Annotated in this window: 57 protein-coding genes and 1 pseudogene (1 of these 58 only partly in view); 45 read left to right on the forward strand and 13 right to left on the reverse strand. The window is 41.5% G+C overall.

Annotated elements, in window-relative coordinates; translation table 11 throughout:
• From A3I9_RS0111520 to glnA, 4 genes are all read left to right on the forward strand, one after another.
• Positions 1–847, forward strand: partial view of a phosphoglycerate kinase gene (locus A3I9_RS0111520; RefSeq protein ID WP_018379176.1) — the 3' portion only. 350 nt of this gene lie to the left of the window's left edge; the window shows 847 of its 1197 coding nt (coding positions 351–1197); its start codon lies beyond the left edge, outside the window; it ends in the stop codon at positions 845–847.
• A 462-nt stretch (positions 848–1309) separates the two neighbouring features.
• Positions 1310–1825, forward strand: a complete 516-nt coding sequence (locus tag A3I9_RS0111525) for an FUSC family protein (protein ID WP_026217458.1) — start codon at positions 1310–1312, stop codon at positions 1823–1825.
• A gap of 74 nt (positions 1826–1899) precedes the next feature.
• Positions 1900–2262, forward strand: coding sequence for a MerR family transcriptional regulator (locus A3I9_RS0111530; protein WP_018379178.1), 363 nt, complete (start codon positions 1900–1902; stop codon positions 2260–2262).
• Positions 2263–2294: 32 nt separating this feature from the next.
• Positions 2295–3638, forward strand: a complete 1344-nt coding sequence (gene glnA / locus A3I9_RS0111535) for a type I glutamate--ammonia ligase (RefSeq protein WP_018379179.1) — start codon at positions 2295–2297, stop codon at positions 3636–3638.
• 43 nt (positions 3639–3681) lie between these two features.
• Here glnA and rnjA read toward each other — a convergent pair whose 3' ends face one another.
• Complete coding sequence (gene rnjA, locus A3I9_RS0111540) at positions 3682–5361, reverse strand: ribonuclease J1 (protein ID WP_018379180.1); 1680 nt, start codon at positions 5359–5361, stop codon at positions 3682–3684.
• A gap of 3 nt (positions 5362–5364) precedes the next feature.
• Positions 5365–5595 carry a DNA-dependent RNA polymerase subunit epsilon gene (locus A3I9_RS0111545; protein WP_018379181.1) on the reverse strand — a complete coding sequence of 77 codons (231 nt, stop codon included), beginning with the start codon at positions 5593–5595 and terminating at the stop codon, positions 5365–5367.
• A 29-nt stretch (positions 5596–5624) separates the two neighbouring features.
• Between A3I9_RS0111545 and A3I9_RS0111550 the strand changes: the two genes are divergently transcribed.
• From A3I9_RS0111550 to A3I9_RS0111615, 14 genes are all read left to right on the forward strand, one after another.
• Complete coding sequence (locus A3I9_RS0111550; protein WP_018379182.1) at positions 5625–5822, forward strand: hypothetical protein; 198 nt, start codon at positions 5625–5627, stop codon at positions 5820–5822.
• Positions 5823–5904: 82 nt separating this feature from the next.
• Positions 5905–6594: a tRNA (adenosine(37)-N6)-threonylcarbamoyltransferase complex dimerization subunit type 1 TsaB gene (gene tsaB, locus A3I9_RS0111555; RefSeq protein WP_018379183.1), complete on the forward strand. Its 690-nt coding sequence runs from the start codon at positions 5905–5907 to the stop codon at positions 6592–6594.
• Between the two features lies 1 nt (position 6595).
• On the forward strand, positions 6596–7015 hold the full coding sequence (gene rimI / locus A3I9_RS0111560) for a ribosomal protein S18-alanine N-acetyltransferase (protein WP_425423182.1): 420 nt from the start codon (positions 6596–6598) through the stop codon (positions 7013–7015).
• 2 nt (positions 7016–7017) lie between these two features.
• Positions 7018–8061, forward strand: coding sequence for a TIGR00341 family protein (locus tag A3I9_RS0111565; RefSeq protein WP_018379185.1), 1044 nt, complete (start codon positions 7018–7020; stop codon positions 8059–8061).
• Positions 8062–8066: 5 nt separating this feature from the next.
• Complete coding sequence (gene tsaD / locus A3I9_RS0111570; protein ID WP_018379186.1) at positions 8067–9080, forward strand: tRNA (adenosine(37)-N6)-threonylcarbamoyltransferase complex transferase subunit TsaD; 1014 nt, start codon at positions 8067–8069, stop codon at positions 9078–9080.
• Positions 9081–9189: 109 nt separating this feature from the next.
• Entirely contained in the window at positions 9190–9888 is a 699-nt protein-coding gene (locus A3I9_RS0111575) for an AzlC family ABC transporter permease (RefSeq protein ID WP_018379187.1), read from the forward strand.
• Positions 9878–10201, forward strand: a complete 324-nt coding sequence (locus tag A3I9_RS0111580; RefSeq protein WP_018379188.1) for an AzlD domain-containing protein — start codon at positions 9878–9880, stop codon at positions 10199–10201. Before A3I9_RS0111575 ends, A3I9_RS0111580 begins: the two co-directional genes overlap by 11 nt.
• A 143-nt stretch (positions 10202–10344) precedes the next feature.
• Complete coding sequence (locus A3I9_RS0111585; protein ID WP_018379189.1) at positions 10345–11247, forward strand: substrate-binding domain-containing protein; 903 nt, start codon at positions 10345–10347, stop codon at positions 11245–11247.
• A gap of 10 nt (positions 11248–11257) precedes the next feature.
• On the forward strand, positions 11258–12106 hold the full coding sequence (gene pstC, locus A3I9_RS0111590) for a phosphate ABC transporter permease subunit PstC (RefSeq protein WP_018379190.1): 849 nt from the start codon (positions 11258–11260) through the stop codon (positions 12104–12106).
• Between the two features lie 2 nt (positions 12107–12108).
• Entirely contained in the window at positions 12109–12987 is an 879-nt protein-coding gene (gene pstA, locus A3I9_RS0111595) for a phosphate ABC transporter permease PstA (protein WP_018379191.1), read from the forward strand.
• Positions 12980–13729 (forward strand): phosphate ABC transporter ATP-binding protein PstB, encoded by a 750-nt coding sequence (pstB, locus tag A3I9_RS0111600; protein ID WP_018379192.1) that lies wholly within the window; start codon positions 12980–12982, stop codon positions 13727–13729. The genes pstA and pstB overlap by 8 nt, the downstream gene beginning before the upstream one ends.
• Positions 13726–14379, forward strand: a complete 654-nt coding sequence (gene phoU / locus A3I9_RS0111605) for a phosphate signaling complex protein PhoU (protein ID WP_018379193.1) — start codon at positions 13726–13728, stop codon at positions 14377–14379. Before pstB ends, phoU begins: the two co-directional genes overlap by 4 nt.
• Positions 14376–15053, forward strand: coding sequence for a winged helix-turn-helix domain-containing protein (locus A3I9_RS0111610; protein WP_018379194.1), 678 nt, complete (start codon positions 14376–14378; stop codon positions 15051–15053). The genes phoU and A3I9_RS0111610 overlap by 4 nt, the downstream gene beginning before the upstream one ends.
• Complete coding sequence (locus A3I9_RS0111615) at positions 15046–16698, forward strand: sensor histidine kinase (protein WP_018379195.1); 1653 nt, start codon at positions 15046–15048, stop codon at positions 16696–16698. The genes A3I9_RS0111610 and A3I9_RS0111615 overlap by 8 nt, the downstream gene beginning before the upstream one ends.
• A 47-nt stretch (positions 16699–16745) precedes the next feature.
• Here A3I9_RS0111615 and A3I9_RS0111620 read toward each other — a convergent pair whose 3' ends face one another.
• Positions 16746–18362 carry a hypothetical protein gene (locus A3I9_RS0111620; RefSeq protein ID WP_018379196.1) on the reverse strand — a complete coding sequence of 539 codons (1617 nt, stop codon included), beginning with the start codon at positions 18360–18362 and terminating at the stop codon, positions 16746–16748.
• 9 nt (positions 18363–18371) lie between these two features.
• On the reverse strand, positions 18372–19070 hold the full coding sequence (locus tag A3I9_RS0111625; RefSeq protein ID WP_018379197.1) for an ABC transporter ATP-binding protein: 699 nt from the start codon (positions 19068–19070) through the stop codon (positions 18372–18374).
• 184 nt (positions 19071–19254) lie between these two features.
• On the opposite strand from A3I9_RS0111625, the gene A3I9_RS0111630 reads away from it, so the two are divergent.
• Positions 19255–20292, forward strand: a complete 1038-nt coding sequence (locus A3I9_RS0111630) for an oxidoreductase (protein WP_018379198.1) — start codon at positions 19255–19257, stop codon at positions 20290–20292.
• Between the two features lie 321 nt (positions 20293–20613).
• Here A3I9_RS0111630 and A3I9_RS0111635 read toward each other — a convergent pair whose 3' ends face one another.
• Positions 20614–21324: a GNAT family N-acetyltransferase gene (locus A3I9_RS0111635; protein WP_018379199.1), complete on the reverse strand. Its 711-nt coding sequence runs from the start codon at positions 21322–21324 to the stop codon at positions 20614–20616.
• Positions 21325–21345: 21 nt separating this feature from the next.
• Positions 21346–22518 (reverse strand): aminoacetone oxidase, encoded by a 1173-nt coding sequence (gene aao, locus A3I9_RS0111640; protein ID WP_018379200.1) that lies wholly within the window; start codon positions 22516–22518, stop codon positions 21346–21348.
• A gap of 126 nt (positions 22519–22644) precedes the next feature.
• On the opposite strand from aao, the gene A3I9_RS0111645 reads away from it, so the two are divergent.
• The 7 genes from A3I9_RS0111645 to A3I9_RS0111675 all read left to right on the forward strand — a co-directional run bounded on the left by A3I9_RS0111645 (position 22645) and on the right by A3I9_RS0111675 (position 29962).
• Entirely contained in the window at positions 22645–23142 is a 498-nt protein-coding gene (locus A3I9_RS0111645) for a DUF536 domain-containing protein (protein WP_018379201.1), read from the forward strand.
• Positions 23143–23302: 160 nt separating this feature from the next.
• Positions 23303–25330: a BglG family transcription antiterminator gene (locus A3I9_RS0111650; RefSeq protein WP_018379202.1), complete on the forward strand. Its 2028-nt coding sequence runs from the start codon at positions 23303–23305 to the stop codon at positions 25328–25330.
• On the forward strand, positions 25331–25615 hold the full coding sequence (locus A3I9_RS0111655; protein ID WP_018379203.1) for a PTS sugar transporter subunit IIB: 285 nt from the start codon (positions 25331–25333) through the stop codon (positions 25613–25615).
• Between the two features lie 80 nt (positions 25616–25695).
• Positions 25696–27039, forward strand: coding sequence for a PTS ascorbate transporter subunit IIC (locus tag A3I9_RS0111660; RefSeq protein ID WP_018379204.1), 1344 nt, complete (start codon positions 25696–25698; stop codon positions 27037–27039).
• A gap of 1 nt (position 27040) precedes the next feature.
• On the forward strand, positions 27041–27880 hold the full coding sequence (locus A3I9_RS0111665; protein WP_018379205.1) for a transketolase: 840 nt from the start codon (positions 27041–27043) through the stop codon (positions 27878–27880).
• A gap of 2 nt (positions 27881–27882) precedes the next feature.
• Positions 27883–28803, forward strand: a complete 921-nt coding sequence (locus A3I9_RS0111670) for a transketolase family protein (RefSeq protein WP_018379206.1) — start codon at positions 27883–27885, stop codon at positions 28801–28803.
• A 202-nt stretch (positions 28804–29005) separates the two neighbouring features.
• On the forward strand, positions 29006–29962 hold the full coding sequence (locus A3I9_RS0111675) for a glutathione S-transferase family protein (protein ID WP_018379207.1): 957 nt from the start codon (positions 29006–29008) through the stop codon (positions 29960–29962).
• A gap of 133 nt (positions 29963–30095) precedes the next feature.
• Here the strand turns inward: A3I9_RS0111675 and A3I9_RS0111680 are convergent, their stop codons facing one another.
• Both A3I9_RS0111680 and A3I9_RS12900 read right to left on the reverse strand, forming a co-directional pair.
• Positions 30096–31262 carry an IS110 family RNA-guided transposase gene (locus tag A3I9_RS0111680; RefSeq protein WP_018379208.1) on the reverse strand — a complete coding sequence of 389 codons (1167 nt, stop codon included), beginning with the start codon at positions 31260–31262 and terminating at the stop codon, positions 30096–30098.
• A gap of 193 nt (positions 31263–31455) precedes the next feature.
• Positions 31456–32244, reverse strand: coding sequence for an alpha/beta fold hydrolase (locus A3I9_RS12900; RefSeq protein WP_018379209.1), 789 nt, complete (start codon positions 32242–32244; stop codon positions 31456–31458).
• Between the two features lie 229 nt (positions 32245–32473).
• Here A3I9_RS12900 and A3I9_RS0111690 point away from each other — a divergent pair, with 229 nt between their 5' ends.
• Positions 32474–33493, forward strand: a complete 1020-nt coding sequence (locus A3I9_RS0111690; protein ID WP_018379210.1) for a helix-turn-helix domain-containing protein — start codon at positions 32474–32476, stop codon at positions 33491–33493.
• 61 nt (positions 33494–33554) lie between these two features.
• On the opposite strand, the gene A3I9_RS0111695 is transcribed toward A3I9_RS0111690, so the two are convergent.
• Positions 33555–34340, reverse strand: a complete 786-nt coding sequence (locus A3I9_RS0111695; protein WP_026217460.1) for an L-threonylcarbamoyladenylate synthase — start codon at positions 34338–34340, stop codon at positions 33555–33557.
• Between the two features lie 151 nt (positions 34341–34491).
• On the opposite strand from A3I9_RS0111695, the gene A3I9_RS0111700 reads away from it, so the two are divergent.
• Complete coding sequence (locus A3I9_RS0111700) at positions 34492–36246, forward strand: glycerophosphodiester phosphodiesterase (protein WP_018379212.1); 1755 nt, start codon at positions 34492–34494, stop codon at positions 36244–36246.
• An 88-nt stretch (positions 36247–36334) separates the two neighbouring features.
• On the opposite strand, the gene A3I9_RS0111705 is transcribed toward A3I9_RS0111700, so the two are convergent.
• Positions 36335–36634, reverse strand: a complete 300-nt coding sequence (locus A3I9_RS0111705; RefSeq protein ID WP_018379213.1) for a YbaB/EbfC family nucleoid-associated protein — start codon at positions 36632–36634, stop codon at positions 36335–36337.
• Between the two features lie 208 nt (positions 36635–36842).
• On the opposite strand from A3I9_RS0111705, the gene A3I9_RS12905 reads away from it, so the two are divergent.
• The 4 genes and pseudogenes from A3I9_RS12905 to A3I9_RS0111725 all read left to right on the forward strand — a co-directional run bounded on the left by A3I9_RS12905 (position 36843) and on the right by A3I9_RS0111725 (position 43031).
• Complete coding sequence (locus tag A3I9_RS12905) at positions 36843–37820, forward strand: metal ABC transporter solute-binding protein, Zn/Mn family (protein ID WP_018379214.1); 978 nt, start codon at positions 36843–36845, stop codon at positions 37818–37820.
• A 15-nt stretch (positions 37821–37835) separates the two neighbouring features.
• A pseudogene (locus A3I9_RS13910) lies at positions 37836–39270 on the forward strand (pneumococcal-type histidine triad protein); the annotation flags it as partial.
• Positions 39271–40352: 1082 nt separating this feature from the next.
• Positions 40353–41735 carry a branched-chain amino acid transport system II carrier protein gene (brnQ, locus tag A3I9_RS0111720; RefSeq protein WP_018379216.1) on the forward strand — a complete coding sequence of 461 codons (1383 nt, stop codon included), beginning with the start codon at positions 40353–40355 and terminating at the stop codon, positions 41733–41735.
• 132 nt (positions 41736–41867) lie between these two features.
• Positions 41868–43031 carry an SIS domain-containing protein gene (locus tag A3I9_RS0111725; protein ID WP_018379217.1) on the forward strand — a complete coding sequence of 388 codons (1164 nt, stop codon included), beginning with the start codon at positions 41868–41870 and terminating at the stop codon, positions 43029–43031.
• Between the two features lie 66 nt (positions 43032–43097).
• Here the strand turns inward: A3I9_RS0111725 and A3I9_RS0111730 are convergent, their stop codons facing one another.
• Both A3I9_RS0111730 and A3I9_RS0111735 read right to left on the reverse strand, forming a co-directional pair.
• Positions 43098–44042: a 1-phosphofructokinase family hexose kinase gene (locus A3I9_RS0111730; RefSeq protein ID WP_018379218.1), complete on the reverse strand. Its 945-nt coding sequence runs from the start codon at positions 44040–44042 to the stop codon at positions 43098–43100.
• 27 nt (positions 44043–44069) lie between these two features.
• Positions 44070–44810: a DeoR/GlpR family DNA-binding transcription regulator gene (locus A3I9_RS0111735; protein WP_018379219.1), complete on the reverse strand. Its 741-nt coding sequence runs from the start codon at positions 44808–44810 to the stop codon at positions 44070–44072.
• Between the two features lie 226 nt (positions 44811–45036).
• Here A3I9_RS0111735 and A3I9_RS0111740 point away from each other — a divergent pair, with 226 nt between their 5' ends.
• Genes A3I9_RS0111740 through rhaD form a run of 6 tightly spaced genes read left to right on the forward strand, consistent with a single transcriptional unit; the run spans position 45037 to position 49065 of the window.
• On the forward strand, positions 45037–45492 hold the full coding sequence (locus A3I9_RS0111740) for a PTS sugar transporter subunit IIA (RefSeq protein ID WP_018379220.1): 456 nt from the start codon (positions 45037–45039) through the stop codon (positions 45490–45492).
• Between the two features lie 26 nt (positions 45493–45518).
• Positions 45519–45821, forward strand: a complete 303-nt coding sequence (locus A3I9_RS0111745; RefSeq protein ID WP_018379221.1) for a PTS sugar transporter subunit IIB — start codon at positions 45519–45521, stop codon at positions 45819–45821.
• A gap of 45 nt (positions 45822–45866) precedes the next feature.
• The gene (locus tag A3I9_RS0111750) at positions 45867–47216 is read left to right on the forward strand and encodes a PTS galactitol transporter subunit IIC (RefSeq protein ID WP_018379222.1); all 1350 of its coding nucleotides are present in this window, start codon (positions 45867–45869) and stop codon (positions 47214–47216) included.
• On the forward strand, positions 47206–47451 hold the full coding sequence (locus tag A3I9_RS0111755; protein ID WP_018379223.1) for a hypothetical protein: 246 nt from the start codon (positions 47206–47208) through the stop codon (positions 47449–47451). The genes A3I9_RS0111750 and A3I9_RS0111755 overlap by 11 nt, the downstream gene beginning before the upstream one ends.
• Positions 47448–48200, forward strand: coding sequence for a class II aldolase/adducin family protein (locus A3I9_RS0111760; protein WP_018379224.1), 753 nt, complete (start codon positions 47448–47450; stop codon positions 48198–48200). The genes A3I9_RS0111755 and A3I9_RS0111760 overlap by 4 nt, the downstream gene beginning before the upstream one ends.
• Positions 48201–48252: 52 nt before the next feature.
• Positions 48253–49065: a rhamnulose-1-phosphate aldolase gene (gene rhaD / locus A3I9_RS0111765; RefSeq protein ID WP_018379225.1), complete on the forward strand. Its 813-nt coding sequence runs from the start codon at positions 48253–48255 to the stop codon at positions 49063–49065.
• Between the two features lie 475 nt (positions 49066–49540).
• Here rhaD and A3I9_RS0111770 read toward each other — a convergent pair whose 3' ends face one another.
• Positions 49541–51820, reverse strand: a complete 2280-nt coding sequence (locus A3I9_RS0111770) for a Xaa-Pro dipeptidyl-peptidase (RefSeq protein WP_018379226.1) — start codon at positions 51818–51820, stop codon at positions 49541–49543.
• Positions 51821–51913: 93 nt separating this feature from the next.
• Here A3I9_RS0111770 and gla point away from each other — a divergent pair, with 93 nt between their 5' ends.
• The 7 genes from gla to A3I9_RS0111810 all read left to right on the forward strand — a co-directional run bounded on the left by gla (position 51914) and on the right by A3I9_RS0111810 (position 57534).
• A complete protein-coding gene (gene gla, locus A3I9_RS0111775) occupies positions 51914–52765 on the forward strand; it encodes an aquaglyceroporin Gla (RefSeq protein WP_018379227.1) in 852 nt (283 codons plus the stop codon).
• Between the two features lie 117 nt (positions 52766–52882).
• Complete coding sequence (locus A3I9_RS0111780) at positions 52883–53614, forward strand: CppA N-terminal domain-containing protein (RefSeq protein ID WP_018379228.1); 732 nt, start codon at positions 52883–52885, stop codon at positions 53612–53614.
• Positions 53611–54534, forward strand: a complete 924-nt coding sequence (locus tag A3I9_RS0111785) for a serine hydrolase domain-containing protein (protein ID WP_018379229.1) — start codon at positions 53611–53613, stop codon at positions 54532–54534. Before A3I9_RS0111780 ends, A3I9_RS0111785 begins: the two co-directional genes overlap by 4 nt.
• A gap of 193 nt (positions 54535–54727) precedes the next feature.
• Positions 54728–55237 carry an alkaline phosphatase gene (locus tag A3I9_RS0111795; RefSeq protein WP_245538940.1) on the forward strand — a complete coding sequence of 170 codons (510 nt, stop codon included), beginning with the start codon at positions 54728–54730 and terminating at the stop codon, positions 55235–55237.
• 59 nt (positions 55238–55296) lie between these two features.
• A complete protein-coding gene (locus tag A3I9_RS0111800; protein WP_018379232.1) occupies positions 55297–55899 on the forward strand; it encodes a hypothetical protein in 603 nt (200 codons plus the stop codon).
• A gap of 77 nt (positions 55900–55976) precedes the next feature.
• A complete protein-coding gene (locus tag A3I9_RS0111805) occupies positions 55977–56561 on the forward strand; it encodes a DUF4767 domain-containing protein (RefSeq protein ID WP_169333662.1) in 585 nt (194 codons plus the stop codon).
• Positions 56562–56700: 139 nt separating this feature from the next.
• Entirely contained in the window at positions 56701–57534 is an 834-nt protein-coding gene (locus A3I9_RS0111810) for a LysM peptidoglycan-binding domain-containing protein (RefSeq protein ID WP_018379234.1), read from the forward strand.
• Positions 57535–57671: the final 137 nt, after the last annotated feature.

The raw sequence follows: 57671 nt of genomic DNA on the forward strand, positions 1-57671 counted from the left end.
CACTCGTTTTGAAGATGTTGACGGCAAAAAAGAATCTAAAAATGATCCTGAGCTTGGTAAATACTGGGCATCACTTGGAGATGGTATCTTCGTAAATGATGCTTTCGGTACAGCTCACCGTGCGCACGCATCTAACGTTGGTATCTCAGCAAATGTTGAAAAAGCTGTTGCTGGTTTCCTTCTTGAAAACGAAATTGCTTACATCCAAGAAGCTGTTGAAACTCCAGAACGCCCATTCGTAGCGATCCTTGGTGGTTCAAAAGTTTCTGATAAAATCGGTGTTATCGAAAACTTGCTTGAAAAAGCAGATAAAGTCCTTATCGGTGGTGGTATGACTTACACCTTCTACAAAGCACAAGGTATCGAAATCGGGAACTCACTTGTAGAAGAAGACAAATTGGATGTTGCTAAAGAATTGCTTGAAAAAGCAAATGGCAAATTGATCTTGCCAGTTGACTCAAAAGAAGCAAACGCCTTTGCTGGTTACGATGTTGTTCGTGACACTGAAGGCGAAGCAGTTTCTGAAGGTTTCCTTGGTCTTGACATCGGTCCTAAATCAATCGCTAAATTTGACGAAGCCTTGACTGGTGCGAAAACAGTTGTATGGAACGGTCCTATGGGTGTCTTTGAAAACCCAGACTTCCAAGCTGGTACAATCGGTGTGATGGATGCTATCGTGAAACAACCAGGCGTGAAATCAATCATCGGTGGTGGAGACTCAGCAGCAGCTGCTATCAATCTTGGCCGTGCAGACAAATTCTCATGGATTAGTACGGGCGGAGGCGCAAGCATGGAACTCTTAGAAGGTAAAGTGTTACCAGGTTTGGCTGCTTTGACTGATAAATAATTCTTTACTTTTGTAAGGAAGGCTAGAAAAGAGGCGAGAGCCTCTTTTCTGTGCTCTGCCTAGATTTTCTGCGACGTGAAACGAGCTTAGAAAATCAGGCAAGGCATAAAGTGTTACCAGGTTTGGCTGCATTGACAGAAAAATAGGCGGTAAGTCAGCTAAAACTATCTGGGAGATAGTTTTAGGTTGGAAATAGAAGAAGCGAAGCTTCTGTCAAAAATGATTTCGTAGATTGTCACTTTGATTTTATTAGGTGACAACTTCAAATAGTCCACTGGACTAATTGAAACCCACAAGGCTGATTAGGCTGGTTGCGAGTAAACTACCAATCAGCTGCTGCGATTGAACTATTGAAGTCTAGAAACGATGTCGAAAGGCATCGTTTTTTGCAATAGATGATTAGTTTGTGTGATTCCTTCTTCAAACTCTTTCTTTTCTACAAAATCATGTTACAATAAAGGTATGTTCATAAAAAAGCGTTTTGATCCTGAGAAGTTTAAGCTTGGCATGCGGACAGTGAAGTCTAGCCTTGCAGTGTTCTTAGTAATATTATTGTTTGGTATATTGAGATGGGAAGGCACGAATATTGCAGCTTTATCCGCCGTCTTTAGCTTGCGGGAGGATTTTGATAAGAGCTTGCATTTTGGCACTTCACGCATCCTAGGAAATTCTATTGGCGGTGTCTATGCCTTAATTTTCTTTTTACTGAGCCAGTTTTTTGATGGTCATTTTTTGGTGACCCTGTTTGTGGTACCCATCTGTGTGATGCTGACAATCATGACAAATGTTGCTATGGACAATAAGGCGGGAATTATTGGTGGGGTGGCTGCTATGTTGATTATCACCTTGTCGATTCCTGCGGGTGAGACGGTACAGTATGTTTTCGCCCGTGTCTTCGAAACATTTGTCGGAGTTTTTATTGCGATTTTGGTAAATTATGATGTAGATAAACTGAAAAAATATTGGAAACACGAATGATGTTAGAAAATCTCACATAAAATCTTGACGATTGGCGTGAATTGACCTATAATGGTAGGCAGAAAGGAGTTTTCGTGAGAGAAAAAGAATTAAGACGGTCATTAGCAGTCTTTCCAATTGGAAGTGTTATGAAACTGACAGATTTGACAGCACGGCAGATTCGTTATTACGAAGAGCAGGGGTTGATTCATCCTGATCGCAATGAAGGCAATCGCCGTATGTATTCCTTAAACGATATGGATTGTTTATTGGATATCAAAGATTATATTGCGGATGGGTATAATATTGCGGCAATTAAACGTGAGTACCAAGCCAAGGAATTGGCGCGGCAACAAACCTTGTCAGACAGTCAAGTTCGACAAATTCTACACGATGAACTTTCAAATGTTGGAGGCTTTAATCCCGCTCCAACTGGTTTTCAATCATTTCGGATATAAATCCATCTTGGTTTCAAAAAAAGGAGAAATACATGTCTATCACAGCAGCGGATATCCGTCGCGAAATTCAGGAAAAGAACGTTACTTTTTTGCGTTTGATGTTTACAGATATTTTGGGGACTTTGAAAAACGTTGAGATCCCAGCAACCCAAGAGCAGGTGGATAAGGTCCTGTCAAATAAGGCAATGTTTGATGGTTCTTCTATCGAAGGATTTGTGCGAATCAATGAATCAGATATGTACCTTTATCCAGACTTGGATACATGGACAGTCTTTCCTTGGGGTGATGAAAATGGTGCAGTTGCAGGTTTGATTTGTGATATCTATACAGCTGAAGGAAAGCCTTTTGCTGGGGACCCTCGTGGTAATTTGAAGAAAGCGCTCCGTCATATGGAAAGTGTTGGGTACAAATCCTTTAACCTTGGTCCAGAACCAGAGTTCTTCCTCTTTAAAATGGATGAGCAAGGTAATCCAACCCTAGAAGTGAATGACAAAGGCGGCTATTTTGATTTGGCACCGACAGACTTAGCCGACAATACTCGTCGTGAGATTGTGAATGTATTGACTCAAATGGGGTTTGAGGTTGAGGCAAGCCACCACGAATGTGCGGTTGGGCAGCACGAGATCGACTTTAAATATGCAGATGTACTGAAAGCCTGTGACAAAATTCAAATCTTCAAGTTGGTTGTAAAGACAATTGCACGAAAACATGGTCTTTATGCCACCTTCATGGCGAAACCGAAATATGGTATTGCTGGGTCAGGGATGCACTGCAATATGTCCCTCTTCACTGAGGAAGGGAATGCCTTCTATCACCCAGAAGATCCGCGTGGCATGCAGTTATCAGAAGATGCCTACTATTTCTTGGGTGGCTTGATGAAGCATGCTTACAGTTACACAGCTATTACGAATCCTACGGTCAATTCCTATAAGCGCTTAGTACCAGGCTTTGAAGCACCAGTTTATGTAGCTTGGGCTGGTCGAAATCGTTCACCATTGATTCGGGTACCAGCTTCTCGTGGTATGGGAACGCGCTTAGAGTTGCGCTCTGTGGACCCAATGGCGAATCCGTATTTGGCCTTGGCAGTCTTGTTGGAATCTGGTTTGGATGGGATTGAAAATAAAATCGAAGCCCCAGCTCCAGTGGAAACAAATATTTACGCAATGACAGCCGAAGAACGTGTAGAAGCAGGAATTATTGACCTCCCATCTACACTTCATAATGCCTTAAAAGCTTTGCAAAGTGATCCTGTTGTACGCGCTGCCTTGGGAGAACATATTTATACGAACTTCCTTGAAGCAAAACGTATTGAGTGGGCAAGCTATGCTACATTTGTATCCCAATGGGAAATCGATAACTACCTAGATTTGTATTAAAAGTAAAAGGACTGAGGAAAATTTCCTCGGTCCTTTTGTCCTTTTAATTATCTGGTGTCAGAATCATTGGAATGATGATAGGTTCACGTTCAGTCTTTTCATATAGGAAAGGTCGAAGCGCATTTACAATGGCACCATTGACAGTCTGAATATTGGCATCCTTGTTCTTTAAGGCAATACGAATCGCATTGAAGAGGATGTGTTGGCTCTCGCGAATGAGATCTCCTGATTCACGCATATAGATGAAACCGCGACTGAGAATATCTGGTCCGGCTAAAATCATCTGTGATTTAAAGTCAACAGTCGCAACAGCTAGAACAACGCCATCTTCTGATAGGTCTCTGCGGTCTTTGAGAACAGCTGCACCGACTTCACCGATACGGTTTCCGTCAACGTAGATGTCCTGAGCGTTAAAGTGCCCAGAAATGCGGGCAGAGTCTTTGGTAAGTGCCAGAACATCTCCGTTTTCCATGATAAAGATGTTTTCTTTAGGCACTCCAGTATCCACAGCAAGCCCAGCATGAATCTTCTGCATCCGGTATTCACCATGGACAGGCATGAAGTATTTCGGTTTGATAAGGCGGAGCATGAGTTTTTGTTCTTGTTGGCCACCGTGTCCAGAAGTATGGATATTGTTTACCTTACCATGAATGACTTCTACCCCAGCTTCAATTAAAATGTTGATGAGCTTGTTGACCCCTGTTGTATTTCCTGGGATTGGACTAGAAGAGAAGATAACCGTGTCGCCTGGTTGGAGTTGAACCTGACGGTGTGTACCGTGTGCGATCCGTGAAAGAGCAGCCATCGGTTCCCCTTGACTTCCTGTACAGAGGATGAGAACTTCACCAGCTGGGTATTCTTTGATAGCATTTGGCTCGATAAAGGTGTCTTTTGGAACCTTGATATAGCCTAGCTCAATCCCATTGACAATAGCCTTTTCCATCGAGCGTCCAAAGACAGCAATTTTACGGCCTGTTTTTACAGCAGCCTCGGCCGCTTGTTGGAGACGGAAAATGTTAGATGCAAAGGATGCAAAGATAATCCGTCCGTGGATGCCTTCGATGATTTTCGTAATCGATTGACCGACTACTTTTTCCGAATTCGTAAAGGTTGGAACTTCGGCATTGGTAGAGTCAGAAAGAAGACAAAGAACGCCTTCTTCTCCTAAAGCTGCCATGCGGTGTAAGTCGGCAGGCTCACCCACAGGGGTAAAGTCAAACTTAAAGTCACCCGTACAGACAATTTTTCCTTGCGGCGTATCAATCACAATTCCTAATGGTTCAGGAATGGAGTGAGTGGTACGGAAAAAGCTAACTTTGAGGTGTTTGAAGGTTAATTCGGAATTGTGATGAATTTCATGAAGAGTTGCATCGCGCAAAAGGCCGTGCTCTTCCAATTTTCCTCGGATAAGGGCAAGAGCCAAGGGGCCTGCATAAATGGGAATATTGGCCTGTTTGAGGAGGAAAGGAATCCCACCGATATGGTCTTCGTGACCGTGGGTAATCACCAGTCCTTTGACGCGATCTAAATTGTCGACGATATAGGAGTAGTCTGGAATGACATAGTCAATTCCCAATAAATCATCTTCAGGGAATTTGATTCCGGCGTCCACAATGATGATTTCATCCTTGTATTCAATTCCGTAGGTATTTTTCCCGATTTCTCCCAAACCACCGATGGCGTAGACACCAACTTCTTGAGGTTTTAGATTGATAGAAGACATGGGTTAAAACTCCGTTAATTTGAAATCGGCATGAGTTTTTTCATACTCAAGGTGGTTATCGGACAAGCGTTCGATAAATTCGATGTTGTAGGGTGTGTTTTGTTCTACCAGTTGACGAACTAGGATGCGTCCTTGTAATTCATCTGCAGCTTCTACTTCTAAATAAAGTGAGTGTGTTTGCTCACGACGTGGCGTCCGGTCTTTTGTGTCTTGATAAAATACTTTGTAAATCATATTTTTCCTTTCTTTTGCATGAAACAACTATGAAAAAGTGGCAAACAGGTCTTTCCTATTTGCTTTTTTCTATGAAATTGTATGGAGTTGTTGTGTTCTTTTTAAAACGTTACAATTATGTATATTATACCATAAAAGGGAAACTTGGTGAAAGGAAATGCTGGGAAAATGTAAAAAAGGCTGGTTTTCAAGAATTTTCAAGAATTATTGAAAAGAGCAGCGATTGAATTGATGGTTTAAGGGACGGTATTTGAAAAAATAAGCAAGATAGCTTACAATAAGATGAAGAAGAGACAGAGGGATGAAAAGATGAAAGTATTAGCGATGGATACATCCAGTCAGGCGTTGTCAGTTGCTTTATTAGACGGAGAACGATTGGTCGCAGAAGTCACCTTGAATGTCAAGAAAAATCATAGTATGAGTCTGATGCCGGCGATTGATTTTTTGGTGAAATCCGTTGGTTGGACGCCAGCTGATTTGGAAAGAATTGTGGTCGCAGAAGGCCCAGGCTCGTATACGGGTCTGCGTGTGGCTGTGGCGACTGGAAAAACCTTGGCCTATGCCTTAAAGATTGATCTAGTAGGAGTTTCCAGTCTTTATGCTTTAGCTAGTGGTCAAGATTTTGATGGACTGGTGGTGCCCTTGATGGATGCCCGTAGGAATCATGTGTATGCTGGTTTTTATGTAAATGGCAGAGCTGTACAGACCGATCAACATGTAGCATTTGCACAAGTATTGGAGCGAGTGGCGAATGAGGAAAAGGTGACTTTTGTCGGTGAAGTAGAAGCCTTTCGTAGTCAAATAGAAGAAAAGTTACCAGCTGCTCGTATGGTCGCAACCTTGCCATCTGCTTATGCTATTGGATGTTTGGGGCAGACCTTACCGGCGGTAGATGTAGATGCCTTTGTTCCTCAATATCTAAAACGGGTAGAAGCAGAAGAAAATTGGTTGAAAAATCATGCAACAGGTGATGAAACAAACTATGTCAAAAGGGTCTAAAATGGAAACTGCAAGACAGATTTGGGATCTTCTCTCAGATGTTTATGAGCCATCCCCTTGGACGCTTGAACAGATTGAATCAGATTTGGCTCAGGAGTCAACGGATTATTTTTATTTGTTTAACCAGCAGGAAATGGTTGGCTTTTTAGCGATTCAGGACCTAGCAGGTGAATTGGAAATCACCAATATTGCCGTTAAGAAGGCTTTTCAAGGTCGAGGGGTTGCGAGTAGATTATTAGAGAATCTTCAACATCGTCAAGAACCTATTTTCTTGGAAGTGCGAGACAGTAATCTGGCAGCGCGTGCGCTCTATCAAAAAAATGGTTTCCACGAAATCGGTAGGCGAAAACACTATTATCATAACCCTATAGAAGATGCAGTGCTGATGATGCGTTCAGAACAGGAGAAAGAGGATTTATAATCATGGCAAAAACGTATACAGCCAGTGAATTTTATAAAAAGGTCAATGATGACTTAGAATTTGATAAAAAGGATGCCGCTATTTTAGTTTGTGCCATTTTGATTGCTTGTATCGGTTTGAATATGAATTCAATCCCGACAGTGATTGGCGCTATGCTGATTTCACCTTTAATGACTCCGATTTTAGCCATTGGGATTAGTGGATCAGTTTACAGCCTACCACTTTTTAAAAAGGCATTGAAGATGCTTTCAATGGAGATTGGCGTGAGTCTGGGCATCTCTATCCTCTATTTTTGGTTGTCTCCTATTTCCTATGCTAGTGAGCAGATTATTGCGCGGACGAGCCCGACAGTGTGGGATGTCTTGATTGCTTTGATTGGTGGTCTCGCAGGGATTATTGGCGCTCAGAAAAAGGATGGGGGTAACATTATTCCAGGTGTAGCTATTGCGACAGCACTTATGCCGCCTTTATGCACGGTGGGATATGCGATTGCAGTTGGGCATATGGAGTACTTTTTGGGTTCTTCCTATCTTTTTCTTATCAATGTTGTTTTTATTATTCTATCAACGATTCTTGGTTTTTCGTGGACGGGACTGTCAAAACGAATTCGACAAGAGCGGCAAGCTACAAAAAAATATCAGATTTGGTTCAGTATGGCCTTATTTATTTTCATGTTGCCAAGTCTAGCATCGGCGGTTACCATGGTGAGAGATAGTTATCAGCGCCTCATGTTGAATCAGTTTGTCAATGAGACATTGGTCAATGTGACAGTGGTGAGTCGACAGTATGATGCTCCAACTAAGACTTTGAGTTTGGTAGTCTATGGTGATGAACCGGTTGAATCTAGTGTCCTAGAGGCTAAGTTACAAGATTATGGGCTGAGTGACATTCAACTGAATGTACAACAATTATCTAACAAAGAACAGCTGTCTACTGACGAATTACTGGCCATTTTAGAAGAAAAATTAACAAATCAAACGATTGAAGATCAGGTCAGTGAGAATGATACAAAGCAGAAGCATAAAGAAAATTCAGAGAAAGAATAGAAAATATGACAGACAGATATATATTAGCTATTGAGTCGTCTTGCGATGAGACTAGTGTAGCAGTGTTAAAGAATGACACCGAATTGTTAAGCAATATTATTGCTAGTCAGATAGAAAGTCATAAGCGCTTTGGTGGCGTAGTGCCAGAGGTGGCGAGTCGTCACCATGTGGAAGTCATTACAACGTGTATTGAGGATGCGTTGGCAGAAGCAGAGGTTGCTGCTTCGGATTTAACTGCAGTGGCTGTAACCTATGGACCGGGCTTGGTTGGGGCTCTTCTAGTTGGAATGGCGGCTGCCAAGGCCTTTGCTTGGGCACATGGTTTGCCCCTTATTCCTGTCAACCACATGGCGGGTCACCTCATGGCTGCGCGTGAGGTCAAGGAGTTGACCTATCCCTTGATGGCGCTTCTCGTCTCTGGCGGTCATACGGAATTGGTCTACGTGTCGGCGCCAGGAGATTATCACATTGTCGGAGAAACCCGAGATGACGCGGTGGGAGAGGCTTATGATAAGGTCGGACGGGTCATGGGTTTGACCTATCCAGCAGGGCGTGAAATTGATGAATTGGCGCACAAGGGGCAGGATGTCTATGATTTTCCTCGTGCTATGATAAAAGAAGATAATTTGGAATTCTCTTTTTCAGGTCTCAAATCGGCCTTTATCAATTTGCATCACAATGCAACACAAAAGGGAGAGGAGCTCGTGTTAGAAAATCTCTGCGCTTCCTTTCAGGCGGCTGTTATGGATATTCTCATGGCAAAAACCAAAAAGGCTTTGGAACGTTATCCTGTTGAAATGCTTGTTGTGGCAGGCGGAGTGGCAGCGAATCAAGGTTTACGTGAACGCCTAGTAGAAGAAATCATTGATGTCGATGTCGTCATTCCTCCTCTGCGTCTATGCGGTGACAATGCGGGCATGATTGCACTGGCTGCGGCTGTAGAATACGCCAAAGGCAACATCGCCTCCCTAGACCTCAATGCCAAGCCAAGTTTGGTGTTTGAAGGGGTGGAGGGATAAGACTGAAAATAGGATAATGATTTTTAACCAGAAAAGTTCTTGGACGTGAGTGCAAGGACTTTTATTTATGATATACTGTAAGTGGAGCTTACTGATACAGGAGGAGGACATGACAGAAAAAGGTTTTTGGCAGGGGGCAAAAGCTGCTATTCCAACTGTTTTTGGTTATATATCAATTGGAATGGCTTTTGGGATTGTGGCGGCTAAAGCGGGGATTTCTCCGCTAATCGTTGCTTTTATGAGTATTGTTTTTTATTCGGGTTCGGGCCAGTTTGCTTTATGTGCTTTGTTATTGACAAAGGCTTCGCTTCCTACGATTGCGATGACAGTTTTTCTCATCAATCTGCGACATTTTTTGATGAATTTGCATGTGACAACGATTTTTTCATCTGCTAGTTTGTTGCAACAAGTCTTCATTGGGACATTGATGACAGATGAGAGCTATGGTGTCTTGTTGAATGAGCGAATTCATCAGAAGGACATTTCTCCACAATGGATGTATGGCAATAATTTGGCTAGTTATATAACCTGGATTGGTGCGACGACAGTGGGGTGCGTATTGGGGAGCATGATTCCAAATCCTAATGGTTTGGGAGTGGATTTTGCCTTAATTGCCATGTTTGTAACGATTTTTGCTAGTCAATTGGAAGGAATGGTACGAACGGTTCCTCTAAGAAACATTGCATGGATTCTCTTTAGTGTCTTGTTTGCATACCTGGCATTATCATGGAAATTTTCTGGTTCCATTGCGGTGCTTCTAGCGACGTTACTAGGTTGTTTTGTGGGGGTGATGATAGATGGTGAGTAGTTATTTAATGGGGGCAATTCTTGTATCAGCTCTCGTGACTTGGGTTCCTAGAATTCTGCCGTATTTTTTGGTGAAAATAGCAGAACTACCAGAAAAAGTTGTGAAGTTTCTGAGTTTTTTACCGATTACGATTATTTTTGCCTTGATTTTATCTAGTATTTTTCCAGCACGCAGTGGGCAGCTACCATCTGTTCAATGGATTGAGTTAGTAGCGGTCGTTCCGACATTTGTGGTCATGGCAAAGAGTAAAAACGTGATGCTAGCAGTGGTTGTAGGGATTTGCTGTGTAGCTGGATTGCGGTATTTTTTCTAATTATAAATAGAAGGCGACAGGTATCTGTTGCTTTTTTTATGGACTTTACAGACTTTACAAAAACTTTACAAAAGTCGGGTAATGGATTTGATATTGGGTGTCTATAATGTGAAATGTAAAGAAAAAATGATGAGGAGTTTATCATGAAAAAAATGTCATTTCTATCCACAATTGCCCTTGCTGGCTTAGCAAGTCTTTCTCTTTTGACAGCTTGCGGAAATTCGTCTGATGCTGGAAGTGAAGGTGGTTCTAGTTCTGCCGCGGGTCAAACCATCAACGTTGTTTCGCGCGAAGACGGGTCAGGAACACGTGGCGCCTTTATTGAGTTGTTTGGTGTAGAAGAAAAGAATGATGCTGGCGAAAAAATGGATATGACAACGGATCAAGCCATTGTTACCAACTCAACAGCAGTGATGATGACAACTGTTGCAGGAGATGCCAATGCGATTGGTTATGCTTCATTGGGGTCATTGGATGATACGGTTAAGGTTTTGGATATTGATGGCGCAAAGGCAAGCGTTGAAACCATTAAAGATGGTAGTTACACCATTTCTCGTAATTTTAATATCGTAACAAAAGATAAGGTGAGTGAAGCTGCTCAGGACTTTATCAACTTTATTTTAAGTACAGATGGTCAAGCAGTTGTAACGGATAATGGTTACATTGCTTTAGATGATGTAAAAGATTATAAAGCTAGTGTTGATTCAGGAAAAGTAGTCGTATCTGGTTCAAGCTCAGTAACGCCTGTTATGGAAAAACTCAAAGAAGCCTACAATAAAGTCAATGCGAATGTTGAAATTGAAATTCAACAAAGTGATTCATCAACAGGGATCACGAATGCGATTGACGGTTCAACAGATATCGGTATGGCATCTCGTGAGTTGAAAGATGAAGAAACATCAAAAGGTGTTGCTTCAACTGTCATTGCTATGGATGGAATTGCTGTGATTGTGAACAAAGACAATAAAGTGAACAATTTGGCGAAAGATGATGTGAAAGCCATTTTCACTGGTGAAACCACAAGTTGGGATGGCCTTGCAGACTAAGGGGTCTTACATGAATCATACGAAAGAAAAAGTAGTGCAAGCGGTCTTGTTTCTGACCGCCTGCATTTCTATTATATCCGTCTTACTGATCTGTTTCTTTCTCTTTACAAGTGGGATACCTGCTATCCTAGAAATTGGAGTTGGAGATTTCTTGTTCGGTAGAGTCTGGAGACCGGCCAACCATCTTTTTGGAATTTTTCCAATGATTATTGGTTCGCTTTATGTGACACTTGGAGCGCTGGTAACAGGTGTTCCAAGTGGAATTTTGACTGCTGTCTTTATGGCTTATTTTTGTCCAGAAAAAATTTATCGTCCTCTCAAAGCGGCTATTAATCTAATGGCGGGGATTCCATCGGTTGTGTATGGTTTCTTTGGTCTGGTAGTGCTTGTTCCCTTTGTCCGCACACATATTGGCGGTTTTGGGATGGGGGTCCTAACGGCCTCTGTTTTATTGGGGCTCATGATTTTACCAACCATTATCAGTGTGTCGGAAGCGGCGATTCGAGCGGTCCCTCGTTCTTATTACGAGGGGGGGCTGGCTCTTGGTGCCTCTCATGAACGCAGTGTTTTCTTCGCTGTCTTGCCTGCTGCCAAACGTGGGGTGTTGGCGGCTGTTATTCTAGGAATCGGTCGTGCGATTGGAGAGACCATGGCGGTGATTATGGTCGCGGGCAATCAAGCCATCATCCCTACTTCACTGACATCGGGCGTACGGACATTGACGACAAATATTGTCATGGAAATGGGCTACTCTAGTGGCTTGCACCGTGAGGCTCTTATCGGGACGGCGGTAGTTTTGTTCATCTTTGTCCTTCTCATCAATATTAGCTTTTCATTATTGCATAAGGGAGAGGAGTAAATATGGAGGCAATTAATCAACGTACTTTTCGACAAGAATGGCGCTCTCGTTTGCAAAATCCATTGTCCCTGTTCCTCTTTTGTCTGGTGTATGGGTCAGCACTAGTGGTCTTTCTCGGGATTGTATTTCTAGTTGGCTATATTCTCATCAAAGGTATTCCTAACTTGACGCCGAGTCTTTTTGCTTGGGTCTACACAAGTGAGAATGTTTCTCTGCTCCCAGCCTTGGTAAATACTATATTTATGGCGGTAGTGGTCTTAGTGATTGCAGTTCCTATTGGGATTGGGGCTTCGGTTTACCTGACAGAATACGCCAAGCGAGACCATCCTTTTGTATCGATTATTCGGGTTGCAACAGAAACTTTATCAGGGATTCCTTCCATTATTTATGGTTTATTCGGGGCTCTTTTCTTCGTTAAATTTGCGCACATGGGACTCTCTTTGATATCAGGGGCTATTACCTTGAGTATTATGATTTTGCCTTTGATTATGCGGACAACTGAGGAAGCCTTGCTCTCAGTACCTGACAGCTATCGTGAAGGAGCTTTTGCCTTGGGAGCAGGGAAAATGCGGACAATCGGACGAATTGTTCTCCCAAGTGCTATGCCGGGAATTTTTTCTGGGATTGTCCTTGCCATCGGACGGATTGTTGGTGAATCAGCTGCCTTAATTTTCACGGCTGGAACGGTCGCAGAAATTGCCAAGACACCTTTTAGTTCGGCCCGTACATTGGCAGTGCACATGTACGCTATTTCAGGAGAGGGGCTCTATGTCAATCAGACTTATGCAACAGCAGTGGTACTCTTGGTGTTAGTCATCATCATCAATCTGATTTCAGAAAGTATTGCGAAACGATTAGGAAGTGAAACAAATAATGAGTAAATTAGCCATCAATCATTTGGACTTATATTATGGGGATTTTCATGCCCTGAAAGATGTCAATCTAGAGATTGCTGCCAATGAAATTACGGCCTTTATTGGCCCTTCGGGTTGTGGAAAATCAACCTTACTAAAGAGCCTCAATCGGATGAATGACTTGGTAAAAAATTGTCGGATTACGGGTCAGGTGACCCTGGATCAGGAAGATGTTTACCAAGATATGGATATCAATATCTTACGTAAAAAGGTAGGGATGGTTTTCCAAAAACCCAATCCATTTCCAATGAGCATCTATGATAATATCGCTTTTGGACCACGCACACATGGTATTCACAACAAGGCGCAATTAGATGAGATTGTGGAACGTTCTTTGAAACAGGCGGCGATTTGGGATGAGGTAAAAGACCGTCTTAACAAATCAGCTTTGGGGATGTCTGGTGGGCAGCAACAACGTCTTTGTATCGCGCGTGCACTTGCGATTGAACCAGATGTCTTGTTGATGGATGAGCCAACCAGTGCCTTGGACCCGATTTCGACGGCAAAAATTGAAGAATTGGTGATCAGTCTGAAAGAAAAATACACCATTGTCATTGTCACACACAATATGCAACAGGCGGTGCGGATTTCGGATAAAACGGCCTTTTTCTTGATGGGAGAGATTGTGGAATACAACAGGACCAGCCAACTCTTCTCTTTGCCACAGGATGAACGCACAGAAAATTACATTACAGGGAGATTCGGATGATGCGATCAAAATTTGAACACCAATTGCATGATTTAAATACCAATCTGATTTTAATGGGAGCCCTTTGCGAAGATATTATTTCTAGATCTCTCGTTCCCTTGGCTGAAAATGAATTTGAACTGGTCAATAATGTCACAAAAATTTACCAAAAGGTTGAACAATTGGAACGTGATATTGAGGAACAATGCTTGAAATTATTGCTCCGTCAACAACCAGTTGCCAAGGATTTGCGTCGTATTTCCTCTGCTTTGAAGATGGTCTATGATATGAAACGCATCGGTGCACAGTCAGCAGAAATTGCAGAAATCATGTCTCTTCGCCATATCCAGTCAGATCAAGAATTGCAACCCCTCAGTGCCATGGGGGGATTAGTGGTTCAAATGGTAACGGATAGTATTGACGCCTTTGTCCATGAAGATGAAAATCTTGCCAATCAAGTCATTGAAAAAGATGATGAAGTTGACCAATATTTTGATACAATAAAAGAAGAACTGATTCGCTATTTTGCAGAAACAGTTGCAGATGCAGAACATGTCTTAGATGTGCTCATGGTTGCGAAATACTTAGAACGTATCGGAGATCACACGGTCAATATTGCCAAGTGGGTGATTTTCTCAATTACGGGACAATTAGACGGAGAAAATACATGATTTATTGTGTGGAAGATGACGATTCCATCCGGGAATTGATGCTCTATACCCTTCGGACGACAGGGTTTGAGGCGCGTGGGTTTGCGGATGCGGAGACTTTCTGGGAAGCTGTAACGGAAGAACCAGCTGAATTAGTGGTGCTGGATATCATGCTACCGGGTGAGGACGGATTGAGTCTGTTGGCGCGTTTGCGAGCGGACCATCGGACGACCGAGATTCCCATCATCATGGCGACAGCCAAGGGAACGGAGTATGACAAGGTAAAAGGACTTGATTTGGGGGCAGATGACTATCTGGTGAAGCCGTTTGGTATGATGGAGATGGTGTCTCGTATCAAGGCTGTTTTGCGCCGGTCTCGTAAGAATACGGACACACAAGTCGTGCATTTTGGAGAATTGACCTTGGATCCAGAAAGTTACACGGTTCGCAATCGGATAGAGAAGGTTACGTTGACCTTGAAGGAGTTCGAACTCCTGTCTTTGCTCATGACTCATCCAGACCGTGTTTTTACCCGACAAGAGTTGCTGGACCGTATCTGGGGCACGCAGTTTTTCGGTGAAACACGGACCGTAGATGTCCATATTGGAACACTGCGGACCAAGCTGGGAAACTGTGGGGATTACATCCAAACCGTTCGAGGTGTTGGATATCGGATGGAGGAACGTCATGATTAAACGAATCTTTCGATCAACCCTATTGTCTAGTTTAGGTGTCTTTTTAGCTGGGCTTCTATTGACGGTGGGAATTGTGTATCGTTATTTTACAGATGTTCAGCTAGAGCAATTGGAAACTCAAACAGCTTTGGCTGCACAAGGGATTTCCTTTGAAGGACGAGAATATTTTGATGGCTTGAAGACGTCTAATGTCCGCATCACTTGGGTGGATAATGTGGGCTCTGTCCTCTATGATACCAAATCAGATCCTGCTAAAATGGAAAACCACGGAAGCCGAGAAGAAATCAAGGAAGCCTTGGCAAATGGGTATGGGGAGAGTGTTCGATATTCTTCGACTCTTACTCAGACGTCTATCTATACAGCACAACGTTTGGACAATGGCACTATTGTCCGCCTGTCGGTGACCCAACACAGCATTCTCTTGCTATTATTTGGCTTGTTACCACAAATTGTCCTGATTACTCTTCTAGCGACTCTTCTCTCAGTTTGGGTAGCTCGTTATACAGCTAGGCGCATTGTCTGGCCATTGAATAATCTGGATTTAGATAATCCACTTGACAATGCTGCTTATGAAGAATTGTCTCCTCTTCTCAGAAGGATTGATCACCATCAGAAGGAAATTGTAGCTCAAAGTCAGTTATTGACGCAGAAGAAGGGGGAATTTGACACCATCATCTCCAAAATTCGTGAGGGGATGGTTCTTCTGGATAATGAACGTCAGATTATCAGTATCAATGCCGCTGCTCAGCAATTATTCCAAACAGATGCATCAAGTATTGGAAAGGACATTTTAGAAGTTGTTCGTGACCTTGATTTCCATCAATTGGTAGAAATGGGTCTTTCAGGTCAAAAATGCGAGGGGATGTTGACAATCGAAGCAGCGACCTACCGCGTTTTAATTCGTCCGACTTTTGCAGATGATGCGGTGACTGGACTTGTTGTTCTGCTCTTTGATGTGACCGAGCAGTGGCAGGCAGACCAGTTGAGACGGGAATTTACGGCTAATGTTTCACATGAACTCAAAACCCCTCTTCATATTATTTCTGGCTATTCTGAAATGCTGAAAAATCAGTTGGTACCAGCTGAAGATGTTGAAACATTTGCTGAAAAAATTTACAATGAATCGCAGCGAATGGTGCAGTTGATTGAGGATGTCATCCACATTTCCCATCTGGATGAATCCCCTGAGATGCAGATAGAAGAAGTTGAACTGTATCAGCTGACCAGAGCCTGCTTGGATCGCCTATCAAGTAAGGCCAGTCAAAAAGAGGTCAAACTTCATCTGAAGGGTGAGCCTGTTTCTATTAAGGGAAATCCAGCTCTCCTCTCCTCTGCCATCTACAATCTCTGTGACAATGCCATTACCTATAATCATGAAAATGGCGATGTCTTTGTGACCCTGGCTTCTCAAGGACAAGAAGCCACTCTTACTATTCAAGATACAGGAATTGGGATTCCAAAGGGGGAAGAGGAACGAATCTTTGAACGCTTTTACCGAGTGGACAAGAGCCGGTCTAAGAAAGTCGGTGGGACAGGTCTTGGTCTATCCATCGTCAAACACGCCCTCAAATGTCACAACGCTAGTATCCATGTGGATAGTCAACTGGGTCAGGGAACAACCATGACCGTGACCTTTAAGCAATAAGCAAACGAAAAATCCGAGATATTCTCGGATTTTTTCTGTTATTATGATTAGGATTTTAAGACAAAGGTTTTGGGAGCCTGCTTGAGGAGGATAAGATAACCCACACCAACATATAAGAGAAGTGCGCCTGAGATGATATAGGCATAATGGAGGCTATCCACATCTAGTTGAGAAGAAAGATAGGCGGCCCAATAGGTTGCCCCACTCAAAATTTTATAGAGAGGGTTAACCACTTCCATGTCCTTTGTAAAAGGTTGGAGGACATAGTAGATAAAGAGGTCGTGGAAGGAAAGCAGGGCTGTTAAACTGCTCAACAGTAGGGCTAGGGTTAAAATCACTCCAAGTGAATAACCGAAGTGTCCCCAAGTTAGTAGGGTCAGAAAAATCCCGATGGCAAAGCAGGAATTGTATTTGACGCTTTGGAGAAAACGATAGTTGAAACCAGAGATGATATTGCCACTTTCACGATAGAAAGGATAATGGAGCATGGCAATGTCACAATTAACAAAGACCATTTGAGCCAAGGCCTTTCCCAAAGAGAAGAGATACATGACCATAAAGAGGAAGGGCATGATCGAAATCAAATGTTTGTCTTTTAAGGGGCCCATGCCAAAGTGTAAGAAAATCCTTACCGCTACAGCAATCACTGCCAAAATCCCTAGTCTAAAGAGCAATTTCTTTTGTAGAATGGTTCGATATCGCTGAAACAGCAGAGCGTTGAGATAGGCCATGCCAGTCAGATGAGAGAGGTCTTTTTCTTCGCCAAGCCTCAATTTCTTCTGCATATCCAGTCCCTGGCGAGTATACTCGTTATTTTTGTTAATGGTTTCTAAGACTTTGTCATCTGCTAATGAGTCCTCAAAAGACTTTGATAAAAAACCGTCCGTTGCTTGAAAGTGTAGAAGGTATCTAAGACTAACGATGAAGAGACCTATCCAAAGAAGGAGCAAAACAAGAAAGAAATCCGCTGTGAAAATTTTATAAAAGAAGAAACTCAATCCAAAGCCAAGGATGGCTAATCCAGTAACAGCGTAGGTAACGTAGTTGCTGATTTTCTTGGGGATATGGTAGATAAAACAAATACGAATAAGGCTGGCACCACCCAGTCGCAGTGCTGGAATCGTCAGAAGACCAGCTGGTAATAAAAACCACTGTTTACTGAGCCAAGTAAAAACAAGCAGTGCTGGGAGATAATACAAACTGGTTAATAATGGCTCAACAAAGAGTTCTGAATGGACAAATTGTCGACGAGACAGGCCGAAATTTTGTAAAAAATCACGATCTGTTTTTAAAATACTGCTAGAAAAACCATTATTCCAATGAAGAATCACTCCTGCTAAGAGTATCCAAAAAATGAGGGCGAGTGGCCATGCCTGAGGGTCTAAGGTAAAACCTGGCTCTCCTGTTTTTATGAAGTGGATACCAACGATAGCCAGGGCTAAATAGAGCCCCAGCCAGAAAAACTTAGCAAAAATCTGTATCGGAACCGCAAGAATACTAAAAATGAGAAAGAGAGCATACTTAAGGGAGACATTTCTGTAAATGGCTTCTGGAATTTTTTTACCAATGAAAGGAATACGTCGTAGATAATAAAAGAGTCCATTGACAGCCACATGGGTATGGTAGCGTTTTTTGTACCAAGTGATTTGAAAGATTTTTTTCATCTCCGTCTCCTATTCTTCTGTCAGAAGATCCACGATTTCTTGCTCGAAGTCTGCATCATGGAGTTTTTCAGCTGGAATACTTTGGAACGTCTGGTGATGTAGCAGGACAATCTCATCGCACAAGTCCTGAGCTAATTGTAAAACGTGGGTAGAAAAGATGACGATAGAGTCTTTCTTGGCTTGCCGAATCAACTGTTTAAACTCATGGGCGGCAACCGGATCAAAGGAGGTCAAAGGTTCATCCAATAATAGAACAGGAGGCTGGACGACAAGGGACAAGAGCATTTGTACCTTGTTTTGCATTCCGTGTGAAAAATCTTTGAGCAGACGATGCTGGTCGACAGAGTCAATCCCTACCATATGGAGCCAGTCTTCTGGGCGGCGGGCGTCTTTCAGATGCTCTTTGTGAATATCCATGTAAAAACGGATAAATTCATAGGCAGTCATAAAGGCTGGTAACTGTGGAGTAGTTTGGGTAAAGCCAATTTCAGTATTATCATAGGATCGAAGAACATCGTTTTCCATAAAGGAAATCTGCCCACCATCTAACTGTATATTGCGAGCAATGCAGTTGAAAAAGGTGGTTTTTCCAGCTCCATTTCGCCCAAGGAGACCATAAATTTTTCCTGTTTCAAAAGTAAAGGAAGCATCTTTCAAGATAACCTTGTGGTCAAATTGTTTGGAAATGTTATCAATCTGTAATTTCATCAGCCCTCTCCTATCTTTTTGTATTATAATTATAATACAAAATATTCCTGAAAAATTCAACTCTTCCTACAAGAATTTCCCTATTTTTGAACGTCATTTTCCAGCTTATGAGGTGCTTGTGTTACAATAAATAGATAAGAAAAAGGGTATGGTAATAGGGAACTTGCCCAGATAGGAGGAATTTATGTCTCAATTATTGTCTCCTGTTCGGATTGCAGGACTAGAATTAAAAAATCGGGTGGTCATGCCACCCATGTGTATGTATGAGGTCAAAAAAGAAGATGGCAAGGTCACTCCTTTTCATCAGGCTCATTATGGGGCTCGTGCAATTGGTCAGGTGGGACTCATCATCTTAGAAGCGACAGCTGTTGAGCCTGACGGGCGTTTGACCAAAAATGACCTCGGCTTATGGGAAGATGAGCAGGTAGTAGGGATGAAATCTCTGGTTGACAATTTGCATAGTTTAGGAACTAAGGTAGGGGTACAACTCTGTCATGCTGGCCGAAAGGCAAAGGATGCTGTAGACCTTATCGCACCAAGTCCACTGGCTTATGATGAGGTATTTGGCCAACCTCGTGAGATGACAATAGAAGATATCCAGCGCGTGCAGGATTCTTTTGTTGCAGCAGCCAAGCGTGCGGAGGAAGCTGGTTTTGACTTGATTGAGTTACATGGTGCGCATGGTTATCTCATTAATCAGTTTTTAGAACCTCTAACAAATCAGCGGACAGATGCTTATGGTGGTTCTCTGGACAATCGTTACCGTTTTGTAGGGGAATTGCTTCCGCGCTTAAAAGAGGTTTTTTCAGGGGCAATCTGGGTTCGTCTATCCATGACAGCCTATGATGAGACAGGTGTGGAAAATACGCTCGAAGACTGGCAGACCCTCGGCTCCTGGCTAGAAAGAGACGGTGCAGATGCTCTGGACATTTCAACAGGTGGACTTCTGGCAGTCCGTCCTAATATTCCAATTTATGGTAGCTACCAAGCGCCTTTCACCGCTAAAATGAAAGAAGCTGTAAGCATCCCATGTACGGCAGTTGGTCTCATCAATGAGCCAGCTCTAGCTGAGCACCTGCTGCAAACAGGACAAGCAGATTTGATTGAGGTCGGACGTAGTCTTATTCGGAATGTCAACTGGTTGGCAGATGCAGCAGAAACTCTCCACGATCATGATTTTAAGGTCTATAATGATTCTTACCAACGTGGGCAGGTCAGATAAAAAAATAAAGAGGTTGGGACAAAAGTCCCACCTCTTTTTAGCTAATTTAGATATGACAGTTTGACGCAGTGGTTGGGAGTAACACTCACTGGCTTTGCCAGTTTTAGTGTTACCCCTGCACAACTCATTAGGTGCTTTAGCACCAATGAGTCACTGCTAATTGGAGGAGCTCATCCTTTGCGTTGCAAGTGATAATGGCCTTCCTCATCAACAGTGCGGAGGTGGGAGTGAACCGGTCTGGGAGACTATTTCAGGTCGAACGCCTAGAAATAAGAGAGCGGAGAGAAATCGAAATCGTCATTTTTAACGATTTAACGATATTTATTCCATTCCCTTTTGCTGTAATTGTGAAAGGGAGTGGATTTGTTGACCATCTGATGAGAAATTACCGTCCTTGAGCCAAGTTTTGAGGGTCTGTTTTCTTGCTGGCCATTCCTGATCTAAGATAGAGAACCAGTCTGTGTCGCGGCTACGCCCTTTATAAACAGCAGCTTGACGAAAGGTGCCTTCAAAGGTAAAGCCGAGGCGCTCTGCTGCCTTGCGACTAGGAGCATTGAGATGGTCACATTTCCATTCGTAGCGGCGGTATTGCAAGGTCTCAAAGACATATTTCATCACTAAATACTGGGCTTCAGTGGCTTGTCGTGTCTGTTGAAGTCGCTCTGAAAAGACCACCCAGCCTATTTCAATAATACGATGCTTCGTATCGATTCGCATGAGGGCAAAGGTTCCGACAGCTTGATTGGTTTCCTTGTCAATGATGGTTAGGTAATAGGGGTCAAAAGACGCTACCAGTTGAAGTAGAAAAGTATGGAAATCTTCTCGATTTGTGAACGAATCAATAGGCAAATAGGTCCAGTGCTGTGGTGCGCTAGTTGGTCCATAATGCTGATAAAGATCTTCTTCATGTGCGAGACTGATTTTCTCAATACGGACAGTCTGCCCCTCCAAGACGGTAATAGATGGTAAAGCACCTTCTTGAAAATCTGGAAGAGCGTCACCGATTGGTTGCTGAAATTCGTTAAAACGCATGATTTCTTCTTTCTTTACGATTTAAACAAGCTGGCTTCCTGCCACCCAGCCAGTGCAGAGGCAGTAAGTGATATTAAAGCCACCTGTATGGGCGTTGATGTCCAAGACTTCCCCTGCAAAATGCAACCCCGACACCTTTTTGCTTTCCAAGGTCTTAGGATTGATTTCCTTGAGATCTACACCACCTTTTGTCACAAAAGATTTGGCCAGGGACATTTTACCAGTAATCTTGATGGGAAGTTTTTTGAGTTGGTCAATGACTTCTTGAAGCTGGTTTGGAGATAATTGCTTGACCTTCTCTGGGAAATCCTTGGCGATAAAGTCAGCAACACGCTCAGGCACCCAAGTTTTTAGAGCATTTTTGACAGATTTCTCTCGATTTTCTGTCAAATAGCGGAGCATCTCATCTGAACTAGTCTGCGGTAGGAAATCCAGCTCTGCTATTTCCCCGCCAGAGACAAAGCTAGAGAGCCGCAAGGCAGCGGGTCCAGATAGGCCGAAGTGCGTGAAGAGCAAATCGTGGGTGATGACGTGCTTGCCATAGGACAAGGTTACATCATCCAGCGAAATACCCTGTAAAGCCTTGTGAGGGAAATCGGTCAAGAGTGGACTCTCCGCAGCCTCCAAGTCCGTGACCATCATCTTAAAATGCCGAGCAATATCATGACCAAAACCAGTAGAACCAGTTGAAGGGTAGGTCTTGCCCCCTGTTGTGACAATGACTTGTGGCGCGCTAAAGATTTGGTCGCTTGTTTTGACTTGGAAAAGATGGTCTTCTTTCTTGACAGAGACAACCTCTGTCCCTGTGCGAATCTGGACTCCCAGCTCTAGCATTTTCATTTCAAGCACCTTGATGATAGTCTGCGAACGGTCCGTTGTGGGGAAGACGCGACCATGGTCTTCGACCTTGAGTGTGACCCCATTTTCCTCAAAGAAGTTCATGATGTCATGGTTGTCAAATTGAGAAAAAACACTGTAAAGAAAACGCCCATTACCAGGGATTCCTTCTAACAAATCTTCCAGTGTGCCATTATTGGTCACATTGCAGCGTCCACCTCCAGTTCCTGCTAGTTTCTTCCCTAAACGGCGATTTTTTTCCAGTAAAAGGGTGGATTTTCCATAAAAAGCAGAAGCCACCGCCGCCATCATACCAGCAGGGCCTGCTCCAATAATTATCGTATCAAAAGTATTCATGGCTTCATTTTACCACAAAACGCTCTGTAAAGCCTCTTCAATCCTCCCCTATATTTGACAGTTACTAGGGGTTGTGGTAAGATTTTAATGATAAGAATCTAGAAACATCAAGCGATTGAGGATATTATGGGAATTGAAAAAACAGTCAGCGAACTTGCTGAAATTTTAGGAGTCAGTCGGCAGGCGATGAATAATCGTGTCAAGTCGCTTCCTGAAGAATTTGTGGAAAAAAATGAAAAAGGCGTGACCGTTGTCAATCGAGCTGGATTGGTTAAGCTGGAAGAAATCTACAAGACAACTATTTTTGAAGATGAGCCAGTCAGCGAAGAAGTGAAACAGCGCGAATTGATGGAAATCTTGGTCGATGAGAAGAATGCTGAAATCTTGCGTCTTTATAATCAGCTAAAGGCTAAAGACAAGCAGTTAGCTGAAAAAGATGAGCAATTACGCGTGAAGGATGTTCAAATCTCTGAGAAGGACAAACAACTGGATCAGCAACAACAGTTGACTTTAAAGGCGATGGCAGACAAGGAAACATTGAAATTAGAATTAGATCAAGCCAAGGCAGAGGCAGAAGAAGTACAGCAGAACAAGGGCTTCTTTGCGCGATTGTTTGGAAAATAAGAACTAGAAAGGCTGGGGGTCATTCCCCAGTCTTTTGTTATTGCACCAGCCAAAGGGAATATCAGCCCAATCAACGGGCATAATAATCCAAGAGAAATTGGGCACAAATCAAGTAGAAAAAGACAATGAAAAGGGTTACAATAAGCATAAGGAGACAAATATGATTGATAATCGCACCATTGCCATTGTGATGGAATTATTTGCCACAAAAGCGATGAGTTTATATGAATTAAGCATTCAGACAGGTGTAGACAAGAAAGATTTACTAACGAATCTCCAACAGGTAAATGAACTCTTACAAGACAAAGGTTTTGAGAGGATTGCCTTTGAAGGTGGAATTTATCAGGTGCCAGAGGCCTTGCTACATCGGCAACAAGAGCTTTTTGAGTGGCTCAAAAGTCGGGAAATTTATTTGACCCAAGAGGAACGACAGTTCTTAATTTATCTTTATACTTTTATTCGAAAGGATTTCATTTCTAATAATCACTATCAGGATCTGTTGGGAGTGAGTCGCAACACAACACTGGCAGATATCAAGGTTGTTCGAGAATTATGTGAACAATTTGGAGTTGGGTTTGAGTATACACGCTCACAAGGTTACCATCTGACAGGCAGAGAAGAAGACAAACACCGCTTGGCCATTTATGCAATCAGTGCTTGTCTCAATTCAGCTATCGGTGTCTGGGCATTGGATTATCTTCTTCGTTCTTGGGGAGAAAAAAATCAAATAACGACTTTGAAACAAGTCAGTCAACAAGTCATTCGTTTTTATCAATTGTCTACCTTGGAGGACCGATTTGACGAATACCTATACTTTCTCCAATATTTATCAGTTCGCAAGAGACGTGTACAAGATGACATTGTAGAAGTTTCTTTGATAGCAGAAGAGTCTACTAAGGAATTATTATTACAACTCTGGAAAGTCTGTTCTGATGGTTTGCATTTACCGAATTACTGGGTCGATTACTTGGCCAATTTGTTGCAAGGGTGTTTGGAGGGCGAGATCTCCGAAAAAGATAAGTTTTATCAATTAACATTGGCGATAGTAGAGGAGATGGAACGCCTGTCCTTAATCGAGTTCACCCATCAAACAGATTTAATTGAGGGACTAAAACGACACCTGATTCCTGCTTATGCACGCCTGACTTCCAATCTTGTCACGGTCAATGCTTATACAGATGTCATCAAAGAAGAGCACAAGGATCTATTTGAAATCGTCAAAAAAGCTTTGCGTCCTCTAGAAAAAGTTTTAGGATTTGAGGTGCCAGATAGTGAAGTTTCTTATTTTGTGGTCCATTTTGGAGGGTACTTAGAAGCTGTCCAAGATAGGCAATTTCGCTATCGAGCCTTGGTTGTTTGTCCAAACGGAGTTAGTTCCTCTTTGATCATCAAAGAAAACCTCAAGCAACTCTTTCCTAATATTTATTTTGCCGAGACTCACTCCCTAGCAGAAGTTGAAGAGGTAGATCAGACGGCGTATGATATGGTGTTTTCTACCATAAAACTGGAAACAAGTTGTCCGTTTTTCTTAGTCCCCTTAGTGATGACGCCTATTCAAAAGCGTGAGTTATTTCATCTTGTGAATGAACAATTTGTGAATGCGGGATACATCCCCATTGAGATTGAACAGCTATTGAGTGTGATTAACAAGCACGCCACCATTCATCATGAGCAAGCTCTCAAGTATGAATTGGTCCAATTTTTAAATGAAAAATCCTATAAACGAAAGGAAAGAAGTCCTATGTTAGACGAGTTGATTACAAAGGATACCTACCAATATTCTGATAAGAAAATTTCTTGGAAAGAGGCGATTGCCTTAGCTGCGCAACCCTTGATTGCAACAGAAGCGATTGAGGAGCGGTATATTGATGCTATGATTAGCAAAGTGGAGGACTTTGGCCCCTTTATTGATCTTGGAAAAGGAGTGGCAATTCCTCATGCTCGTCCAGAAGACGGGGTCAATCACGTAGGGATGTCTATGCTACGTTTAGAACAACCTGTTTGCCTACTGGATGATCCTAAGCACGAGATTCAACTGTTTATTTGTATTGCTGCTGTGGATAATCAAACACACCTCAAGGCGCTCTCGCACTTGACGGCTATTTTACGGGAATCAAAAAATATTCAACAACTCGTTGACTCAAAAGAGTTCAGCGACATTGCAGACTTATTAAAGGAGGAAAAATAAATGTTAAAAATTGGTGCTGCATGTGGTTCAGGATTGGGTTCAAGTTTTATGGTTCAAATGAATATTGAGTCCATTTTGAAAGAATTAGGTGTTTCAGATGTCGAAGTTTCGCATTATGATGTTGGTGGAGCGGTTGCTAGTGATGCAGATGTCTGGATTGTTGGTCGCGATTTGGAAGAAGCAGCTGCCCATCTCGGAGATGTTCGTCCACTCAATAGTATTATTGATATGGATGAATTACGAGAGGTTGTGACAACCATTTGCCAAGAAAAGGGCTTGATTTAGTAGTGTCTAAACTACTCCGCCTCAAACCAAGGAGTAGCGCGTTTTATATAGCCTTAGGATCTTAAATAAAGGAGAATATTATGTTAGATTTCTTAATTGATATTGCTAAAACACCTGCGATTTTGGTCGCTTTGATAGCAATTTTGGGATTAGCTCTTCAAAAGAAACCAATCTCAGAGTTGATGAAAGGAGGGATTAAGACTTTTGTTGGCTTTATTGTTGTAGGTGGAGGAGCTACTATTTTACAAACGTCCCTTAACCCATTCGGAACAATGTTCGAGCATGCCTTCAATTTGCAAGGGGTAGTACCAAATAACGAAGCCATTGTAGCCCTTGCTTTAACAAAATATGGAACAGCGACATCACTGATTATGCTGTTTGGAATGCTGTTTAACATCTTAATTGCTCGTTTTACTCGTTTCAAATATATCTTTTTAACCGGTCATCATACACTTTATATGGCATGTATGATTGCAGTTATCTTATCGGTGGCAGGTTTTACGTCCTTTGGTTTGATTGTAATGGGAGGATTGGCTCTCGGAATCATCATGACACTGTCTCCAGCATTTGTTCAAAAATACATGATTCAATTGACAGGCAACGACAAGGTAGCCCTCGGTCACTTTAGTTCCCTTGGTTACTGGCTCAGTGGCTTTATCGGCAGTATCGCTGGTGACAAATCTAAATCAACTGAGGACATCAAATTTCCTAAAGGTTTGGCTTTCTTGCGTGACTCAACTGTTAGTATTGCGATATCAATGTCTATTATTTACATGATTGTAGCTGCCTTTGCTGGAGGATCTTGGATTGAACAAGAACTTAGCGATGGAACAAACAGCATGGTTTATGCGCTTCAACTGGGCGGAACGTTCGCTGGAGGTGTCTTTATCATCCTTTCTGGTGTCCGTCTCATTCTGGCAGAAATCGTTCCAGCCTTCAAAGGCATCTCTGAAAAATTAGTACCAAACTCAAAACCAGCCCTTGACTGTCCAATTGTTTATACTTATGCTCCAAATGCGGTATTGATCGGCTTTATTTCAAGTTTTGCAGGTGGTCTAGTCAGCATGGCTATCATGATTGCAACAGGTGGTGTAGTGATTTTGCCAGGGGTAGTGCCTCATTTCTTCTGTGGTGCGACTGCAGGAGTTATAGGAAATGCCTCAGGTGGTGTTCGTGGCTCTGTAATCGGTGCTTTTGCTCAAGGTATTCTTCTTAGTTTCTTGCCAGTTTTCTTACTACCAGTTTTAGGAAGTCTCGGATTTGCAGGTTCAACCTTCTCTGATGCTGACTTTGGACTCTCAGGAATCTTCCTTGGTCTTCTGGCAGAAAACGGTGGTGTAGTAACCGTATCAATTGGTATTTTTGTCGTTCTTGCTCTTATGTTTGTATTAACATTGATGAAAAAAGACAAGAAAGAGGCCTAATATGACTCAGCCAACAGAACTAAAAGCTTTTGCTCAAAAAATTCGCTACTATACCTTATCTACACTGAACCAACTAGGTTTTGGGCACTATGGTGGCAGTCTTTCAATCGTTGAAGTTTTGGCGGCTCTATATGGCGAGGTTCTGGATATAACTGTCCAGAACTTTGCATCTCATAACCGCGACCACTTTGTTTTATCCAAAGGTCATGCAGGTCCAGCACTGTATAGTACCCTCTATTTAAAAGGCTTCTTTGATCATGATTTTCTCTACTCTCTCAACCGCAATGGGACTTGCCTCCCCTCCCATCCTGACCGGAATTTGACACCTGGTATTGACATGACGACAGGTTCTCTGGGTCAAGGAATGAGTGTAGCTACAGGCATTGCTTATGGACAGCAGATAACAGCTAATCCTTATTATACCTACGTCTTGGTTGGTGATGGAGAACTCAACGAGGGGCAATGTTGGGAAGCGGCTCAGTTTGCGGCTCACCACGAGTTATCCAAGCTTATCCTCTTTGTCGATGATAACAAGAAACAACTGGATGGTTTGACCAAAGATATCTGCCAAACTTTTGATTTTGTGGAAAAATTTACAGCTTTTGGCTGGGAAGCTGTCCGTGTAAACGGTGGAGATATTCAAGCAATTTTGGAGGCGATTGTAACCGCCAAGGTCAGTCGATCACCAAAACCAAAATGTATCGTCTTGGATACCGTTAAAGGTCAAGGAATTCCGCTCTTAGAAGAAATGGAAAGCAACCATCACTTGCGTCTGAGCGGTGAATTAATCAATCAACTGGAAGACATTGTGGCAATCTTAAAAGAAGGATTGGAGGGATGAGTATGCGTCAAACAAAAGAAATGCGTCTAGTCTACAGCGACTTTTTAGTTGAGTATGGAAAAGACAATCAGCAAATTGCTGTCCTAGAAGCAGACTTGTCCAGTTCCATGTCAACCAATAAATTGTCTCCTATCTTGGGAAAGCGTTATGTGAATGTTGGGATCATGGAGCAGGAGATGATTGGAGTAGCAGCAGGCTTATCGGTTCTTGGCTACAAGCCCTATGTACATACCTTTGGTCCATTTGCTAGTCGCCGAGTATTTGACCAAGTTTTCCTATCTCTAGGCTATTCTCAGCTCAACGCGACTGTGATTGGTTCTGATGCGGGAGTTTCTGCTGAAATGAATGGCGGAACCCACATGCCGTTTGAGGACTTAGGCCTCATGCGCTTGATTCCAAAAGCTCGTATCTATGAGGTTAGCGATGACGTTCAGTTCAAGGCTGTCTTGGAAGAAACCTTAGCAGTGGATGGTTATAACTATATCCGCACTATTCGTAAAGCCCCAACTGCCATTTATGATGGTGATGAAGATTTCAGCAAAGGCTACTTCATTTTGCGAGAAGGCACAGATGCGACCATTGTAGCCAGCGGTATTATGGTAGAGCAAGCACTCCTTGCAGCGGACCGCTTAGTGGCAGAAGGCATTGCTGTTCAGGTCATTGATCTCTTTCGCATCAAGCCAATTCATGAGGATATTGCAGGACTCCTAGCGGGGAAACCTGTTATTACAGCTGAAAATCACAACCGTGTAGGTGGCATTGGGTCAGCCATTTGTGAACTCATGGCTACCATGGAAGACACTCCAGTTTACCGTATCGGTGTAAATGAGTCTTTTGGTCAAGTTGGTCAACAAGACTATCTCATGAAAATATACGGTTTAACCGCAGATGCTATCTATGAACAAGTCAAACAAACTTTATAACAAAAAGACCACCAGTGACAATTACTGGTGGTCTAGTTTGTAGAAAATGAACATAGGTGTTAAGAGTGATTGGCAATTAAACGAATTTGCGATTCATGTATTCCTCACTATGATGGCTTGATAGAAAGAGGAAAGATAAACTTGTGGACTTTATAACTAATTAGTGATAAAATACTCTAAAAAAGAACAGAGGAGTTCAACAATGGGTTTATTAGTAGATGGGAAATGGGTCGACCAATGGTACGATACCAAGTCAACAGGAGGACGATTTGTACGCACGACAGCACAATTCCGTAACTGGATTACAGCAGACGGCAGTGCGGGAGCGACCGGGAAAGCAGGGTTCAAGGCAGAGGTAGGGCGCTATCATCTCTATGTGTCTCTAGCTTGCCCTTGGGCTAGCCGAACCCTAATGATGAGGACGCTGAAAGGCTTGGAAGACATGATTTCGATTTCTGTCGTTCATCCGCTGATGCTAGAAAATGGTTGGACGTTTGAAGAGGGAGAAGGCGTAATCGCTGACCCAGTTTTCAATGCGCGTTACCTTCATGAGATCTATACGCAGGTGGATCCGCACTACACAGGGCGCGTGACGGTACCTGTTCTGTTCGATAAGAAAACAAAGACCATTGTCAATAATGAATCATCAGAAATCATTCGGATGCTCAATTCGGCCTTTGATGATCTTGGAGCTAAAAAAGGCGACTATGTGCCTGCAGAATGGCTCAAAGAAATAGATGAAATCAATGAATTTGTCTACCATCGTATTAATAACGGCGTCTATAAAGCTGGATTTGCGACCAAGCAAGATGTCTATGAAGAAGAAGTTGTTGAGCTATTTGAAGCTTTGGATGTATTAGAAACGCGCCTTGAAGGACAGGATTACCTCGTTGGCAATCGGCTAACAGAAGCTGATATTCGCCTTTTTACTACCTTAGTCCGCTTTGATTCAGTCTACTATGGTCACTTCAAATGTAACCTGAAAGCCTTGACAGATTACCCCAATCTTTGGACTTACACGAAACGGATTTACAACTTACCAGGCATGAAAGAAACGGTCAACTTTGACCATATCAAACGCCACTACTATGGCAGCCACAAAACCATTAATCCAACAGGCGTAGTTCCTGTAGGGCCGAAGTTGGATTGGAGTTTATAATAGAAAGGCGTCTTACTTTATTCATCATAATAAAATGAAGAAACTAGGACTTTTTATACGAAAACTACCCTAAAAGCGCAAAAAATCCTCCCTTATGATATGATAAGAGTGAACTTTTTTTGGTTGTGGATGGTTAGCTCGCCTCTAACAATCCTTTTCTACTGTCTAGGACCTGCTCGTCAGTTTGGTGAGTACTTAATAAATGGTAAGCTAATTTCAGTAAATAATGTGCTATAGCAATGGTTGCCTTTTGTGGTCCTCGTCGTGATTTTAATTGATTAAAACGATGTGCAATAGGAGAGTCTTTCTGTCGCCTTGCGGCATAGACGGACTGACATAAGCAGCGCTTCAAATAGGCATTGCCATGCCTAATATGTGTACTGCGTTTCTTGCCTGCACTTTCGTTGTTTCCAGGACAAAGCCCTGCCCATGACGCCAAATGTCCGGCTGTTGGGAACTGACTCATGTCAGTACCAACTTCTGCGATAAAGACAGAGGCTGTTAGTCGGTCTATACCTGGAATAGAGTCTAGAATTTCCATTTCCTCTTGAAACTGAGTCAGATAACTCTCAATCCGTTCTTCCAAGAGCTGGATTTCCTCCTGATAATGATCATCAATACGAAGAGCTTGTTTCAGCATAAAGCGATGGTGCTCTGAGAAATAGCCGTCTAGTGCCTTAAGCAAGTCTGGCACTTTCTTCTTCAAGCTGGTGTAAACCGCCTGCCGGACACTGGTCGCATGGATGTCTGCCTCATCACACAACAGCGTCATCAAGTTCCGACCAGAAGCTCCCATGATGTCCTCAATATAAGTGGTCAGCTTAATGCCAGCTGATTGTAAAATCTTGTGGATGCGATTGACTTCCTTGGTCCGGGCCTCGACAAAATGCTTGCGCTGGCGAGTCAAGTCTCTCAACTCTTGAATGGTTTCATCAGGCACAAAACTTTTCGGAAGCAGACCAATTCTAGTTAACTTGGCAATCCAACAGGCGTCTTTCTTGTCCGTTTTATGACCTGGGATAGCCTTCATGTGGGCTGGATTAGCCAGTATAAGCTCAAAGTCTTGGCAGAGTGCATGCCAAACTGGCTTCCAGTAAACGCCTGTGCTTTCCATGCCGACCGCCTCAACCTCAAATTGGCTGAGAAAATCCCTGCAGTCCTTCAAACCACTGGTTGTTGTGTCAAAACGTGCCTCCTCACGCTTAGGGCGAGTTGACGTGAGTGAGCCATGCAAGACACAGACGACGATATTGGATTGATGCACATCAATACCAGCGCAAGACTTGTATAAGATGTCCATAGCTTGGCCTCCTTTATCAAATAAAGAGAGCTTATCTACTGAAAACGTGTCGTATTTTTATACTCATGCTCAAGGCGATAATGTTGGGTACTCGTCAGCAGAGTGGATTAGTTTGTCCCTCGGCACTTAGTGCCAATAAATCATCAACCACAAAGCCCTCACTAGGATGATACACCTAATGAGGGCTTTGTGTCTAGTTTTCATATCTGGTGGGTGATGGCAAAGCCATCATGGCGGTTTGTCCCAGTTTCTTTTTACTGTTTAAAAATGCTTGAATACGTGTTGCAATGGCCTGCGGATTTTCTGAATGTGGGCTGTGTCCGCACATCAAACTACTATCTATGGCAATATGCTTTGGAACTTTCGCAAGCATATCTTTTTTCCAAGTAGGAGTTTCATCATTTGTCTGAGGAATAAGGAGGGTAGGACAGTTCACTTGTGTCAAATAACCGCTCGCTTGTCGTTGGAGAGCCAGCAAAAGAAGAACAGTTTCCTCTTTGAGAGCAAGACGGTACTGTCCTCCTACTGCTGAAAAACTTTCTCTTACTGCTTGCTCCATATGTTTCGACCAATAAGAGGCAGTATTTTTCTCCTCTTCGATGAGTGTCTCAATGTTGTCAACTATCATCTGTTCAAAATAATTTTTGGTATCCTGTAGCTCATCTTCTAGTGTCATCAGTTGATCAAAATCAATATAGCCACCATCCAGCAGAATGACTTGTTGGATTTTTGGGCAGGAAACAGCCAAATAAGGGGCAAAATTAGCCCCCATAGAATGTGCGATGAGCACAACGTTATTGAAGGATATTATTTTTGCTTCAAACCAAGAAAGGAAAGTATCTAAGTTCGTAATGTCAGCATTAAATTCATCTCCATGCCCGGGCAATTCTAAGATAGTCATATCTAAATTAAGTTTTTCCTGCAAATCCTTAGCATGATGACGGTTAGAACCGAGACCACCTAGAAAAATAACGTCCACCATACTCTCCTCCTGGCTAGTACATTCACATTTTATTTTACCATGAAAATTAGCAAAAGGCGCGATACTTTCTATGTAATTTCCTTTCAAATAAGGGTGTTTGCCCGCAAAAGAATTCTAATTCCAACCAAATAGAGACAATATACAACGATTTTTCGATTGTTTTTTGAATATAGGGGCGTTATAATGTAGTTGTCAAGAGCTCATGATAGTAAACTCGAAGGAGACAGATATGCAAACGATTGGAGAAAAAATAAAAGCCCTTCGCTTGAGTGTGGGCTTGAATCAGACACAACTTGCTAGTAAATTGGGGATTTCGAATCAAGCTGTTTCGAAGTGGGAGACAAATGTGGCGCTACCTGAACTTTCTCTCTTACCAGAATTGGCGACGATATTTGGTGTGAGTATCGACGATTTGTTTGATTATACCAAGGATAAGATGTATAAGAAAATAGCTAGCCAACTCGAAAGTGGCTATGCCCTCTCTCATCAGGAATTTCAAAACTTTGAACATTTCTTATTAGAACAAATTCATCAAAATCCTGCAGATCATCAGGCAAATAGTCAACTTGGCTACCTCTATTATTCCCATGCCAATCAACTTCGGAAAAAGGCAGTACAGTACAGTAAAAAAGCCCTAGAATTACAGCCAAATACAAAGATAGACATTAACGTGATTAACAATGCTTCAAATGGTGTTCTTTATGATTGGGATGCTGACAGTCGCCATGAATTGATTGACTATTATCAGAGAACGCTTCAAGCGACCCCTGAGAATAAGCGACTCTACTTTTATCTACTAGATAATTTAATTGCGGATGGTCGTTTGCGAGAGGCGAAGCTCACATTGGACGAATCATTCATAAAAAATCCTGATTCCCTGAATCATTTTTATAAAATTTTTATCGAAGCAAAAGAAAAAGGATTTGCTCAAGTCAAATCTAAGTATCTAACCTTAACAGAGGAGTACGCGGATGACTGGAGAATGTTATTCTCAGTAGCGAATGCACTCTGCCGTAATGAAGAGTACCGTTTAGCTATCCCTGTCTGGGAAAAGGCTTTTGAAGCACAAGAAAAACCTCGCTTTACAGATTATCATGAGTCCATTGCACTTTGCTACATGCGACTAGGAGAGACTGAAAATGCCAAAAAAGCTTACCAGACAATCTTGGAAATACTCCGAGATGAGTGGGGAATTCGTTTTAGTTCGTACGTTGATGCTATCAAGGAAAAAATTGAAACCTTATCTTAATACCAGCGAAACTGGCTTTCCTTTTCTTTCTATAAAAAAAGCGCCGATTGGCGCTTTTTTCTTAGTAATATTCCCCTTGACGATAATTCCAAGAATTGAAGTGGTCTGAGAGGTACATCATGATTTTATCAATATCAAGTCCCTTTCGGATAACGACAGGACATGGTTCGACGGAGCGGCTACTTGCTCCCTGTTCAGGGATGAGCTTGCCATCAGCATCTACCATTGATACCATGACACCTTGTTCATAGCGAGTTTCAATCGTTTTATCCGGTTGAATGGAAGCTACATAGTCATCAGCTTCAATCACCAAATCAACCATGGAAGCGATGCGTTCACCGATTCCTTCCACCTTACCACGGTTTCCTTTACCAGAAGGATTAGCAGAAGAAGCGTAGACCATACGTCCCTCTTTTTCCCACATTTCCTTAGCAATTTGCTCACCAGCCACACCAAATTTGATAACGAAGCAAGAGGTGCCACGAACATCTGTCATCAACTCTTCACGGCCATCACCATAAGCCTTAAGTTTTTCATAGGCTACTGGTTTCCATGGAAGAATACAGCCGAGAAGAATATCCTCGTCCCAGTGCTTTTGATAAAAAGCATCGATTTCAGGAGTAAGCTGGGCTAACTCCCGAAGCTCCTCCATGCTACCACAAAGGACAACACCTGGTTTGTTACGCTTGCGTTCCTTGGCCTCAAATTTGCGTTCCAAACCAGCCTTATCAGCTGTCATAATGATATAACCGACCTTAGTAGGGCAAACGATAACGCCTCCCTCGCCTTTGATAATGTTTATACCTTCTTGTGAAAGGTTTCCATCCCAATGAATTTGTTTTGTCATCAACTCATCTCCCGTCTTGTTCAAATTTTCAGACAATTCATTTATATCAGAATTTTTTTGTAAAAACAACCATTTTTATCTCATCTGTTTTTCATCTATTGTTTTAGGAAGCCGTCTTGATTTTTAAAGAAGAATATGGGACACTAGGTGTATGAAAAGAATTTATCATGAATGGAACAACCTATACCAACAACTGGATCGCCTCCTTCTTCTTTTTGTGTTCGTTTTTACAACAATAGAAGTGGTTTGGATACCTTTTAACTCTTGGTTATCAGAAGTTCTTCTTGGCTGGACTGGCTATGCTTACCTTTCTCCGACCAATCTCTTAGCAGTTTTATCTGCCAAGTGGTGGGTAACGTTACTTTTTCTACTACAAGTTATAGCCAATTTTCTCCTCGTTTATCTAGAGATTGGTTTGCTAGTTTTGGGACTAATTCGTATTCTGGAAAAGCAAGAAAATCTACGGTCTTACCTGCTCGGTCTTCTATCTGATCTGCGACAGATATTACGTACAGTTTCGTTGTCCAAGATTCTTTATATTTTGATGTATTCTGCGGTCTTTTTTCCTTTTTTGCGAAAAATCCTGCAAATATATTATATGGATAAATTGATTATTCCACGCTTCGTCCTAGATCACTACAGCAAAAATCCCTTCATCGCTATAATCCTAGTTCTTTTTGTTTTGCTCTTTTTCTGGTTGGCTACAAGACTTCTCCATAGTTTACCGCTGATTTATCAGAAGGAAATGTCAGTGCGACAAGCAGTAGTAGAGTCTTTCCGCAAAACCAGACAATTTGGCAGTTGGAAGGCATATTTCCGTCTTCTTTGGCTGGTCATTCAGACTAGGCTCGCCTTTTTATTGATAGGTTTAAGTCTTTATTTTTTACAAATATTGGCAGACAAATTGCCTGAGTTGTTAGCATTAGGCTTTGCTATTTTGCATATGACGATGCTTCATTTGGCTCATTATGGGATTATTTTCCTCTTTCTACTTAAGTTTATTTCTTATAGTGCTGACTCTGAGTGGCAGTCTTCTCGTCCGCAAAAAATACACTATGGGATGCGTTTGGGGATTTTAGCCTTGGTAGTCTTCTACTTTGGTGGGCAAGTTTTTGTTTCCCTGTATTTTCCCTCCCGCGACCTACCTGTTACGATTTCACATCGAGGAGTAGATCAGGAAAATGGCGTGCAAAATACGATTCCTGCCTTGGAGAAAACAGCCAAACTCAAGCCAGACTACGTGGAAATGGATGTCCAAGAGACTAAGGATGGAGACTTTGTGGTCATGCATGACACGGACCTGAAAGCCTTGACAGGGCACGAGGGGGGCACCCATGATTATAGTTTGGCAGAGTTAACTCAAATGAGGGCTTCTGAAAACGATCAATCTAGCCCGGTGCCTTCATTTGAAGAGTATCTTTCGACTGCGGAGGCCTTGAAACAAAAACTCCTAGTAGAAATCAAGACCACCCCAGCGGATTCTCCGCAGATGATGGAGCGTTTTTTAAAGACTTATGGAGCTCGCCTACTAGCGGGAGGTCACCAGATGCAGTCCTTAGATTATGCTGTCGTTCAAGCAGTCAAGTCATTTGACAAGAAGCTACTCTCGGCCTTTATCTTGCCCTTTAACTCTATTTATCCTAATACAGTAGCAGATGGCTATACGATGGAGTATACCTCCTTAGATCAAAGCTTTACTTTTAGGTCTTGGTTTCATAAGAAGTTTGTCTATGCATGGACTCCCAATGATGAAGAAGGAATGGTACAAGCTATCCAACTCCAAGTTGATGGCATCATTACTGATAATCTCCAATTGCTACAAGAGACTCTCAAAGATTTCAGCGAACAGCAATCCTATGCAAATCTAATCCTATTACAGATGCGACTCCTTTTCTTGCAAATTTAAAAAAGCACAAAATACAAAAAAGACAAACTCAGCTTTAAAACAGGTTTGTCTTTGGTCAGAGGAAGGCTTTCAAGTCTTCCTTTTTATGTTAAAACGGTAATTTTCCTGCGAAGGCACCCATTGATTTCTGGGTGGCGACATCAATCTGTGTAAGAGCATCATTGACAGCTTGTGTCGTCATATCTTGCAAGGTTTCCATATCTTCTGGATCTACGACAGCTTCTGAAAATTGGATAGTTACCAATTTTTTATCTCCTGTAAAGGTTGCGACAACTAGGTCTTGTGCGGATTTTCCGACAAATTCAGTTGTAGCGAGTTCTGCCTGCTTTTGTTCCATTTGCTTTTGAAGTTTTTGGGCTTGTTTCATCATTGATTGCATATTCATCATAGCGATTCTTGTCTCCTTAAAAGATCATTACTATTGATTATATCATGTTTTTGTGCTGTATTTCAAAGAGAAGCATCTGTTTCTTCCGTTAGATTTTTCTAAAAAACATATATTTTTCTTGTAAATGATAAAAATAAGTGGTATAATCTTTTATATTGTTAACCAGTTAACAACTGGTTAACAAAAAATAAACAGAAGGAGGATATTTATGAAAAGAGTGTGTCAATGGATGATGGTGATGCTTGCCTTTTTCTCATTAGCGGCTTGTCATAAGAAGGAAGCGGAGCCGACATCAGGTCTTAAGATTGTCACGAGTTTCTATCCTATTTATGCAATGACAAAGGCTGTTTCTGGTGATTTAAATGACGTGAAAATGATTCAGTCTAGTCGAGGGATTCATTCATTTGAACCTTCTGCATCTGATATACAGGCTATCTATGATGCAGATATATTTGTTTATCATTCACATGTCCTGGAGGCGTGGGCTGGTCGGTTGCAGCCTAGTGGAGAAGATTCTGTTGTACAGATTGTAGAGGCTTCTAAAGGATTACCATTGCAGCGAGTAGAGGGATTGGAGGATATCGAAGTAGCGGAAGGGGTAGACGACGCGACCTTGTATGATCCGCATACCTGGTTAGACCCAGTGTTAGTTGGTGAGGAAACCCGCCTCATTGCAGAGCAGTTATCGGAAATTGATCCTGAGCACAAAGCGATCTATCAAAAAAATGCGGAAAAAATGGTAGAAGAAATGCAACAATTAACAGACAAGTATGCTGCTATTTTTAAAAAATGTAAGGATACCACATTTGTCACACAACATACGGCCTTTGCCTACACTGCTAGCAGATTTGGGTTGAAGCAATTGGGAATTTCAGGTGTGTCTGAGCAGGAGCCCAGTCCACGTCAGTTAGCAGAAATCAAAGAATTTATCGAAGAATACCAGGTAAAAACGATTTTTGTAGAAAAAGGGACTTCTGATAAATTGGCCAAATCACTAGCCACTTCCACAGGTGTTCAAGTGAAGGTATTAGAGCCATTAGAAGCAGATCCTGCTAATGGAAAGAGCTTGGTACAGAATTTAGATGACAATTTATCTGTTTTAGCGAAAGATCTTGTAGCGAGGAAGAATAAAAATAGGGGCATTGCTCCTACAAGGGATAAGAGTGTCGCAAATGTTTACATATAGAAAGGAAGGAATGAAATGAAGAAAAAATACATTTATGGATCAGTCGTGGCAATTGTTTTGGGAGTGGCCAGTTATCAATTAGGTCAATACAATGCGAAAGAAGCCATGGCAAGTCATTCTGTCTCTTATGTTGAATCAAAAGAGAAACAGCGGAAAATATCTACAAAGGAAGAATTGACGCCTGATCAGGTCAGCGCAGAAGAAGGCATTGATGCAGAACAAATCGTCATCAAAATCACGGATAAAGGCTATGTGACCTCCCACGGAGACCATTATCACTTTTTTAACGGCAAGGTTCCCTATGATGCGATTATTAGTGAAGAGTTAGTGATGAAGGATCCATCCTACGTCTTGAACGAATCAGACATCATCAACGAGGTGAAGGATGGCTATATTATTAAGGTTAAGGGACAGTATTACCTTTATTTAAAATCCAATAGTCAGCGATCAAATGTTCGGAGTAAAGCAGATATTGATGATCAGCGAAATAAGTATAGCCAACATGACTCTTCCATTCATCAAGGGGCGACGGTTCAGCAACTAGCCCAAGCCAAGTCTCAAGGCCGCTATACGACAGATGATGGTTATATTTTTAGTCCGACAGATGTCATAGATGATTTTGGAGATGCTTTCTTAGTGCCACACGGGGACCATTTCCATTATATTCCTAAAAAAGATTTGTCGCCAGATGAGCTGGCAGCAGCGCAAGCTTATTGGAATCAGAAAAAAGGACAGGTGGCTACTGGACATACTCGGCCATATTCTGGTCAGGTCGCAGTCCCTCGTCCGAAGTCTCCAAGAAGCGTGGCAACTCCTCATTCCCCACATAGCCACGTGTCTCCAGCACCAAAAAGCCATGTGGCACCCACTCCAAAAACAGGTGGCACTCCTTCAAAACCTGCAGATGCGCCATTAGAAGAGTGGGAAATTTTACTCCAACAATTGTACCAGTTACCATTAAACCAACGACATGTAGAGTCAGATGGTTTGGTATTTGATCCTGTCCAAATCGTTCGGCGCGTTCCGCAAGGCGTTGTGGTTCCACATGGCAATCATTATCATGTCATTCCTTATAATCGCATGTCGCCATTAGAGGCAAAGATTGCGCGCATGATTCCAATTGGTGCGCGTCCTCGAAAGGGTGGAAAACAAACTCAAGCACCGAAGGTAACGCCACCTGCTACGACGCAGCCAACTCCTAAAGTAGCGCCGCCTACTAGCCCACAAAAACCAAAGCAAATTCTCTTACATTTCCAAGGGAAGACGTTCCCAGCTGTGAAAAAAGGCTTGGATGGAAAACGGTATACAACAAGTGACGGATATACTTTTACAACGGCTTCCATTTATTCTGTGGATTCAGATGGATTGACCACTCGACACACGGATCACCTGCATTTTGTTCCCTTCAATGAGTTGGAACAATATGAATTGGATGAAGTAACCCAGTGGATTGAACAACAGAAAAAAAACTTAGGAAAGCTGTTTACAGCCACAGAGATGGAGCAGGCCTTACAAGCTTTACTTGAAAAAAATAAGGACATCCCAAACGAATCCATTCGCCTATCATTTGACAAAAAAGTACGTGTCTTGCAAGCACGCTTAGCTGCTGTCAAAAATGGAAAAAGCCTAGAGCCGGTCTTTGAAATTCAAAAAGAATATCAACAAATCGCGCGTGCTATTGATAATGAACTGGAAAATCCAACACCAGATGGTGATGGACAAGTTCGAAAAACGGCAAGTGAGATTTATGCAGAAGTGGCAGCAGAAAAAATTGTACCGCTGGAAGCCATTCCGTATAACTTAGTACAGACAGTGGAAATCAAAGACGGACATATCTTTGTGATACCGCACTGGGATCACTATCATAATATCCGGATGGAGTTGTTCGATACTGGTTTGTACAATGCACCGAATGGCTATACTTTGAAACAATTATTTGCGACGGTGAAATATTATGTTACCCATCCAGAAGAACGTCCAAAAGAAGAAGGATGGGGAGATGATAGTGACCATGGACGCGGAAAGAAAGGGGGACAAGATTTCCCTCATGATGTAGAGCCTGACGATGAAGTGGATATCAAAGATAGTCCAGCTGGCAAAGCCCTCTATGAAGAATTGTGGAAAGTGGCTGCGCTTGTTGAGGAGCTTCCGGAGGGACCAGATAGAACAGCTTTGGAAGAGGAATCGGATGCGCTCTTTGACCGCTATAGCGAATTAACAGCAAGAGGGACGGATACGATAGAAGCTATTCAAAAGGATTTAGCAGCGTTAACAGCGAAAATACTTGCAAAACAATCGAGTCACGCAGATAGCAGTGATAAAGAAGATGATGAAAAAGTCTTATCTGAACCAAATTTGGAAGAAGAAGTATAAATCTGCAAATAAAAGCTGTCCTAAGGGGCGGCTTTTGTTTATCTTACAAGTAAAGTCACTGTATCCTAAAATAGAAGACTTCTTACATTGCAAATCATGTGTAGATTTGATACACTGTATCTATTATTCTTATTTGTTGAGAAGGAAAATGTGAGATATATGATGAAACAATCAGCTCTTGTGCGCTATGGCGCAATCGGACTCATGCTCTTTGCCCTCTTTTTTGGAGCAGGGAACTTGATTTACCCAGCATTTTTAGGGATTTACTCTGGGAGCCAGTTTTGGCTAGCCATTATTGGTTTTTGTTTGACTGCTGTGACGCTGCCATTATTAGGAGTTGTAGCGATTGCATATACGGGTATAGAGGACGCTGAAAGTCTTGCGCGGCCTATTTCCAAGCGTTTTGCCCTGCTCTTTTCTGTCGCCCTTTACCTGTCCATCGGGCCTTTCTTTGCGATTCCACGTACAGGTGCGACTTCCTATTCTATCGGGATTGAGCCGATTTTTGGTTCGTCCCTCTGGGTGAAAATAGCTTACGCTGTCGTCTTTTTTGGTCTTTCTTACTGGTTAGCGATTAAACCAAGTAAGATGGTGGAGCGCATCGGGAAATACATCACACCCGCCCTTCTTTTTGTATTGGCCATTCTTGTAGTTATGTCTTTCTTGCATCCAGCAGGAAATGTTGGGATGCCATATAATGCCAGTCCTACTATAAGCGAATCATTTGCTGATTTCCCCTTAGTAGCAGGGCTGATTCAAGGATACGGTACCATGGATGCCTTGGCTTCCCTAGCCTTTTCTATTGTTGTCATCAATTCGGTCAAGATGTTCGGTGTCAAGGACAATCGTGACATTGCTAAGGTGACGATTCTATCTGGGGTGATTGCAGTATTCTTGTTGGCAGTGATTTATATTTTTGTAGCTCGTATTGGAGCGACGTCACAAAATCTGTTTGAATTTGATGGAGCTCAGTTTATTCTTCATCAGCAACCAATTGATGGCGGGCACGTTCTGAGCCAAGCTTCCCTTTTCTATCTAGGAGGAATTGGTCGGTCAGTTCTTGCTGTGATTGTATTCTTGGCATGTTTGACAACATCAACGGGTTTGATTAGTGCTTGTGCTGAGTATTTTAATAAACTCTTACCGCAAATTTCTCATGTGGCCTGGGCGACTGTGTTCACACTTATTGCGCTTAGTCTATATTTTATTGGTTTATCTGAGATTATCAAATGGTCGATACCAGTCTTGTACCTCCTTTACCCATTGACAGTGGTGATTATTTTCCTTTCATTAGGTCGTCATATATTTGGTAATGATGTACGTGTCTATCAAATGACAGTAATTTTTGCTGGTCTTGCGGGATTATACGATGCTTTATTTACTTTTTCTAAGATGACAGGCTGGTTTGTATTACCAACCCCAATTGTGCAGTTTTTTACAGAATTTTTACCATTAGGGGAATTTTCAATGGGCTGGGTACCACTGGCTGCTATTGGTTTTGTGATAGGCTATATTTGGCATCTATTGGCCAAACACTCCTAAGAAATTGAACACTTTATCATCAGATAAGGTGTTCTTTATTTTAAAAAAGAATCCATGATTTGTGTTGACGAAAGCGTTTTAAAGGAGTATAATAAAAGAAACTGGTTATAACCACATCAAAAGGAGGATTCTATGTTTCATTTACCAAAAGAAGAATTAGAGCAGTTGGGAGCTAGTATCACCGTACCAGAGATTTACCAACAGCCTAGTCTTTGGCGGGAAGCCTATGACTTATACAGAGAAAAGTATGATGCCATTCAGCAGTTTTTGGCGAATATTTTTGCCAAACATCCTGCTGTTCATGTTATTTTTACAGGTGCAGGAACATCAGATTTTGTTGGACAAAGTATTGCCAATCATTTGAACCAAGTCAATGATTTGAAGAAGGTTCGTTTTTCAACAGTCGGCTCTATCGAGTTGGTGACAAGACCGCATGATTACTTACAGGCAGATGTACCTACGATCTTAGTATCTTTTGCTCGTAGTGGGAACTCCCCTGAAAGTTTGGCTGCTGTTGAAAATGCGAAAAAATTGGTCACTGATTTGTATCAAGTGACCATTACGTGTGCAGCAGATGGGAAATTAGCTCTGGCAGCAGAGGGTGATGATACCAATCTCTTGCTTTTGCAACCTGCGGGTTCAAATGACAAAGGCTTTGCGATGACAGGAAGCTATTCATGTATGTCATTGACAGCTCTCTTGGTGTTCTCAACAATTGCTGAAGAAGACAAGGCGCGTTATGTGGATACTATCATTCGCCTTGGACAAGATGTATTGGACCGAGAAGACTATGTGCAAGAGTTAGTAAACCTTGATTTTGAACGGGTCATTTACCTTGGAGCAGGCGGTTTCTACGGAGTCGCTCACGAAGCACAGTTGAAGATTTTAGAATTGACAGCTGGTCAGATTGCGACCATGTATGAATCTCCAGTTGGATTCCGTCATGGACCAAAATCACTGATCAATGAACAAACGATTGTCATCGAATTGACGTCAAATGATGCGTATACTAAGCAGTATGATGTTGACTTGCTCAATGAAGTACAGACAGATGGCATTGCTCGTCGAATTGTAGCTCTTTCTGCTACGCCGATTGATAGTACAGAAGCACCGACCTTTGTATTGGCAGATGGTGGGCAAGATTTACCAGATGTTTTCTTGACCTTCCCATATATCCTTTTTGGTCAAACATTTGCCATCATGACAGCCCTGAAATGCAAAAACTTACCAGACACACCGTCACCAACAGGAACCGTAAACCGTGTGGTTCAAGGGGTTACCATTTATCCATTGTAGTTATGGTAATTTAAATTTAATAAAAATAAACAAGCTTGATAGATTTATCAAGCTTGTTTATTTTTATTAAATTTTTTCAATCATCACTTGAGATAATAGCTTATCAACGATTTCTCTACGTGCTACTCCAACACCGTTTTCCATAGCGTTTGCTGTGCCACTTGCAGTAGCATAACGGATAATATCTTCATCGGCCATATTATGTTGAAAGGCATAGATAGCGCCGGCTACAGTGGAATCTCCAGACCCAGTTGGGTTTACTAAATCAATCGTAGGAGCTGTTACATTATACAATTGATTATTAAATTGAGCGATTGCCCCTTGTTCTCCACAGGATACAAATGTATAGGGAATTGGAGATGGATGTTTACGTAAATAATCTATCACCTGTTCTTTGCTTGTCAAATTTTGTCCAATCAGTTCAGAAAATTCGTTTAAATTAGGTTTTATAAAATCTGGTTGTTCAGTTGCATGATTGAAAATTTGATCCAAAGAGGCGCGTGAAAAATCTGCTAAGATTTTTATGGGTTTAGAGATGTTGCTACGTAAAAATTGAATAAGATCATTATAGAAGTTGGAATCGTCTGTATGTACAGAACCATTTATTGAAACGATATGAATATTTTGTTCAATAATTGTTTTTAAAATTGTATCAAATATTTCCTGTTTTAAAGGGGCATCTACTTTTGGCCCAGTTTCAACAATTTCGGTGTGAATATTATCATTGTGCATAATTGTGATAGAATGTCGTGTTTCGGCGTCTATTGGAATATAACGAGGGTAAAACGACTCTTGCTCCAAGTGTTTTTTAAAAAATTCTCCTGAAAGTCCTCCTACTAAAGAAAGTGCAGTAGCCTTTGTTCCTAGATAAGATAAGGCACGAGCACAATTAATTCCTTTTCCAGCAGCCATGATGATAGAGTTTTGAAAACGATTGTGGACTCCTAATGAGAAGTTTTTCTCAAAATATAACAAGTCAATCGATGGATTAAGTGTAATAATCAATACCATGATAAGGTTCCTTCCATAAAATAAAGTCTAATTTATTACTTTTGTATACTGTTGATAATGTTCTTTAATATCATTGGGAAGACCATCGTCAGAGATAATGCCATCTAGTTGGTGAATTTTACCAAATATATAAGAATCACTGATACCAAACTTAGAATGATCAGCCAATAGATAAATTTCTCTAGCTTGTTCCATAATTTTTAATTGGAGGCGTCCGCAGAATGGAGAAAAGGTAGTTAGGTTTTCATCGATAATCCCATTTGTAGCAATGAAGGCATAATCAATAGAAAAATCTTGTACCAATCGCTCGGCATGTATCCCGTGAAATTCTTCTGTCTTAGCGATAAATTCTCCGCCAGTCAAAAGGACATTTTCGAAATGGTGTTCAATGAGCCAACAAAAAGTAAACAAACTGTTAGTAATGATATGTTTGTGATCATTTTTTAAATGTTTTGCAAGTGCTAGAATAGTTGTCCCTGCCCCCAGATAGATAACACTGTGAGGTTGAATTAGCTCTACTGCACGTTGTGCAATATAATTTTTCTCTTCAGGAAATAGCTCCATCTTCTCATTTGTTGTCTTTACTTTCAATGCAATTTTTCGGACACCGCCGTGTTCTTTGAGTAGAAGATTGTCGTTTGCTAAATTATCGACATCACGACGAATTGTCATAGTAGAGACATTAAGCATTTTTGCTAATTCTTTATAGGATACAATTTCCAATTTATCTACAATTTCAAGGATTTCTTTTTTTCTATTTGCTTTCATAATTTAAGTGACCTTTCAAACCAGATGCTTTTCTTATTGATACTATCATACCATATTATAGAAAAACAAATAAAAATAACATCTATAACAAAAAATAACAATAAATAACAAAAAAATATCATTGAAAACGTTGACAAAGTCTAAAAAAACATTTATAATCACATTATAACAAAAAGTTAACAAAATGTTAACAATAAATAACAAAAAATGTGAAAGGGGATTGTACATGTATCAAAATATGTTGCAATCTAATCTAATTTGGTTAGATTGTCAGGCTTCTAATCACGAAGAATTGTTTCAAATTATTGGAAAGGAGTTAAAGAATCAAGAGTATGTGACTGACCATTATGTATCATCGCTCTTAGAAAGGGAACGTCGTTTTCCGACAGGACTAAAAACGAAGTTTTTAAATATTGCACTCCCCCATACGGATCCAGATGTAATAGAAGAACCTTTTATATTTGTAGTACGAAATAATCAACCAATCATGATGTTGCAGATGGGTGACAATTCAGAAACACCTTGCAAGAATTTCTTGTTTTTAGGGATTAAAGATCCCAAAAGTCAAGTGGGCCTTTTGGCAAAAATGATGGAAATTTTTTCCCAAGAAAGTGTTGTCAAGGAGTTTATTCGTACGACTAGTAAAGCGGATATGTACCAATTGTTAAAAAAATATTTATAACTAATTTTATAAAGGAGAATAAGCTGATGGCTAAAAAGTTAATTGTAGCATGTGGCAGTGGAGTAGCGACTAGTACAACAATCGCTGAAAAAATAAAATCTCGTTTTGAAGATGATCGCATTGATTATCCAGTAGAAGCGGTAGATTACAAATCTATTTTAAATGAATTACCTCAAGCGAGTATCTATGTGTATATTGCAATGCCTGAGCAAGAAGTGTTGGATGAGGCTGAGCGTCTAGGTGTTGCTGTCTTTCCAGGTGTCCCTTTCCTAACTGGAATGGGCGCAGATGACGTTTATGAGCAAATTGTAGCGTCGACAAATCAATAAACAACTGTTTTATTTTAACATCAGATGTATAAAGGAGATAAGATTATGGAAATCTTTCAAAATGTCATTCAGTGGATTTTAGATTTAGGATCTGCAATTTTTGTACCACTGATTATTTTGGTTTTAGGCCTATTAGTTGGAATGAATCTTAAAAAGGCATTTATTTCTGCCATTACCTTGGGTGTTGCTTTTACAGGTATGGGAATGATTATTGGGTTTATGTCAAATGCAGTATCACCAGCCTCTGAAGCTCTAGCTTTAAATACAGGTATTTCACTTCCAGCTCTAGATTTAGGTTGGACTGGAGCAGCAAGTATAGTGTGGTCTTGGGGATATGCTTTTACATTCTTTGCGGTACAAATTGCAATTAATATTGTCATGCTAAGTTTTAATTGGACAAAGACTTTGAATGTTGACATGTGGAATGTTTGGGGGAAAGCCCTGACTGGTTACCTTGTCTATTATGTAAGTGGTCATCTGTGGGCAGGGTTCTTAGTGGCAGCTCTTCAAGTAGTTTTGGAGTTGAAACTTGGAGATATGTTCCAAAAACATATTGAAGATTTAACGGGTATTCCATTGGTAACGGTCACTCACTGTATGAACCTTTCTGCAGTATTCATGTTACCGGTCAATAAACTGATGGATAAGATTCCGTTCTTGAACAAAAAAGCAGATACAAATGCTTTGCGTAAAAAATTAGGAATTTTTTCAGAAAATTCCGTAATGGGATTTATCATTGGTGTTCTATTAGGTTTTGCTGGTGCCTATTCTGTTTCTAAATCTCTAAATTTAGGTATTCAAGTAGCCACAGCAATGGCACTATTTCCAATGGTAAGTAAATTATTTATGCAGGCACTTTCACCATTGGCAGATTCCATGAGTGAATTTATGAAAAAACGTTTCAACGATCGCGAAGTTTACATCGGTATGGACTGGCCACTTCTTGCTGGTCGTTCTGAGGTATGGGTGACTTTAATCTTGATGGTGCCCTTCTTTATTGGTTATTCTTTGATTTTGCCAGGAAATACAGTGCTTCCTATCGCTGGTGTTCTTAATTACTCTATTGCAGTTGGTGGTTTGCTTCTAACAGGTGGGAACCTCGCTCGTATGATGATTTTGGGCTTAATCTATCTTCCATTATATCTATATAGTGCTACTTATTTTGCGCCAATTCTAACAGATTTAGCACGCACAACAGGAGCTGTTGAAGTAAAAGCAGGTAAATTAATTACTTGGTCCACTTTAGAAGCACCCGAATTACGTATCTTGTTTGCTGAAACATTTAATGGTAATTTCTTAGCAATCGGAGGGGCTGTACTATTCTTGTTGTTGTTTGTATGGTTGTATAAGACAATGATTCATCAAGAAGTACCGTCAAAACGTTATGAAAACTAATAAAACTCTATGGTTAGCTCTACTGTTTCTTGCATTGATGTTATTCTTGTTAGGACTTAATACAGGTAATTTCGTCTATAATTTATTAGCCATTATCTTTAGTTTTATTGTATATCAAAAAGGCTATCAAGATTTATTTAAAGAGTATGATGACCGACAAAGAGAAAAGAAAAAGACAGCAGAAAAAATATACACTGCCTTACGTGAGGGAAAGAAAAAAGGGGACGATAAATGACAAGTGGTAAAATTTTATTTGAACAAGAACGACGGGCGATGGCAGAAGCTATCGAGTTGACATTCTATAGAAAAAACACGAATACAGCTGGAGGCAATTTCTCTTTTAAAACAACGGATAAAAACGGTAAAGAATTTATTATAATGACTCCATCTATGATGTCAGAAGCATATCATGGTAAAGTCAGTGCCGCACAAGTTCTAGTTATTGATCTTGCATCAAAAGAGGTAGTAGCTGGCGAGGGCAAGCCAACTCGTGAAATCAATATGCATTTTGCTTGTTATGAGACAAATCCTGATATCAAGTGTGTCTTCCATGCTCATGCACCTAACGCAATGTTTTGGGCGACCAGTCATTTAGACATGCCAAATTTATCAGAGGCGACTCAAAAAGTGGAGTACATTAAAGTTCTCGATTTTGCACCCAATACAACACCCGAATTAGCGGAAATTGTCCGTCAAGAATTGCTTTCATCTGGTAACAAATTGCCTAAAGAATATCTGTTGGATAGTCATGGAATTCTAGTACTAACTCCGGGTGCTGATGGTGAAGAAGCATTAAATAAAGCGTTACAAATCATTGACACGGTTGAATGGAATGCAGAAATTGCCTATAAACAAACCGTCTTCCAAAAATTAGGAATTCTAGATGGCTATTATTCTAAAGGTCAAAAAATTGGTGATATTGATGATTTAATCCATCATCGTCCTATTTGGAACCAAGAGAAAAAGGACGAAGGTTTTGAATAAAGTAAATGGGGGAGGATAGGGAATCTATCCTCTCTTTTGGGAGGGAATAGAAATGAAAAACAGTTTTGAGCATTCTCCGATTATGACGGAGTTATGTGACTTAACATATGACATGTGGCAAAGAGGCTGGGATGAATACAATGGAGGAAATGTGAGTTGTATTTTGACAGCTAGTGATTTAGAATATTTAGATCTAGAGGTATGTGTTAAAAATGTAGTTGTGGAAAACATTCCCAGCAATATGATTGGTAAATACATTTTGATAACTTCTTCTGGTAGTCATTTTAGGACCTTGAAATATCATGTTCCTAGGGATACGGGAGTTATTTTCGTAACGAAAACGGGATATGATGTTGTTTGGGGATTTGAAGGAGGCAAACGCCCAACGAGTGAATTTTATATGCATCTTTTGGCTCATTCTCAAAGATTAAAAATAGATTCAGCACATAGAGTAGTAGTCCACAACCATGCACCGAATGCAACAGCTTTTTCGTTGATTTCTGAGCATGATGATAAATCGTATACATTACCTTTGTGGAGGGTCTTGACGGAGAGTATAGTTGTTTTTCCTGATGGTGTGGGAGTATTACCTTGGGAATTACCTGGTACTTTAGAAATTGCTCGCCATTCAATTGAAAAATTAAATGAATGTCGGATTGTAGTTTGGGCTTTTCATGGTATTTTAGCAACTGGAAAGGATTTTCAAGATTGTTTTGGACTGATTGAAACTGTTGATAAAGCTGCTAAAATACATTTACAAACAAAGGACATAAAGCGATATACCGGACTAAGTGATGAAGATTTATATGCTGTATGTAAAGTGCTCAAGGTACAACCGCGTTTGGGGTTCTTAGATGTTAGATAATAGAGAGTGGAGAGAAATCGGTCATTCGTAAGAATTCGATTTCTCTCCACTCTCGTATTTTTTAGTGTTCGCCCTAGAACGGTCTCCCAGATCTTTTTAACTCAGTACACTACAACTCAAAAGGTTTGGGGAGTCTTTGAGCTTGGAAATTTGGGAAACATGTTTGTCAAATTCGTTAGGGCTGTAATAGCTGATGAGATTGGCGTATTAGGGACTAGAGTTGTTTTGCAACTCGCGATTTCTCACCTTCAAGGCTCATATACCTTGAAGCACTCAGCAGTGGGTCATTGGTTTTCAAGCACTTAATAAACTGTGCAGGAGGAACACGAAAATTAGCAAAGCCAGTATTGTCTCTTTTCAATTTCTAGAGACAAGCTGACAGTCTAACTCCAGGCTGTCCAAGCTCCCAACCACTGTGTCTCGCTTGACAATTCAAAAATAAATTGAGAAGAGGCCAGGACTTTTATCCCAGCCTCTATTCTACTGACTCCCCTGGTAGTTGGATAGAGGATTGCTCCAAGTCAACTGTAATTGTCCAGTCACTATTATCGCGAATGGTAACTTCGAAGTCTGTTGTATAGAGAATGACGCGAAGCGTATTTCCTTTTTCAAATTTGTAGATGGTTGGTTGGAGTTCCCAGTCAAACGTGAGCCATTCATTGGCTGGGATGTTCTCTACTGTCAGTAGGTCGGAGCGGTTTTGTAGATTGAGAAATCCTTTTGTTACGACGCGTTGTGGTGTAGTAGCATAAGGAAGTTCCATCAGGTGTTCTTGGGCGTGGTAACGGCCGTTATCAAGGCTAAGCCGTTCTTGAACAGTTGGAAGTGGGCTATGGCGCTTCAACTCACCAACTTCTAACACTTGTGCGGATAAAAGTCCTTTTGAAACACTTGATTTAACAGTGAGGTGCAGTTTGGCACGACCTTTGAGCTGATAATCTTTTTCTAGAGGAATGTCAATGATAATCTGATGGGCTTTTCCTGCAAACAAATCTTGGTGGAAACTTGGATAGGCCTTGCCATAGCGGGCAAATGTTTCATCATTATACTGGTTGCGGATAACCTGCTCTTCATGCCCCAAAACAAATTGTTGAATGTCATGACCTCCAAAATCATCCAAAGGTTTCCAAGTTTGTTCTGCTGTGTTATCCTGCCAGATAATGGTTGGGAGTTGATAATCATTGTCATAGCCAAGCAGCTTCTGACTGAGCAGGGCGTTCATTGATTCGCGAAAATCAATAGATTGCCAGTTGTTCATATAGATATGGGCACCATTGTGGAAGAAGAGGTGTTTTTGGATGTGACTTGGTAATGCATGGAACATGTTCCAAACGTGTATAGGTTTGACATTCCAGTCTTGTGAACCGTGAGTGAAGACAACCTCACAGCGCACTTTTTCCGCATTTAGGAGATAGTTCCGGTCGTGCCAGTATTGGTTGTAGTCACCAGTTGTACGGTCGAGTTCCACTTTCTCTTTGGTGATACCTGCCTCGTAATCAGACCTACTTTTGAGGTAATCTCCAGCTTGCAGGCTACGGGAATAAGTGAGAGCAGTCAAGCTGTCCAAATCTTCTCCAGGATAACCGCCAGGACTGGTTACAAGACCATTTTCACGATAGTAGTTATACCAAGAAGAAATACCTGCTTCAGCAATAACGACTTCAAGACCTTCAACTCCAGTTGTAGCAAGGGCGTTGGACATAGTACCAAGGTAAGATAAGCCAGTTGTAGCCACTTTCCCATTAGCCCAATCGGCTTTGACTTGATGGGTGCGGCGGTGAGATGTGTAGGCGCGTGCGCGACCGTTGAGCCAATCAATGACAGCCTTGAAGCCTTCTACTTGTTGGTAATCTCCAGAGGTCATATAGCCTGTAGAGCCGAGCGTTCCAACACCAGACACATGGATGCTAGCAAAGCCACGAGCAAGGAAGTAGTCATTGAGGGAATAGGAGCTGATATGTCCCAATTTTTCAGTCGCTTCTGAAACTGGCACATCGCGTGTATCTCCAGCGAGTGTTGTGATACTTGGTTCTTCGACATGGATAGTGCTTGCAGTTTTTTCAGCTAATTCACCTTCCATTTTATGCAGAGCAGCGTCACTAGCCTTGTCATTGGTTCCTTGGTGATAAGGACTGTTGGTGATCACAGCAGGAATTTTCCCTGCAAAATGTGGGCGTAAAATAGATACTTTCACCAAGTCTGTTTGTCCGGACTGGGTCGTATCGACTGGTGTTTCAACGTAGACAACTTCACGTACTAATTTTTTTGTAGAAAAAGTAGCAAGTGACTTTCCGTTAAAGAAATGATATTCATTGTCCTCAGGAATCAGGTCGTCACTGACCAGTTGGTCAATCAAGGTATTGCCAGATTTTGTGCGCGTATTGAGCAGCTGATAGAGATTTTCAATGATTTCTCCATAAACAATAGGGAAATTTGTTTCAGAGCGAAAGGCTTCAACATCCGTATAGTCAAAATTGGGAATAAAACTAAGAAGCTGAAAACTCACTTGATAGAAAACAGTATCAGTCAGTGCTTGATCTGACTGGAAAAAGCTTAGTAAGTCTGTCTCCCAATCCGCAATCCAGTTGGCCAAAGACGCGTCTAGGTCATTGGATAAGACAAAGACCTTCTTCAAGAAGCGATAGAGATTTTCCTTGTCGGATAACTCAGTTGATAGGTCAAATCCAAGGGCAGTTAATTCTTCGACCTGCACAGATGGTTCGGTTTGGATATATGAAAATTGATTAAAACGCATACATTCTCCTAAATGTTAAAATAGTCTTTACATTACCTATTATAGCTGATAAAATAGGGTTTGTCTAAAAAATATTTGGAGGAAAGACAAAAAATGGATGTAGCTATTCACATCAAATATATCACTGAATTCATTGCGACTGCCACACTTGTCCTTATCGGAAATGGTACGGTTGCTAATGTAGACTTAAAGGGAACAAAGGGAAACAACTCAGGTTGGATTCTCATTGCCATCGGTTATGGCTTGGCAGTTATGATGCCAGCACTTATGTTTGGGAATGTTTCAGGAAATCACATCAATCCAGCCTTTACGTTGGGACTTGCGGTTTCAGGTTACTTTGACTGGGCTTTAGTACCAGGCTATATTGTAGCACAGGTATTAGGAGCCATGTTTGGTCAAGCGCTAGTAGTAACAGTTTATCAACCATACTTTTTGAAAACTGAAAACTCAAATCATATCTTAGGTTCGTTCTCAACTATCTCTGCTCTTGATGACGGTACAGTTGAAAGTCGTAAAGCGTCTATGTTAAATGGTTTCCTTAATGAGTTCGTGGGTTCTTTCCTCCTCTTCTTTGGAGCAATGTCACTGACAAAAAACTACTTCGGTGCTGAAATCCTTAAATTTATCGAAAGCCAAGGTGCAAACCTTTCTGACGCAGCTGTACACCACCAAATCAGCAACTTCTTAAACCCTGGTTTGAACGTGGCTCACTTGGCTCTTGGATTCCTTGTAATGGCACTTGTAGCCTGTGTGGGTGGTCCTACTGGTCCAGCTCTTAACCCAGCTCGTGACTTAGGTCCTCGTATCCTTCACTTCCTCTTGCCAGCTTCTGTTCTTGGTCAAGCGAAGTCAGATTCAAAATGGTGGTATGCTTGGGTTCCAGTAGTAGCACCAATCTTGGCTGGTATTGCGGCTGTAGCACTTTACAAATTCCTTTATGCATAATCCACAAAAAAGAGCAATTGCTCTTTTTTCTTTTGTGAAGAATAGTATAAATGATTGTAAAATCTCTTATTTTTCATTACAATAGAAGGGAATTGATTTTAGGAGCGTAATAAGATAGTGAAAGAACAATTAATTGTACCAGTATTTCGAATCAACAACCGTCGTGTAAACCTAGCCTTCTTTGTAGAGAATTTAGGACTAAAAACAGTACTAGAAGAAGGTGCCTTTGTCGAATTGGCAGGGCATACAGGTTCTAAAATAGCTCAGATAGTGTTAGTAGAGTCTCCAAGTATGCGGACGCGTGCGGTTCAAGGCGTAAAAAAACATCGTCAAACTGTCTTAAAGGTAGAAAATCCTGCAGAGATTGAGTACTTGTTGGCCAGAGGAGCTTCTTTTGAGAAACTATACAAAGGAGTGAACGGCTTTGCATTTGAGAGTGTGTCGCCAGAAGGAGACCGTTTCTTCTTGCATGCGGAGGAAACCATTGCAGACTTGCAAGAGGTGGAGTCTACTATTAACTTTACTGGTGATGCGAACTTTGTTGGATTGACGAACTTCGTGGTATCTGAAATTGAGATTCATACGCCAGATGTAGCCGCTAGTCAATCATTTTATGATGGAGTCTTGCCAAATCAAACCGTTTTGCAGTTCCGGGAAGCGGCTGGTGCGGATTTGTTGTGTGAAGCAGGAGAAACATGGGATTTGGAAAGTATACGGATTACAGTTCCTGCTGATGTGGATTGGACACCGTTGAAAGAACAATTGACAGTCAATTATTTTATTGATAAGAAAGAAACCTTCTTACAGACGACAGATCCAAGTCATATTGAAGTGTGGTTTGAAAAATGAGTCAGGCAATTCTTGATAAAATCCACAGCCAGATAGAGGAAAATCTGTATCTAGGGGCCAGTCTGGCCCTGTATTCGAACGGCCAGTGGAAAGAATACTATATCGGTCAGATAACAGAAAATGAACCAACTCAAGCCGGTCTGCTGTATGATCTGGCCTCTGTGTCGAAAGTAGTGGGTGTGGGCACAGTACTCATTTTTCTTCTACAAAGAAGAGAGTTGCAACTGGATGCGACCTTAGCAAGCTATTATCCTGCCTTTCAAGATCAGACTGTTACCATTCGTCAGTTGGTTACTCACACTTCGGGCATTGATCCCTATATTCCCAATCGGGATGAGCTAGACTTTGCTGGGCTAAAGGAAGCGATCCATCACATCAAAGTGACAGATGATAAGGCTTTTCGCTATACGGATATCAACCTCATCTTGCTAGGCTTTCTATTAGAGGATTTGTATGGGCAATCGCTAGATGTTATTGTTCAGAAAGAAATTTTTGAACCTTGGCAAATGAATCGGACGAGTTTTGGACCAGTTGAAGGAGCTGTGGCGACCGTCAAAGGAGTTCCAGCTGGAATGGTTCATGACCCAAAAGCAAAGGTTTTAGGTATCCATACAGGATCTGCTGGCCTCTTTTCAGATTTACTTGATTTAGAAACATTTTTACATCATTATCTTACAGATACATTTGCAGAAAACCTAACGATTAACATCAGCCCCTCTAAGCCTCGTTCCATTGTTTGGAATCTTGATGATGACGATTGGCTGGATCACACAGGTTATACGGGTCCCTTTATCATGGTCAATCGCAAAGCGCAAAAGGCAGCCATCTTTTTAACCAATCGGACCTATCTGTATGATGACCGTCCCTTGTGGATTGCAAAACGACGGGAACTACGGGATGTTATCAAAAAGTATTTATAATAATCGCCTGCAACTGAACAAAGAGAAACGAGATGAGAAATCACCTCGTTTTTTGCTGCAATGATTTACAAAAGATTTACAAAAGATTTACAAGAAATAACAGGTGATTTGAGCTCTTTACGGTACACTTAACATTGAAAGAAAGGAAAAGGAGATAGATTCATGACTTTCAATGCAAAATTGATGAAACACTTTGGGATTGTGTTGGCTTCCACATCGCTGCTGCTCGCTGCTTGTACAACTAATCAATCCAATGGGGGCTAGTGCAACAGCAGAGACTGCTACAAGTGTCAAAATTGACTGTAAAGCAGCTAAAGATTCAAAACAGGCTAAGAATTGGATGCTGTGTTCCAAAGAAGAATATGACATGCTGAAAGCAGCGTTTGAGGAAACTAAAAAGGAATATGACAACCAAAATGTAAACTACGGTGGATACATTCCAGTTTCTATTACAGCGACACGCATTGTTGATAAAAAAGCAGGCTTGGCTTGGACAACGACAGACCACTCGGGAGATAAGGTTCCTGTCTATGCAATGGGTTCAGGAGCCTATATGTTCGATGGGGAGTTTGATGATACAGATGTCGCTATCCGCATTGGAGATGCCATGGGCTTCAATGAAAAAGTTGCAAGTCCAACGGATTCACCAGAAACTGAGACAAAAAAAACAACGGGTGTAGGATTAAAAGCACTGACAGAATAATAAGAAAAAAGAAACGGGGCACAAGATGCCCCATTTCTGTATAAGACAAGGAATGACAGATGAAGAAATTGATGGTAGTAGTCTCCCTATTCGTAGGGCTGGCAGGTTGTAGTATGTCCTCTCCACAACCGAAGTCCTCGTCTCCTTCACAGCAAGTGGAGTCGCTGTCACTTCAAAAGGAATGCAAACCTTCAGAAGTTGCTCTCCCGAAGGAACGCTTTAATCGAAAGAAACAAAAGACCTATGCTGCGTTCTATGATTATTTAGAAAATCAATATGGTCATCCACAAGATACAGTGGAAAAAGAGACAGCAGATGGGAACTATCTAAAAACAGACTATTTTTTAGATGACGTAACAGGAACCCAATATTTTGTTGGGCAAAACACCTTAGCTGAACATGATGATCTTATCTATACCTACTTTGGGATTCTTGCATATTCACAGGAAGCTTTGGATATAGCCTTACAGACAACGGATTATTACACATACAAAGAGGACATTTTAGCAAGCAATCCTCACCGTCCATTTTATGTAGATGGAGTAGGTCTAAGCTATCGAACAATTCCTGTAACCGAAACGGAGACCGCTTATGGCATTTCCATTTTTAGTGAGAAGGAGTATTTAGCCTACAACGAAGTAGTATACACAGAGACGGAATAAGGAAAATGATAAAACACCAAAACGATAAACGACAGAAGCCATATATACTGTTATTGCTAATAGGAATGATGAGCAGTATGCTACTAGCAGCTTGCATTTCGAGGCCCCAATCTCATGCAGAATATATGTTGGAACATCGTGACACAGACCATCATGAAGAAGACAGCCACGACGAAACGGAGAGCCTTTCAGTTGGACCTGTCCACCATCATCATGAGGAAAACTTACCTCAAATACCTTGGACGCTAGGAATGGCAGAGCAATTACGGCAACGAATGATGGCGTATAGACCAAGCCATCAAGGCCATTATCAGGAGTATTTTTTCAGCAAACCACTGGAATGGCAGGGAATTCAAATTCCGCAACCCATCACTCAACAGTCTTCTCAGGCACCTCTTTTGAAAATCACAGTAGATGGACGGGCTCAGGAACTCCTCTACTCACAGACGGCAGAAGAAAAAGGCTGGAAAATCGTGGCCATTTTTTCCAATCAGGCTGATGAGCAGGCCCAGGAGAAACATACTTATTTGTTTGTCATGAAGGAAAATCAGCAGGCAACGATTCTTGAATTGCAAACGGTACAAGATGGAGTAGTCCAGATGACCAGCAAGGTGGCAAGTGAACTTGAGACAATCTTGCTCTCTTTAACGGAAGCAGACTAGGGGTTTGACCTAGATGTGACATACGATCTTTAATTTGATACGTTTTTGTAACAAAATTCATTCTTTTTTAATCCATTTGTTATTTTTTTCATAGCATTTATTTGGTAGGATAGGGATAACGATAAAAAGGGAGAAAAAGATGAAGAATGTTTTAGGAAAAATAACCTTAGTGACACTATTATTAGCTGGAGGAGCCTTGGCAACCGATTCGGTCAAGGCGGATAGCTACCATACGCTTCAAAATGAAGAATCATTTTTTTCAGTAGCCCAATCTTATGGAGTAGACGCCTATACCTTGGCAGCAACTAATGGGTTGAGCATTACGGATGTCATTGTACCTGGACAAGTTTTGGTAGTTCCGGGGGGACCTTCAGCACCTGTTGCCAGTGAAGCACCAGCAACGGTAGATGGATCAGCACAGGCTATAAATCAAGTAACCGAAGGGCAATACACCGTACAGATTGGTGATTCATTTTCATCCATTGCAGCAGCGCATGGAATGGATTATACACAATTAGCAGCGAATAATGGATTGACGATTGACGACTATCTTGTACCAGGACAAGTCTTGCAGGTAGCGGGGACAGCAACGAATGCTAGTACGGCTCATTCGTCTTACTATTTAGAAGGCTATGACTATGAACCAGGGATTAACTATCCAGTTGGACAGTGTACTTGGGCAGTCCAAAAATTAACGGGTTGGGCTGGTGACTGGTGGGGCAATGCTTCTGACTGGGCCAGAAATGCAGCGCGTGAGGGATTTGCCGTAGGAACCATCCCAGTCGTAGGAGCCATTGCGGTCTGGGATGATGGTGGTTTTGGGCACGTTGCTTATGTATCTGGAGTCCAAAGTGAAACCAATATCCAAGTGCTAGAGGCAAATTATGGAGGTCGTCAATGGATCGAAAATCATCGTGGTTGGTTCAATCCGCTCCATACGACAAGCCGTGTTTCATACATTTACCCACATTAAGAAAAAGAGGAAAATCAGTGTTGATTTTCCTCTTTTTACGGGGTAAGCAAAAATAAAATCCATGAGAGAGTGATGACTGGATGGAAATTACCCTACAAAACGATACTTCAAGTGGAAAAAATTCTTTCTTGACAAGA

The organism is Streptococcus ovis DSM 16829, from assembly GCF_000380125.1.
GTDB lineage: Bacteria > Bacillota > Bacilli > Lactobacillales > Streptococcaceae > Streptococcus > Streptococcus ovis.

Bases quoted from the DNA above. Each gene is read 5' to 3' on its own strand.
- A3I9_RS0111525 (WP_026217458.1), top strand. From the start codon at position 1,310: ATGTTCATAAAAAAGCGTTTTGATCCTGAGAAGTTTAAGCTTGGCATG.
- glnA (WP_018379179.1), top strand. From the start codon at position 2,295: ATGTCTATCACAGCAGCGGATATCCGTCGCGAAATTCAGGAAAAGAAC.
- rnjA (WP_018379180.1), bottom strand. From the start codon at position 5,361: ATGTCTTCTATCAATCTAAAACCTCAAGAAGTTGGTGTCTACGCCATC.
- A3I9_RS0111545 (WP_018379181.1), bottom strand. From the start codon at position 5,595: ATGATTTACAAAGTATTTTATCAAGACACAAAAGACCGGACGCCACGT.
- A3I9_RS0111550 (WP_018379182.1), top strand. From the start codon at position 5,625: ATGAAAAAGTGGCAAACAGGTCTTTCCTATTTGCTTTTTTCTATGAAA.
- tsaB (WP_018379183.1), top strand. From the start codon at position 5,905: ATGAAAGTATTAGCGATGGATACATCCAGTCAGGCGTTGTCAGTTGCT.
- rimI (WP_425423182.1), top strand. From the start codon at position 6,596: ATGGAAACTGCAAGACAGATTTGGGATCTTCTCTCAGATGTTTATGAG.
- A3I9_RS0111565 (WP_018379185.1), top strand. From the start codon at position 7,018: ATGGCAAAAACGTATACAGCCAGTGAATTTTATAAAAAGGTCAATGAT.
- tsaD (WP_018379186.1), top strand. From the start codon at position 8,067: ATGACAGACAGATATATATTAGCTATTGAGTCGTCTTGCGATGAGACT.
- A3I9_RS0111575 (WP_018379187.1), top strand. From the start codon at position 9,190: ATGACAGAAAAAGGTTTTTGGCAGGGGGCAAAAGCTGCTATTCCAACT.
- A3I9_RS0111580 (WP_018379188.1), top strand. From the start codon at position 9,878: ATGGTGAGTAGTTATTTAATGGGGGCAATTCTTGTATCAGCTCTCGTG.
- A3I9_RS0111585 (WP_018379189.1), top strand. From the start codon at position 10,345: ATGAAAAAAATGTCATTTCTATCCACAATTGCCCTTGCTGGCTTAGCA.
- pstC (WP_018379190.1), top strand. From the start codon at position 11,258: ATGAATCATACGAAAGAAAAAGTAGTGCAAGCGGTCTTGTTTCTGACC.
- pstA (WP_018379191.1), top strand. From the start codon at position 12,109: ATGGAGGCAATTAATCAACGTACTTTTCGACAAGAATGGCGCTCTCGT.
- pstB (WP_018379192.1), top strand. From the start codon at position 12,980: ATGAGTAAATTAGCCATCAATCATTTGGACTTATATTATGGGGATTTT.
- phoU (WP_018379193.1), top strand. From the start codon at position 13,726: ATGATGCGATCAAAATTTGAACACCAATTGCATGATTTAAATACCAAT.
- A3I9_RS0111610 (WP_018379194.1), top strand. From the start codon at position 14,376: ATGATTTATTGTGTGGAAGATGACGATTCCATCCGGGAATTGATGCTC.
- A3I9_RS0111615 (WP_018379195.1), top strand. From the start codon at position 15,046: ATGATTAAACGAATCTTTCGATCAACCCTATTGTCTAGTTTAGGTGTC.
- A3I9_RS0111620 (WP_018379196.1), bottom strand. From the start codon at position 18,362: ATGAAAAAAATCTTTCAAATCACTTGGTACAAAAAACGCTACCATACC.
- A3I9_RS0111625 (WP_018379197.1), bottom strand. From the start codon at position 19,070: ATGAAATTACAGATTGATAACATTTCCAAACAATTTGACCACAAGGTT.
- A3I9_RS0111630 (WP_018379198.1), top strand. From the start codon at position 19,255: ATGTCTCAATTATTGTCTCCTGTTCGGATTGCAGGACTAGAATTAAAA.
- A3I9_RS0111635 (WP_018379199.1), bottom strand. From the start codon at position 21,324: ATGCGTTTTAACGAATTTCAGCAACCAATCGGTGACGCTCTTCCAGAT.
- aao (WP_018379200.1), bottom strand. From the start codon at position 22,518: ATGAATACTTTTGATACGATAATTATTGGAGCAGGCCCTGCTGGTATG.
- A3I9_RS0111645 (WP_018379201.1), top strand. From the start codon at position 22,645: ATGGGAATTGAAAAAACAGTCAGCGAACTTGCTGAAATTTTAGGAGTC.
- A3I9_RS0111650 (WP_018379202.1), top strand. From the start codon at position 23,303: ATGATTGATAATCGCACCATTGCCATTGTGATGGAATTATTTGCCACA.
- A3I9_RS0111655 (WP_018379203.1), top strand. From the start codon at position 25,331: ATGTTAAAAATTGGTGCTGCATGTGGTTCAGGATTGGGTTCAAGTTTT.
- A3I9_RS0111660 (WP_018379204.1), top strand. From the start codon at position 25,696: ATGTTAGATTTCTTAATTGATATTGCTAAAACACCTGCGATTTTGGTC.
- A3I9_RS0111665 (WP_018379205.1), top strand. From the start codon at position 27,041: ATGACTCAGCCAACAGAACTAAAAGCTTTTGCTCAAAAAATTCGCTAC.
- A3I9_RS0111670 (WP_018379206.1), top strand. From the start codon at position 27,883: ATGCGTCAAACAAAAGAAATGCGTCTAGTCTACAGCGACTTTTTAGTT.
- A3I9_RS0111675 (WP_018379207.1), top strand. From the start codon at position 29,006: ATGGGTTTATTAGTAGATGGGAAATGGGTCGACCAATGGTACGATACC.
- A3I9_RS0111680 (WP_018379208.1), bottom strand. From the start codon at position 31,262: ATGGACATCTTATACAAGTCTTGCGCTGGTATTGATGTGCATCAATCC.
- A3I9_RS12900 (WP_018379209.1), bottom strand. From the start codon at position 32,244: ATGGTGGACGTTATTTTTCTAGGTGGTCTCGGTTCTAACCGTCATCAT.
- A3I9_RS0111690 (WP_018379210.1), top strand. From the start codon at position 32,474: ATGCAAACGATTGGAGAAAAAATAAAAGCCCTTCGCTTGAGTGTGGGC.
- A3I9_RS0111695 (WP_026217460.1), bottom strand. From the start codon at position 34,340: ATGACAAAACAAATTCATTGGGATGGAAACCTTTCACAAGAAGGTATA.
- A3I9_RS0111700 (WP_018379212.1), top strand. From the start codon at position 34,492: ATGAAAAGAATTTATCATGAATGGAACAACCTATACCAACAACTGGAT.
- A3I9_RS0111705 (WP_018379213.1), bottom strand. From the start codon at position 36,634: ATGATGAATATGCAATCAATGATGAAACAAGCCCAAAAACTTCAAAAG.
- A3I9_RS12905 (WP_018379214.1), top strand. From the start codon at position 36,843: ATGAAAAGAGTGTGTCAATGGATGATGGTGATGCTTGCCTTTTTCTCA.
- brnQ (WP_018379216.1), top strand. From the start codon at position 40,353: ATGATGAAACAATCAGCTCTTGTGCGCTATGGCGCAATCGGACTCATG.
- A3I9_RS0111725 (WP_018379217.1), top strand. From the start codon at position 41,868: ATGTTTCATTTACCAAAAGAAGAATTAGAGCAGTTGGGAGCTAGTATC.
- A3I9_RS0111730 (WP_018379218.1), bottom strand. From the start codon at position 44,042: ATGGTATTGATTATTACACTTAATCCATCGATTGACTTGTTATATTTT.
- A3I9_RS0111735 (WP_018379219.1), bottom strand. From the start codon at position 44,810: ATGAAAGCAAATAGAAAAAAAGAAATCCTTGAAATTGTAGATAAATTG.
- A3I9_RS0111740 (WP_018379220.1), top strand. From the start codon at position 45,037: ATGTATCAAAATATGTTGCAATCTAATCTAATTTGGTTAGATTGTCAG.
- A3I9_RS0111745 (WP_018379221.1), top strand. From the start codon at position 45,519: ATGGCTAAAAAGTTAATTGTAGCATGTGGCAGTGGAGTAGCGACTAGT.
- A3I9_RS0111750 (WP_018379222.1), top strand. From the start codon at position 45,867: ATGGAAATCTTTCAAAATGTCATTCAGTGGATTTTAGATTTAGGATCT.
- A3I9_RS0111755 (WP_018379223.1), top strand. From the start codon at position 47,206: ATGAAAACTAATAAAACTCTATGGTTAGCTCTACTGTTTCTTGCATTG.
- A3I9_RS0111760 (WP_018379224.1), top strand. From the start codon at position 47,448: ATGACAAGTGGTAAAATTTTATTTGAACAAGAACGACGGGCGATGGCA.
- rhaD (WP_018379225.1), top strand. From the start codon at position 48,253: ATGAAAAACAGTTTTGAGCATTCTCCGATTATGACGGAGTTATGTGAC.
- A3I9_RS0111770 (WP_018379226.1), bottom strand. From the start codon at position 51,820: ATGCGTTTTAATCAATTTTCATATATCCAAACCGAACCATCTGTGCAG.
- gla (WP_018379227.1), top strand. From the start codon at position 51,914: ATGGATGTAGCTATTCACATCAAATATATCACTGAATTCATTGCGACT.
- A3I9_RS0111785 (WP_018379229.1), top strand. From the start codon at position 53,611: ATGAGTCAGGCAATTCTTGATAAAATCCACAGCCAGATAGAGGAAAAT.
- A3I9_RS0111800 (WP_018379232.1), top strand. From the start codon at position 55,297: ATGAAGAAATTGATGGTAGTAGTCTCCCTATTCGTAGGGCTGGCAGGT.
- A3I9_RS0111805 (WP_169333662.1), top strand. From the start codon at position 55,977: ATGCTACTAGCAGCTTGCATTTCGAGGCCCCAATCTCATGCAGAATAT.
- A3I9_RS0111810 (WP_018379234.1), top strand. From the start codon at position 56,701: ATGAAGAATGTTTTAGGAAAAATAACCTTAGTGACACTATTATTAGCT.